Source organism: Nonomuraea candida (genome assembly GCF_000725485.1).
Lineage (GTDB): Bacteria > Actinomycetota > Actinomycetes > Streptosporangiales > Streptosporangiaceae > Nonomuraea > Nonomuraea candida.
The window spans coordinates 172,198-217,444 of sequence record NZ_JOAG01000011.1; the positions used below are offsets into that span (position 1 = coordinate 172,198).

Here is a 45,247-nt window from a genome sequence, read left to right on the forward strand (position 1 = left end):
TTCACCATCGCCGGCCGCGTCCTGGAGCGGCTGGCCGGCAAGCGCTGGGACGACGTGCTGCGCGAGGACATCGTCGAGCCGCTCGGCCTCACCCACACCTGGACGCTGCCCGAGGACGTGCTGCGCTTCCGCGCCGCCATGGGCCACATGGACGGCGCGCCCGCCCCGGCGTGGGGGCTCATGCGCTCCGCCGGACCGGCCGGGCTCATCTGCGCCCGCCCGGCCGACGTGGTGGCCTTCGCCCGGGCGCACCTGGAGGGCGGGCTGCTCGCCGACCCCCGGGCGATGTGGGAGCCGCAGGTGGACATCCCCAACCCGTACGCGCTGGGCCGCCAGTGGGGCATCGGCTGGATCCTGGACGAATGGGACGGCCGGCGGGTCATCTCCCACGGGGGCAACACCATCGGCCAGCACGCCATGCTCTGGGCCGTGCCGGACACCGGCACCATCGTGTGCGTCGCCGCCAACGGCGGCCACTCCGGCTCCTTCACCCGGGCCGTCGCCACCGAGCTGTTCAAGGAGCTCGACGGCCTGACCGTGCCGCCCGTGCTGGGCCCGCCCGAGACGCCCGTCGAGGTGGACGCGGGCCGCTACCTCGGCGTCTACGAGCGCGCCGGGGCCCGCATCACGGTGTCGATGCGCGACGGCGCGCCGTGGCTGCGGATGGAGGCCACCGGCCCGCTGGCCGCGCTCCAGGAGCCGCAGGAGTGCGAGCTGGTCGCGGTGGACGAGACCACGTTCGTCTTCAAGTCGCCCGACGACCCCGACTGGATGTCCGCGGTCTTCTACCGGCTGCCCGACGGCTCCCCGTATGTGCACCTCGGCGCCCGCGCGACGCCGAAGACCGCCTGACGGCGCCCGCGCCACCCGGGGATCGGCTGACACGGGACGCCGAAGACCGCCTGGACGGCGCCCGCGCCACCCGGGGATCGGCTGACACGCGCCCGCCCCGCCCGGGACGACCCCGCCCAGGGCGGCTCTCGGCGGGGCGGGCGCGTGGGCGGTCCGCGTGTCCGCGCGGGCCGGCACCGGAACGGACGGGCCGCGGAGTGGACTATTTTGGCACCATGAGGGACCGCCCCCGCGCCAGCCTCGGGCGGATCATCCACGACCTCGGCACCACCGTGCTCGACGTCGCCGCCTCGCCGGGCGACCTCGACGCCGAGGTGACGGGCGTGCACATCTACGACCCGCTCGACGAGCTGATCGTGCCCGCCGGCGCGATCCTGCTCGCGGTCGGCGTGCAGGGCGCGGCCGACATCTGCGGCCTGCTCGCCCGCGCCCCCCACGCGTCCGGCGTCGTGGTGAAGCTGCCGGTCGACGTGGACGAGCGGGTGCGCGCCGCCGTGCTGGAGACCGGCGTCGCCGTGCTCGGGCTGACCAGGGCCGCCTCCTGGGCGCAGGTCGCGGCGCTGCTGCGGTCGCTGCTGGCCGAGGGAGACCTGGCCGAGCCCGGCGACGGCGCCCACGGCGACCTGTTCTCCCTCGCCAACGCCGTCTGCGCGCTGCTGGACGCGCCCGTCACGATCGAGGACCGCTCCTCGCGGGTGCTGGCCTACTCGGGGCGGCAGGACGAAGCCGACCAGGGCCGCGTCGAGACCGTGCTGGGCCGCCAGGTGCCCGAGCGCTACCTGCGCCTGCTCGACGAGCAGGGCGCCTTCAAGCGGCTCTACCAGAGCCAGGAGCCGATCCACATCGAGCTGCACGACGGCGTCGCGATCACCAACCGGGCCGCCGTGGCGGTGCGGGCCGGCGACGAGATCCTCGGCTCCATCTGGGTGGCCGTGCGCGAGCCGCTCAGCGCGCAGCGGCGGCGCGCGCTGGCCGACGCCGCCAAGATCGTGGCGCTGCGGCTGCTGCGCGAGCGGGCCGGGGCCGACACGCAGCGGAGGCTCCGCGCCGACCTGCTGTCCACGGTGCTGGCGGGCGGGGCGGACGCGGCCGAGGCCGCCGGCCGGCTCGGCATCGCCACCGCCCGACTGTGCGTGCTGGCCGCCCAGCTCACCGACCCCTCCCGCGCCGCCTCCTCCCCGAAGACCCCGCACGGGTCCTCGCGCGGCGCCCCTGCCGGCGTCCTCCACGGAGCGGCGCAGGCGGCGCCGGACGCCGGTCCCGCCGATCACGCCGCCGACAGCGCGCGGGCCGAGAGCGACCGGCAGCGGTTCTGCGACGCGCTCGCGCTGCACGTCGCCGCCATCCACCCGAAGGCCGCGGCGGCGCTGGTCGGCTCCGTCGCGTACGCGGTGCTGCCCCTGACCCCCGGCGGCGACGAGGAGGCCAGGGCCGTGCGCGTGGCCGAGAGCTTCCTGGACAGGGTCGGCCCCCGCCACGCCGCCAACATCGGCGTCGGCCGCCTCGCGCTCAACCTCGCCCAGGTCGCCAGGTCACGCGCCGACGCCGACCGGGCCCTGCGCGTGCTGCGCACCCGCACCGCCGCCGACGGGGTCGTCGGCCGCGCCGCCGGCTACGCCGAGGTGCACTTCGAGTCGCTGCTGCTCCAGGTCGCCGACGTGGCCTGCGCCGAGGAGCAGGCGCCCACCGGCCCCTTCCAGCGGCTGCTCGACCACGACGCCGAGCACGGCACCGAGCTGGCCGCGACGCTGGAGGCCTACCTCGACGCGTTCGGCGACGTGAGCGTGGCCGCCGCCCGCGTGCACGTCCACCCCAACACCTTCCGCTACCGGCTCAAGCGGCTGGTCGAGATCGGGCGGCTCGACCTGAGCGACCCCGACGCGCGGCTCACCGTGCAGCTCCAGATGCGGATCTTCGGCAGCCGGCACTAGGACTTCAGGATGGAACTGACGGCGGCCATGAAAGCGATTCTGATCCACTTACTGTGATCTCCTCGCGAGTGTCGCGAACCCCGCCGGCGGGGGCCCGCGCGGGCGGCACCCGTTGGGTCGTCCGCCGGCGGAGCCGCCGGTCGCGCCAGGTCCTGGCGCTCGTCGCGTCGCTGTTCGCCATCCCCGGCAACGTCCTGCTGGAACGCAAGATGCTGCTGAACCTCAAGACCAGGGCCGGCGCTGCCGTGGCGATGTCCCCGGCAGGCCCTGACCAGCCCTGCCCGTGCGCTGAGGAGACGGGACGGCCGGAGGACGAAAACCGCAGATGGACCGGGTACGTGTCCGATACCCGGAGATGGGCATGAGGAAATCGCGGTGCAGTGCTTCGCCGCGTTCCGTGTCCTCGCTGAAGGGCGTGGCAGGCCAGGCATCCACCTGGCCGACGCGCTCGCCGCAGGCGCAGCGGACCTCGGGGAACGGCCCGGGAGGCGGGTGCCGGAGATGGCCACGCGGTTCGGCCTGCCTGCCGCGGCCGGGCTCGGTCCGGCGGCGACCTCCCGGGACGTGCACCTCGCCGATGCCGTCCGACGGGAGCGGTGACCGAACGGCTGCGCGGCGAATCGGAGACGGCCGACACCGTGGTGGTGGGCAGCAGAGGGCTGGGCGGTTTCGCCGGCCTGGTGCTGGGCTCGGTCGGGCTCGGCCTGGCCGCGTGCGCGGTGGCGTGCCGCCGGTCAGGAGCGGGCCTCGGCCAGGGCCTTTCCGAGCTCCTTCTTGCTCATGCGCGACCGCCCGGGGATGTCGGCCTTGCGTGCCCGCTCGTACAGCTCCGTCTTGGTGGGCTCGCCGCCGGTGGAGGTCGCGCGGGCCCTGCTCGGGATGGTCAGCGCGCGCAGCTGCTGCTGCCGGCGCGGGTGGAGTTCGCGCGGCCCGTCACCAAGCTGAGGCTGGACGACCAGTGGTACGGCGCCGTCGGCGGAGGCCTCACCCAGGCCACCCACGGCGGCGACGCGCCGGGGTACGAGGTGATCGTGGCCGGCGGCGCCGACACCGTCACGGTGGTCGCCGCATGAAGCGCCGCACCCTCCTGAAGGCCGGGCTGATCGCCGTGCCCGCCACCGCCACCGCCGCCGCCCTCGGCGGCGCCGGGTGGTGGTGGGCCGGCGCGGACCTGGACACCGCCGGGAAGGTCCGGTTCGTCAACCGGCTGGCCATCCCGCCGCTGGCCCCCTCCCGGCGGGACGAGGCGGGGCACAGGGTGTTCGACCTGCGGGCGAGCCCGGGCGAGCACCGGTTCCGAGCCGGCCGGCCGCCCCCCACCTGGGGGATCAACGGCCCCTACCTGGCGCCCACGCTGCGGGCGGCTCGCGGCGAGACGGTGGAGGTCCGCTTCCGCAACGACCTCCCAGAGGCCACCACCTTGCACTGGCACGGCATGCACCTGCCGGCCCGGATGGACGGCGGCCCCCACCAACCGGTGGAGCCGGGCGCCACCTGGTCGCCGACCTGGACCGTCGACCAGCCCGCCGCCACACTGTGGTACCACCCGCATCCACACAGCCGCACCGCCCTCCACGTCTACCGGGGGCTGTCGGGCCTGTTCATCGTGGACGAACCAGGCGCCCGTGGGCTGCCGAGCCAGTACGGGGTCGACGACATTCCCGTCACCGTCCGCGACCTCAACCTCACCGACCACAACGAGCTGGACGAACGGGATCGGGAACAGGGAGACGTCGGCATCGTCGGCGACCTCGTCACCGTGAACGGCACGCCGGCGCCGTACCTGCCCGTGACCACCCAGCGCATCCGGTTGCGGCTGCTCAACGGATCGAACGCGCGGACCTATCGCTTCGGGTTCGGCTCGGGGCGGGCGTTCGCCGTCATCGGCACCGACGGCGGGCTGCTGGCGGCGCCGTACGAGACCGGACACGTGCAGCTCAGCCCGGGAGAGCGTGCCGAGATCGTGGTGGCCCTGCGGCCGGGGGAACGCGATGTGCTGCGGAGCTTCCCGCCGGAGACCGGCCTGAACCCCTGGGACCGGCGCTGGACCGGCGGCGACGACACCCTGGACGTCATGGAGCTGCGTGCCGCGCCGCGGCTCGCCCCCTCGCCGCCCCTCCCGGCACGCCTGGCCGAGGCTCCCCGGCTCGTGACCGATCCCGCGACGCCGCCCGTCCGCCGCTTCGAGCTCTCCGGGTACACGATCAACGGCAGGGCGATGGACATGAACCGCATCGACTTCGCCGTCGCCCAGGGCGCCACCGAGGTGTGGGAGGTCACCGCCATCGACGACGCCCCGCACAACTTCCACGTCCACGACGTGCAGTTCCAGGTGGTGTCGCTCGGCGGCCGGCTCCCGCCGCCGGAACTGCGCGGCTGGAAGGACACCGTCCACACGCCACCCGGCGTTCCCGTCCGCATCGCCCTGCGGTTTCGCGGAGAGCCGGACCCGGCGACCCCCTACATGTTCCACTGCCACATCCTCAACCACGAGGATCAGGGCCTCACGGGCCAGTTCGTCGTCACGGCGCCCGGCCAGTCCGCGGCCCACGTTCCGGTGCCGTCCTCGCCGGCCCACCACGGGCATTGAGCGGCGGCCGGCAGGTTCTGCGAGACCGGCCGGGCCGGCCGGGGGATCGGCCGGTCAGGAGGGATGGTGGCCGGCACGGCCCGGCCTGGCGGTGGGCGGCCCCCGGCTGATCGAGCCGGCGGCAGGCGGGAGGAACTGCCGTCCTGCTGGGCGCGGCGCGGCATGGGCTCATCCGGGGCCCTGGCCGCCCGGCCGTACTGCCCGCCGAGGCTCAGGGTCTGGTGAAGGCAGGGTTCAGCATGACGTGGGTGGAGCCGAAGCGAAGCTCGTGCTGACGGCGCAGCCAGGCGCGGCGGGCCCAGCCGTACCGGCCCAGGAGACGAGCGCCGCGCTTGGCCGCCGAGTAGTGCCAGCTCGCCGCGCGCGCGTCGCCCTGGCCGCGCGCCTCCCTGCGCTGCAGCAGTTGCGCCCGCAGCACCTCGGGCTCGCGCTCGGCTTGGACGGCGCGGCAGGCCGCGTCGATGGCCGCGGGCTCGACGGGCGCGCCGGCCAGCGGAAGAAGGTGGTTGGCGGCCACGATGACGTCGCGTACGGCGAGGTTGATGCCCTGGGCACGTACCGGGGACATCGGGTGGGCCGCGTCGCCGAGGAGCAACACGCCGGGGGCCGACCATGAGGGCGCATGCCCGACCATCACGTTCAGCCGGATGGGGCCGGTGACCTGATCGCGGTGCGCGAGGACGTGGCCGGCGAGCCGGCCGGGAGCCGAGACGAGGGCGGCCGACAGCCATGCGTCGCCACGGAACTCGCTCATCCCGCCCTTCGGCATGATCAACCCGCACTGCAGCATGTCGTCCCAGGTGGTGTAGGCGATGAGCGGGTGCCGTCCGCCGCGCACCATGATGTGGAAGTCGCACCTCCCGCGTAGCCACGGCGGGGCGGGCACCTTGAACCACAACACGTCGTAGGCTTCCTCGGCCAGGGTCAGCGACAGGCCGCCACGGGTGCGCACCACCGAGCCGCGGCCGTCGCACCCGACCACCAGGTCGGCCGGCCATTCGATGCTCCGCCCGGCCCGGATGGCACGCACACCGGTGACCCGGCGGCTCGCGTCGCGTACGACGTCGGTGAACCGCGTCCGCGGGTGGTAGGCGAATGTGGGGTGAGCCTGCGCCTCCTTGATGATGCCGTCCAGCAGCGCGACCGGGGAGGCGACGCGGAAGGCCAGCGGCCCCAGCTCGGCGACGGGCTCGGGCACGGTGAGCACCTCCTCGCCGTCGATGAGGATGCGCCAGTTCTCGACCGCCCGGCCGGGAACCGCCGCCAGCAGGCGGTTCAGGCCCATCTGCTCCAGCGCCTCCAGGCCGAGAGGCATGAGACCTTCCCCCCGGAAGACCCCTCCGCCGGAGGCTTCGCGCTCCAGCAGGCGGGTTTCCACGCCGTGCCGGGCCAGTAAGAGGGCCAGCGTCGCCCCCGCCGGGCCGGCGCCCACCACCACGACCTTCATCGTTCCTCCTCGCGGGTCCAGCTCAAGTTAAAACGACACTGTGTTGCTTTGCAACACGATGTTGCTTTAACCTGTGACCCGCATGGAGACCACCGACGCCGATTCCCCGCGCCGCCGCCCGGGAGGCCGCAGCGCCCGCATCACCCAAGCCGTGCTCACGGCCACGCTCGCGGCTCTGGCCGAGAAGGGCCTGGCCGGACTGTCGATCGAGGACATCGCCGCACGCGCCGAGGTGAACAGGACGACGATCTATCGCCGTTGGGGCACCCGCGAGGCGCTGCTGGCCGACGCGCTGAGCGTGAACACGGGCCGCCAGATCGCCATTCCCGACACCGGCGACGTGCGTGCCGACCTGATCGCCTTCGCCCGGCAGGTGCGCGACGCCCTCCTGGCCCCCGCCAGCCGTAACCTGATGTCCGCGCTCGCCGCCGGCGGCGAGGCAGTGTCGGCCGACGTCGGCCGGCGCTATTGGGAGAGCCGGTTCGCCGCCGTACGCCCGGTCGTCGAGCGTGCGATCACGCGAGGCGAGCTGCCGCCCGGCACCGACCCCGACGAACTGATCATCCGCCTCGTCGGCCCCGTCTGGTTCGCCGTGTTCGGCCCGGGCCGCGAGGTGGACGACGCCTTCGTCGAGCGATGCGTGCGCGCCGTCCTGGCCGGCCTCACCCCGCGCCCCGGGGAGTAGCCACACCCCCGCGCGTACGAACCACCGTGCCGCCGCCGGCCGGGCTGTGGCGCCGCATCGCGAACAGGGGCGCCCGGGGTCACGGTCGGAAGCCCACGGACGGCCCGCGCGCACGCAGGGCCATTCCGGCCGGGCAGGTGGCCGAGGTTGTGCAGGATCGAAATCAGTGACTATCAGGAAGCCGTGGTTCGCGCCCAAGCCCGGATACGTGATGGTCCCTTGCCGGGGTACCTTTCCGGAAAGGGGACGTCGCATTTCGGAGGGTCTATGAAACCTTGGTCACCCTCTGCGCGCTGCTCGCCATCGCGAGCGCCGCATGCCGATCGGGTCCGCAAGCTGAGACCGTGCAACGGGTTTTCCCTATTACCGAACAGGCGGCAAAAGATGTGTTGGCACAACTCCTGGAGGCGGTCGGCGCCGATGGGCTGGTCGACTACTGCACGCGCTTTTCCAGCGACATTCCCGCATGCGAGGACGCCATGAAATCCGCTCTGGCAAAATGCCTCATCCCCGCCGGTGAACCGGCGATCGTTGACTCCGCCGCCGTCCGACCCGAGAAGGGCGCCGGCGGAGGCCGCACCCGAGGAGGATGGGTCCTGAGGCTGAGCGGTCGCACGATGGACGGTCAGCAGTACCTGAGTGACTTCTTCGTCACGACAGACGATCAAGAGCGGCCCCGCGCGTCCATCCCCGTGTTCTGGACCGGCGTCGGCCTGAGTGACGCCCCGTTCCTCGCCGACAGCACCAGAACCCCGCAGAACGCCTGTCCTGGCCCCGGCTGACGTCGCGTCGAGCCGGCGGAGAGCGCGGCTCAACCGCCTACGCAGCGGTCGGCCCACGCTTCTCCGGTATCGAGGATCTCTTCCAGCGGATCCGGGTACCGCAGGACGGCAGGGCTTTCGAGGCTGTCGGCAACTCGTTCGCTGAGGCCCTGACGGGCGAGACGCACCAGCTCGCCGGTGACCTCACGGACCGGGGTGGAGCGGAAGCCGGCCCGGATGCCGCGATGGGCGATGCCGCGCATCGTCGCGACGTAGTCCTCCTCAGCGTGCCCGCTGGTCAGCTCCCAGCCCGCTTGGCAGGAGGCGGTGCCGTGGACGAGTCCGGTCCGGAAGGCGGGCAACGAGGCCAGATGTTCCATAGAGACGCGGCGCCGCACCTGATCACCCGAGGCCGTCCCGCCGCCCGCGAAAGGATCAAACCCTGCCCGGCACAACAATGCGGAGGATAAAGAGCAGGCTAATGCGCCGTGCGGGTGCACGGCACTCTTGGCTAGCCGTGAGAGAACTGCTAGCCTCCCGGGTGAACAGTACGGAGTTACCCGCGCAGGTGATGAGCGGACGCCTTCACAGGCAATATCACGGGATTTCGGCGTTCCTTTTCATGCTGTGCGGCCATGCGGTTTCCAGCCTCTAGAGGAAGCGCGTTGCGCCATGGAAAAGCTCGCAACTCCGATTGATGTCGTGCTCCTTTCGACCTATGAGCTGGGGCATCAACCGTTCGGCCTGGCTTCGCCCGCCGCATGGCTGAGGGAAGCCGGTGCGAAGGTGTCGTGCCTGGACCTCGCGGTCGAGGAGCTGGACGAGTCCAAGGTCCGTGCGGCGGATCTGATCGCGGTTTATGTGCCCATGCACACGGCGACCCGGCTGGCCACGCCGCTGACCGAGCGGCTGCGGAAGCTCAACCCGGACGCCCACCTGTGCTTCTACGGCCTGTACGCGCCGGTCAACGAGGACTTCCTGCGCGGGCTGGGCGCGCACACGGTCATCGGCGGCGAGTTCGAGGAAGGGCTGGTCGTGCTCGCCGGGCGTCTGGCCGCCGGCGGCCGTGACGGCGCCGTCTCCGCAACCCAGCGGGAGCCCCTGATCTCTCTGTCGCGCCAGCGGTTCCTGGTGCCTGATCGGCGCTCCTTGCCCCTGCTGGACAAGTACGCCTACCTCTCGCTGGGCGACGGACAGCGGCGGGTGGTCGGTTACACCGAGGCGACCCGCGGCTGCAAGCACCTGTGCCGGCACTGCCCGATCGTTCCCGTGTACAACGGCCGGTTCCGGGTGGTGCAGCAGGACGTGGTGCTCCAGGACATCGACGCGCAGGTGGCCGCAGGGGCCCAGCACATCACGTTCGGCGACCCGGACTTCTTCAACGGCCCGGCCCATGCGCTGGCCGTGGTCAAGGCGCTGCACGAGCGGCACCCCCAGCTCACCTACGACGTGACGATCAAGGTTGAGCACCTCATCAAGCAGGCCGAGCATCTGCCGGTTCTGCGCGACACCGGATGCCTGTTCGTGACCAGCGCGGTGGAGTCCGTCGACGACCGGATCCTGACCTACTTCGACAAGCTGCACACCCGCGAGGACTTCATCCGGGTGGTGGGCCTGTTCCGGGAGGTGGGGCTGGGCCTGAATCCCACGTTCGTCACCTTCACCCCGTGGACCACGCCGGAGAACTACCTGGACCTGCTCACGGTCATCGCCGGGCAGGGCCTGACGGAGAACATCGCGCCCATCCAGTACGCCATCCGCCTGCTCATCCCGCGTGGTTCCCGGCTGCTGGAGCTGCCGGAGGTGACCGAGCTGGTCGCGGAGTTCGACGAGCCGTCGCTGGCCTACCCGTGGGCGCACCCGGACCCGCGCGTGGACCGCCTGTACGAGGAGGTCATGGAAGTGGTCAAGCAGACCATGCGCGCCGAGGCCACCCGTCCGGAGGCCTTCGCGCAGGTCTGGCGGGTGGCAGCCGCCGCGTACAGGGAGAGCACGGGGCGGTCGGACGTGCCGCTTGAGCCGCCCGCCGGCCCGCTGGGCGGCAACGTTCCCGTTCCCCGGCTGAGCGAGCCGTGGTACTGCTGCGCGGAACCCACCGAGGAACAGCTCACCCCATCCGTCTGACGCGAGGAGGCATCCCATGACCGTGCCGGAGAACGCGGCCATCGACGGTCAGGACGAAATCTTCAAGCTGGCCAAGGGGTACTACACGACGAAGGCGCTGCTGGCCCTGTGGCGGCTGGGCGTGCTGGAGCGGGGCGCGGCAGGGGAGGACCTGGAGCTTCCCGCCATCGCCGGTCGGCTCGGCGTCGGCGATCCCGCCCACCTGCGCCCGATCTTCGACTACCTCATCGTCCGCGGCTACCTGGAGCGGTCCGGGCAGGACGTCTACCGGCTGAGCGAGCGGGGCACGGCCGCCAGCCCGTACTTCGGCTACCTGTCGACGATGGTGGGCGCCTACGAGCCCGTCTTCTCCCGGATCGAGGACCTGCTGAGCGGCAGGCTCGTGTACGGCCAGGACGTCAAGCGCTCCCACGAGGAGATGGTGCGCGGGCTCACCTCGCTCGAAGACCGGATGATGGGGACGGTCACCGAGGTCGTACGCGGCAGTGGCGCCAGAAAGGTCATGGACCTGGGCTGCGGCAGCGCGCGCATGCTCGCGCACATCTGCGCCGGTGGCGTGCGAGGGGTGGGGGTGGACCGCGACCCCAGCTCCTGCGCCGTGGCGCGGGAGACCGTGCGGCGGGAAGGGCTGCAGGACCGGATCACCATCATCGAGGGTGACGCCGCCGATGTCACGTCCCTTCCCCGGGAGGCCGTGGAGGGGGTGGACATGATCACGGTGATGTTCCTGCTGCACGAGATCCTGCGGCAGCGCGGCCGGGACGGCACCGTACGGCTGCTGAGGGAGATCGCTGAACTGCTCGGCGAGTCCGGCAGCCTGGCCATGGTGGAGGTGTCCGGCACGGTCGACCACGCCTACCGGGAGAACCAGCTGTTCGTTCCCGAGTACGAGCTGTTGCACGAGTACACCAACCAGCGGCTGGCGGCGCGCGAGGAATGGGAGGCCATGGCGGGCGAGGCCGGAATGAAGGTGGTGGACGTGCTGCCGGTCGACATGTGCCAGGCGTTCTGCCTGGTCGCCACCCCGATCGGAGGCGCGCCCCGATGACCTCGCAGCAGCAGTGCGGTGGCCCCGCGCAGGCCCGCACCTGCATGGGGATCGTGGACGAGGCCGCGCGCCTGGAACGGCTGGGCAAGCCGGTGGTGCACCTGGAAAAGGGTGAGCTGGACCTGGACACCCACGACCTGGTCAAGGAGAGCGCGATCCAGGCGTTGCGGAAGAACAGGACCCGCTACTCCCACAGCAGCGGCCTGCCTGAGCTGCGTCAGGCGATCAGTGACTACTACGGCCGCGTGTACGGGGTGGACGTGAACCCTGCCCGCGTGGTGGTGAACTCGGGCTCCTCGGCCGCGATGCTGGAGCTGTTCCTGGCGCTTCTGGAGCCCGGTGACGAGGTGGTCATCCCGGATCCGGGCTATCCGGCGTACCCGAGCCTGATCGAGGCCGCCCGCGGCAGGGCGGTGCGCGCGGCGGCGGCCGGGCACGGCTACGTGCACACGGCCGAGCTGGCCGCAGACCACCTCACCTCATCCACGAAGGCGTTGCTGATCAACTTCCCGTCCAACCCGGTCGGCTCCCTGGCCGGCCCGGACGAGCTGCGCGCCTTCGCCGAGCTCGGCCCGCTGGTGGTGGCCGACGAGGTCTACCACGGCCTTGCCTTCAGCGACGAACGGCCACACACGATCCTGGAATACACCGGTGACGCCGTGTCCGTGGGCAGCTTCTCCAAGAGCTTCGCCATGACGGGGTGGCGCCTGGGCTACGTGATCGTCCCCGAATCGCTGCGGTCCCGCCTGACGCGCATGCACGAGTACCTCTTCGTCGGTTCCAACACCTTCGCCCAGTGGGGAGCGGTCACCGCGCTGGAGAACGCCGAGGCGATCCAGAAGCAGATCCGGGACGAACTGCGCGGGCGTCAGGAGTGCCTGCGCGACGCTCTGTCACACAGCGGCCTGCGGCCGGTGTACGAGCCCCGCGGCGGCTTCTACACCCTGGTCCACCAGCCGGAGGGAACCGGCAGCTCGGCCGCGTTCGCGGCGCGGCTCCTGGAGCACGCGCACGTCGCGCTCACGCCGGGCAGCGAGTTCGGCCCCAGCGGCGAGGGCTGCGTGCGCTTCTCGCTGAGCGCACCACGCGAACAGATCCGCGAAGGGCTGCAACGGATCACGACATTCCTCCACTCATCCGCAGAGGGCTCGCCATGACGACATACACCACGCCGGGTCGTCTCACCGGCCGGCACGGCGATCCGGCGTACTTCCGCTTCCTCGAGTACGACCACCTCGACCTCGACCCCGTCATCGACGTCCTGCACGGCAAGGTCCTGGGCGTCATCTACCGCGGCGTCATCGACGCGGAGGCCGCCGCCGAGCTGGTCCGCCGGTTCTGGGACAGCCCGGCACGCAAACGCCGGGGCGGAGAGGTCTGCGAATCGCTCGGCTACTACGTCGGCGCGTACCATTACCACAAGCCCACGGCGACCTACCTGGCGGAGAGCGCCGAGATCGCCGGCCACCTTCGGGAACTGCTCGACGTCCCGGGCGAGCCGGTGACGATGTTCCGCACGATGCTGCGCGACCGGCTCGCCGCCGACGGCGTCACCTTCCGGCCCGCCCGGCAGGACGGGGGCAGCGCCTGCCCGGTCCTGATGCGGCACTGGAACGCCGGTGGGGCGTTCGCGTTGCAACCTCACGAGGACGCCTCCCAGTGCCGCGAGCCGCAGCAGGCCGGGTTCGAGGTGCAGCGCACGCTGGAACACACCGTGTGCGCGGTGAACATGTGCCTGGAGAACAGCGACAACGGCCGCCTGGTGATGTGGAACGTGGTGCCGGACGACGACAGCAAGTCCAGGCTCGGGCTGTACTACTCCGGCAGCCCCTACCCGCCGGAGGTCCTGGACGGGATCGAGTCCATCTGGCTGGACATCCGGCCCGGCGACATCTACGTCTTCAACGGCGAGCACGTCCATGCCGTGGAGGCCAGCCCGCCCGGAGCCAAGCGTACGACCATGGCGTGGAACATGGGATTCTGCGCCGACGACACCGTGGTGAGCTGGACGTGACGGCCACGCAGGGCAGCGCGTCCTGCTCCGGCCCCGCGCCGGCCGTCGGCCCTCCTGAGGAGGTGCTGGACGTCGCCTGCCGGGCGCTGCTCAGGACCGGCGCGCCGCTCCCCCTGGAAGCGCTCGCCACCGCCATGGGAACCGGCCTCGCCGACGCCGAGCGGGAGGTCGCCACGCAGGAGAGCCGGGGACGGATGACTCGTGACGGCGACGGGCGCATCGTGGCCTCGGCCGGCATCTCGGTCGTGCCCAGCGACTACGAGCTGCGGGTCGGCGCCAGGGTGATGTGGGCGTGGTGCGCCAACACCGCCTTCGGCGTCATGAGCGCGCTGGCCATGGGCGGCGAGGTCGTCTCGCACTGCCCGGCCGGCGGGGCCCTGCTGCGCACGGTGTTCGACGGCCCGCTGCCCCGCGAGGAGGGGCGGGCGGTCCACTGGCCCAGCGACTCCTTCCGCCAGAGCTGCGGCTCGTTGGCGCAGGAGTACTGCCCCACCTTCGCGCTGTTCGAAAACGCGCAGGCCGCGCACGCGTGGGCCGGAGCCAAGGGCATCCCCGGTGAGGTGCTGCCGGTACGCGAGGCCACCGAGCGGGCCAGGGTGCGCTGGCGTAAGAGCCTGGACCTCGACGGCGAAGGCGCGGACCTGCCGCGGCTCCTGACCGCCCCGCCCCGCCGACCAGGCGCCGTCGACGTGAACCCGGCCCCCGCATCGCCTGTCGTTTCGCCTGTCGCTTCGCCTGCCGCATCGCCGACCGAGGAGTAGTGCATGGACTTCGCCACTGTGGCCCAGCGGATCAGCACCGGGCTCGGCCTCGACACGCCGCCGGTGGCTCTCACGTTCGTCGAGCAGGCTCCCGCGCAGACGGAGGTGCCTGCCGCCGCCGTGCCGTCCGCCTGCGCCTTCTGGCGCGAGGCCGAGAAGGGCGTCTTCTACGCCTCGGCCGAACGTCACCACAACTGCCCGATCGGCTCCATGGTCATGGGCTTCGAACTGCCGGAAGAGCTGAAGAGCCGGCTCGGCGAACTGGTCGGCGGCATGTGCCAGGAGCAGTATCTGCTCGCCGAGGAACCCCCGCACATCCCGGTCATGAAGCAGACCTACGCCGGCATCGTCTACGGTCCCCTGTCGCGCTGCACGACTCCACCTGACGTGGCGCTGATCTGGGTGACCGCCGCACAGGCCATGCTGTGCAGCGAAGCCATGGGCACCGCCGCCTGGACGGCCGGCGGCCCCATGCTGACCGGCCGACCCGGCTGCGCAGCCCTGCCGATGGCCATCGCCGAAGCGCACCCGCAGCTCTCGTTCGGATGCGCGGGAATGCGCACTTTTACCCAGATTGGCGATGGTCAGCTGCTTCTCGCGATACCGGGACGCTCCCTGCCCGGCTTCGCCGACACGCTCGAAAACACGCTGCGCGCCAACACGCAGATGCTTAGCTACTACCAGGGCGAACGCACCCGCTTCACCCGAAACGGCGGCTGAGCCCGCGACGACACCGCAGCCCCTCAGGGAGGACGGCGCCATGACCAGCACCGGGATCGGTCCTCCGCCCATCACCTTGGCGCCCAGGCAGGCGGCGTTGCGCCGCGCCGCCTTCCACCTGTTGCTGCGCGCACCGGACCCCGTCTCACCGCAACGGCTGGCGGCCGAACTCGGCCAGGACCTTGACACCGTGGTGGCCGACCTCGACCTGCTCGATCGGGTCGGGCGCATCCGCAGAACCCCCGGCGGCGACGTGCTGGCGAGCCTGGGCCTGACCCTGCTGCCCACCCGGCACCGCATCGCGGTGGGGACGACAGAGCGTCACACGTGGTGTGCGCTGGACGCGCTGGGCATTCTCGGCGCGCTCGCCACCGATGGCTGGATCGACTCAGAGCCTCCCTGCGGCGGGGGCCGCATCCACATCGACGTACGCGGCGGCGTCCCCATGGGACATCCGGAGTCGTACGTGCTGTTCATCGCGGAGCAGACTCCCGTCGCCTCGGTCGTCGACCAATGGTGCCCGCTGGTCAACTTCTTCCCCGACAGCGAATCCGCCCGCGCGTGGGCCACCGGGACCGGAGCCGGCGGCCGCACCCTCGGCCTGACCGAGGCCGCGCAGTACGCGACGCGGCTGTGGCGGCCACTGATCGACGTGGCTGCTCGGAGTTGCGATGCGTCCGAGGCAACCTGACCTCCCCCCGCCGCCAGTGAAGGCCGGCACGAAATGCACACCATCCGCGTCCGGCGCATACGCGGGCCCGGCTGCCGTTCACGTCCTCAAGGGTGAGGCGTGACCGGCAGCCTGCTCGCCTTCCTCGGCGTCTCCGCCATGGTCGTCATGACGCCAGGACAGGACACAGCGCTGATCATCTCGCGCACACTCAGCGGCGGACGGCGCGGCGGCGTCCTGACCGCCCTCGGCGTCTGCACCGGCCAGCTGGTGTGGACACTCGCCACCAGCGGCGGCCTGGCCGCCGTGCTGCTCGCCTCCGAACCCGCCTTCCTCACCCTGCGTTACCTGGGGGCCGCCTATCTGGTCTTCCTCGGCGTCCTGGCGATCCGCGCCGCCGTCCGCGGCGCCCCCCGAACGCACGCGGACGGACAAGAGCCACGTGTACGGCCGGAGATCACAGCCGCTGCGAGCTTCCGGCAAGGTCTGATCAGCAATCTGGGCAACGCCAAGGTAGCCGTGTTCTTCACCAGCCTGCTACCGCAGTTCAGCACCGACTTCGTGACCATGCTCCTGCTCGGTCTGATCTTCGTCCTGCTCACCTTCTCGTGGCTGTCGCTGTATGCCGTACTGATCGCACGAGTCGGAGACGTCTTGCGACGGCCGAAGATTCGCCGCGTTCTGGACTTCCTGACCGGATCGGTCCTGGCCCTGCTGGGCATCCGGCTGGCCATCGAGTAACACGGCACGCAGGATCGACAGACTGACCCGCCTTCAGCCGGAGGCTGTCGCGGCCGGTGCTCGGGCCGGCCTGCGGCAAGCGCGGGTGGTTGCATTCACCACTCCCGCGGACGCAACCCGGGCTCGGCCCGAACCGGGCCCGCCATGCTCCACCTGCGCCCCACCACACTCACCCGCCCCGGGTGCCGGCCGCCCAACGCCCCGGAGCCCGCGCATCCGCAGAGGCAAGGCCCCGCTGGGCGGCCGATCCCGCACAGCGCCGCCTGAACCCTCACCCGGCCTGAGGATCACCGGTCTCGCGCAACCTGGCCGTGGTCAGGTACGTCTCCGGCGTCGTGGCCGTCATGCACCGGGGCCGCCTGGTCGAGGCCGGGCCCGCCGAGCAGGTCGTCGGCGAGCCCGCGCACGACTGCACGCGCGCCCTGCCGGCCGCGGTGCCCCGCCTCAGACGGTGACGCGCCGGCCCGGGTCCCCGCTCAGAGGGTGATCCACTCCGTCGCGGTCGTCACCTCGTCCAGCACCGACGGGATCGGCTCCACCCCCAGGCCGGGCCCCTTGGGCACCTCCAGGTGGCCGTCCACCAGCTCGAACGGCTCGGTCACGTCGGTGGCGAAGTAGCGGCGCGAGCCGGAGGTGTCGCCGGGCAGCGTGAAGCCGGGCAGGGCGGCCAGCGCCACGTTCGCCGCCCGGCCCAGCCCCGTCTCCAGCATGCCGCCGCACCACACCGCGATCCCGTTGGCCCGGCACAGGTCGTGCACCCGCCGCGCCTCCAGGTAGCCGCCGAGCCGGCCGGGCTTGACGTTGATGATCGAGCACGAGCCCAGCGCGATCGCGGCGGCGGCGTGCTCGGCCGACTCGATCGACTCGTCCAGGCAGATCGGCGTCCTGACCCGGGTGGCCAGCTTGGCGTGCTGGACCAGGTCGTCGTTGGCCAGCGGCTGCTCGATCAGCAGCAGGTCGAAGTCGTCCAGCCGGGCCAGGTGGCGGGCGTCGGTCAGCGAGTAGGCGGCGTTGGCGTCGACCTGGAGCAGCACGTCGTCGCCGAACCGCTCGCGCACGGCCCGGACCGGCTCGATGTCCCAGCCGGGCTCGATCTTCAGCTTGATGCGGACGTAGCCCTCGTCGAGGTAGCCCGCCACGGCGTCCAGCAGCCTCGGGACCGAGTCCATGATGCCGACCGACACCCCGCACGGCACCCGCGTCCTGGCCGCGCCCAGGAACCGGCCCAACGACTCGCCCGCCGCCCGCAGCTGCGCGTCCAGCACCGCGGTCTCCAGCGCCGCCTTGGCCATGCGGTGGCCCTTGATCGGCTCCAGTGCGCGGGCGACGTCCTGGGCGTGCACGTCGCGGGGCAGCGCGGGCAGCAGGAAGCGGCGGATCACCTCGGCCGCGCCGTCGACGTACTCGGCGGAGTAGAGCGGCTCCGACATGGCCACGCACTCGCCCCAGCCCTCGGCGTCCGGCGTCACCACCCTGACCAGCAGCACGTCACGGGCGGTCTCGGTGCCGAACGAGGTGCGGAACGGCGCCACCAGCGGCATCGCGATCCGCCGCAGCTCAACTCCTGTGATCTTCACGCTCTCTCCACGATGTAGTACGACTTCCCGGAGAACCCCGTCACCTCGCGGCCCTCCGCCATCAGGCCCCCCAGCACGTCGCGCACGGCGTGCCGCCACGCCTTGCCCGCCCCGGGGTCGGCCCGGCGCAGCCCCTCGATGTCCGCGGGCACCGCGACCAGCACCGTGGCCGCGTCCACCGGCCCCGGCACCGGCCGCCCGTCCACGTCGGCCAGCGCCACCACGGCGTCCGGCGGCACCGGCACGGTGTACGGCTCCCGCCGCGCCAGCGCCGCCACGTGCGGCGCGGTCAGCGGCCAGGAGGCGAGCAGCCGGTCGGACTCGTCGCCCTGGTTGACCGCGTCGGACATGACGCCGTAGAAGCACGGCAGGTACTCCGCCGGCCTGGCGCCCAGCTTGGCCAGGTTGAAGTGCGCGTTGCGGCGCACCAGCGGGTCATAGGTCCAGGTGATCCGCTCCAGCCCGCGCTCCAGCGCCCAGCGGCGCTGGTGCTGCTTGAGCTCGAACCCGGTGCCGGGGCGCGTGGCCCCGGTGACGTGCGAGTGCAGCGCGCCGCCGGCCGCCAGGAAGCCCACCGAGCCGCCGACGAGCAGGTCGCCGTCGTAGGCGCCGGCCACGTAGCCGCCCGTGTGGGACAGCGCCCGCATCAGCTCCAGCGTCATGGGCGGCTCGCCGGGGCTGAAATGCCAGATGTCGTCGAACAGCGCGTGGACGCGCTCGAACTCCGCCGGCTCGTGGAGTTCCCTGACCTCGATCAACGTACCGCCCTTCCGCATGACACTCCATGGCGACGGTATGCCATCCGCGGGCATGGGCGATTCGTACGGGCGCACCAAGAGAGCGGCTGCTTTTGGTGGCCCGCTCCTACCCGCGGCGGCAGCCGCGCAGCGCGATGCGGATCCGGGTGGGCGCCTCCTGGCTCAGGCGTACGGACTCCAGCGGCACCGTCACCTCCGGCGTGCGGTAGCGCCCGCCGGAGAAACGGGCGGCCAGGCAGGCGCGCACGCCCGAGGCCGTCACGTCGCCGTCGAGCGAGCTGCGCCCGTCGCGCCAGATCTCCACCACGCACCGGCCCGGCTGGGCCGCCAGCGCCAGCCCCGCCACGGTCGCGCCGGCCAGCGGCCCGGTGTCGCCCTTCGTCCAGCCGTAGTGCCACATGCCCGCGGCCACCACCGGCGCGGCGGGGCAGCAGCCGGGCGCGGTGATCACCACGTCGAGCCCGTCGCACAGCAGCCCGGCGATCTCCTGGGCGTTGCGCGCGTGCCGGTGGGCGGTCCGCAGCCCGGGGAACTCGGGCACGCGGCCGCCTCTGGCGTAGATGAGCTTGACGCCCGTCGCGACGGGCCCGGGGCCACTGTCGTGCCAGCCGCAGGCGACGACGTCGACCGACTCGGCAGACCTCCACGTGCCGATACGCAGCATGTCTATTGACTACCCTTTGCCGTGAACCGTCACACGCTGTCACGGCTCTACCTGGCCTTTCATCGCAGGCTCCGGGCGTCGAGCCGGCGCAGCACCCGCGAGACCACCGCCGGGTCGGCGCTCGGGTCGCGCCGCGCCTCCAGCACCGCCTGCCGGGCGGCCGACATCATCTCGGCCTGCACCCGCCGCATCAGCAGCACGCGCCGCGCCCGCTGCTCGTACGCCTCCCGCCGCTCCTCGTCGGCCACCTCGGGGCTGATCCGCATGCCGAGGTCGATCATCCGCCGCTGCAGCACCTCGACCACGTCCTCGGGCAGCTCCTCGGCCTCGTCGATCTCCCGCAGCCGCCGCCTGGCCGCCTTCGCCGCGCGCAGGGCCAGCCGCTTCTCCAGCTCCCGCTCGGCCGCCGTGTCCGCCTTCACCCCGAGCCTGCCCACCAGCCACGGCAGCGTCAGCCCCTGCACCACCAGCGTCGTCAGGATGACGGCGAACGCGATGAACACGATCACCGACCGCTCGGGGAACGGCGTCCCGTCCTCCGTCTCCAGCGGGATGGCCAGCGCCAGCGCCACCGACGCCACTCCGCGCATGCCCGCCCACCACATGACCACGGTCTCGCGCCAGCTCAGCGGGATCTCCGAGTCCTCGGCCGCCGCGCCGCGCGCCCGCCCGGCCAGCAGCTTGGCCAGCCACGCCGCCGGGAGCAGCCACAGCAGCCGGACGAGCACCACGACCGCGACCACGGCGGCGCTCCAGCCCAGCAGCGGCCCGAGCCGCCCGTGCACGGTGCCCAGCGCCGCGTGCAGCTCCAGCCCGATCAGCCCGAACGCCACCCCCGTCACGAGCGTGTCCACGACCTGCCAGAACGTCGTCGAGGCGAACCTGCCGAACACGTCGTCCGCCTCGAACATGCGGTCGCTCAGGTAGAAGGCGCTGGTCAGCACCGCCAGCACCCCGGAGCCGCGCAGCTCGTCGGCCAGCGCGTACGCCGCGAACGGCACCAGCAGCGACAACCCCACCTGCAGCGTGGCGTCGCCCAGCAGCGCCATCAGCCGCCCGCCCAGCCACCCCAGCGCCAGTCCCACCAGCACGGCCACCACGGCCGACAGCACGAGCTCGGCCAGCGCCCCCGGCCAGGAGAACACGCCGGTCACGACGGCCGCGATCGCCACGTGGTAGAGCACGATCGCCGTCACGTCGTTGAACAGCCCCTCGCCTTCGAGCAGCGACACCATGCGCCTGGGCAGCCCGAGCCGTCCCGCCACCGCCGTGGCCGCCACCGGGTCGGGCGGCGCCACCAGCGCGCCCAGCGCCGCCGCGGCGGCCAGCGGCAGCCCGGGCACCAGCGCGTGCGCCGTGCCCGCCACGGCCGCCGTCGTCACGAACACCAGCGCCACGGCCAGCAGGAAGATCGGCTGCCAGTTGGCCGCGAACTGCCGCCACGACGTGCGCTGCACGGCGGCGTACAGCAGGGGCGGGAGCAGCAGCGGCAGGACGATGCCGGGCGGGACGTCCACGTTCGGCACGAAGGGCAGGACGGCCAGCAGGATGCCCAGCAGCGTCATCAGCACCGGCGCCGGCAGGCCCAGCCGCTCGCCCAGGGGGACGGTGATCAGCGCGCCCAGCAACACCAGCATGAGCAGCACGAACTGGTCCACGACGCCCCCAAGTGATCCCCGTGACCAGCGTAAACGAGCCACCCCCGGCCCCCGCCGCACCGCACCCGGGAGCGCGGCTTCCGGCCCGCGATCAGGCAGGAGGACAGGCGCGGCTTCCGTCCCGGCGTGGCGGGGTGGTGCCGGAGGGAGTCAGCGGTCGAGGATCTCCAGGGCGGGCGGGGCGGCGCCGAGGGGGAGGGGGCCGGTGGCGGTGCAGGTCACGACGTCGGCCAGGCGGGCGCCGAACAGGTCGGGGACGTAGATGGCCGGCTCCAGGCAGAACGTCATGCCGGGCGCCAGCACCGTGCCGTCCCCCGGCCGCGGGCCCTCGTCGGGCGCCAGCCCCACGCCCCGGCCCGCGTGCGCCGCCGCGAACCGGCCGTACCCGCTGTCCTCGATCATCTCGGTGACCGCCCGCGACACCTCCGACACCGGCGCGCCGGGCCGCAGCGCGGCCAGGCCGGCGCGGTGGGCCGCGAGCACCACCGAGTACATCGCGTCGAAGTCCTCCGGCGGCTCGGCCACGGCGAAGACCCGGGCCACCTCGGCGCAGTAGCCGTCCCACCGCCCGCACACCGACACCGTCAGCGCGTCACCGGGGTTGATCACCCGTGCGCCGGGCACGTGCGCGGGCCCGGCGGTGTGCTCGCCGGCCGCCACGCGCACCGCCACCACGTCCTCGCAGCCCGACTCCACCAGCAGCAGCCGCAGCCGCCGGGCCATCTCCCGCTCGCTCGCCCCGAACCAGGCCAGCTCGCGGGCCCGCGCCAGCACCCCTTCCGCGGCCGCCACCGCGCGGGCGACGGCCGCCACCTCCCGCGGCTCCTTGCGCAGCCGCAGCGGCGCCAGCACCGGGGACGCGGGCACCAGCTCGGCCTCGATCGCCAGCCCGAACAGCTCGCGCACCCGCATCTCGGGGTCCACCCCGACCCGCCGCGCCCCCGCGGGCACCAGCCGGGCCGGGTCCCCGGTCTCGGCCACCACGTCCGCCGTCACCACCAGGAACGCCCCCTCGCCGCCGCCCAGGAAGCGGTAGTCGGGGGAGGGCCGCAGCACCAGCGCGTCGATCCCGGCCCCGGCCATGCCCTTCCGCACGGCCGCCACCCGCCCCCCGACCCCCTCCTCCGGCGCGGCCCCGTCCGGCGCGTCTCCGTCGGGCGCGGGCGGGTCCGGCGCGTCTCCGTCCGGCGCGTCTCCGTCCGGCGCGGCCCCGTCCGGCGCGGGCGGGTCCGGTGCAGGCCCGTCGTGTGGTGCGGGGCCTTCGTACGGGGGGCGGGTCACTTCGGTTCGTGGAGCCAGCAGGCGACCGGGCCGAAGTCGGGCTCCTTCTCGCGGCACACGTCCATCACCAGCGGGCAGCGCGGATGGAAGCGGCACCCGGCCGGCGGGTTCGCCGGATCGGGGACGTCGCCCGGCAGCTCGGCGGGCAGCACGCCCATCCCGTCCGGCTTCGGGATCGCCCCCAGCAGCGCCTTCGTGTACGGGTGCCGCGGCTCGGCCCACACCTCGGCCGTCCGGCCCACCTCGACGATCCGGCCCAGGTACATGACCGCGATCCGGTCGGCGATCAGCCGCACCACCGACAGGTCGTGGCTGATGAACAGCAGCCCGGCCCCCGACTCCACGGCCAGGTCCCGCATGAGTTTGGCCACCTGCGACTGCGCGGAGGCGTCCAGGGCGGAGATCGGCTCGTCGCCGATCAGCAGCCGCGGCCGGGCCGCCAGCGCCCGCGCGATGGCGATGCGCTGCCGCTGCCCGCCGGAGAACTCGTGCGGGTGCCGCCCGGCGAAGTCGCGCGGCAGGCCGACGCGCTCCAGCAGGTCGGCGGGGGCGGTGGTGGTGTCACCCGCCGTGCGCAGCCCGTCGGCGATCTGGTCGCCCACCCGCCGCCGCGGGTTCAGCGACGCGTACGGGTCCTGGAACACCATCTGGATCCCCGTCAGCTTCCTGCGCCGCAGGCCGAGCGGGGTGACCGGCTGCCCGTCGAAGGCGACCGAGCCGCCGGTGACCGGGTTCAGCCCGCAGACGGCGCGGGCCAGCGTCGACTTGCCGCACCCGGACTCGCCGACGAGCCCGACCACCTCGCCCGCCGCCACCGCCAGGCTGGCCCCGGCCACGGCCCGCACCACGGGACGCCCGGGGGAGCGGTGCTCGACGACCAGGTCGTCAATGGTCAGCAGGCTCATCGCGCCTCCGCATCGGGTTCCGCCGCACCAGAATTCGCAGTCTCGGATCTCGCAGTGCCGGATCTCGCAGTGCCGGATCTCGCAGTGCCGGATTTCGCAGTGCCGGATTTCGCAGTGCCGGATTTCGCAGTGCCGGACTCCGGGGTGCCGGACTTCGGGGTGCCGGACTCCGCCGGGTCGAGTTCCGCGTCGGGCAGGGAGTCCAGCAGGGCGCGCGTGTAGGGGTGCGCGGGCTCGCGCAGCACCCGGCCGCGCGGCCCCGACTCGACCACCAGGCCGTCCTTCATCACGCTCACCTCGTCCGCCACCGCCGACATGACCCCCAGGTCGTGCGTCACCAGCAGCACCGCCAGGCCCAGCTCGTCGCAGAGCCCGCGCAGCAGCCGCAGCACGCCCGCCTGCACGGTCACGTCCAGCGCGGTCGTCGGCTCGTCGGCGATCAGCACCTTCGGCGAGCAGGCCAGCGCGACGGCGATCGCGATGCGCTGGCGCATGCCGCCGGAGAACTGGTGCGGGAAACGCCCGTAGGCCTCCTCCGGGCCGGGGATGCGCACCTTGCCGAGCAGCTCCACCGCCCGCGCCTTCGCCTCGGCCCGGCCCAGCCCGAGGTGGTGGCGCATGTGCTCGGTGAGCTGCCTGCCGATCGTGAGCATCGGGTGCAGGCTCGTCGCCGGGTCCTGGAAGACCATGGCGACCTCGCCGCCGCGCACCTTGTTCAGCTCCTTGGGCGGCAGCGTCAGCAGCTCCCGCCCGTCCAGCCGGATCGAGCCGGCCGTCCGCGACCCGTGCGGCAGCAGCCCCAGCACGGCCAGCCCGGTCATCGTCTTGCCCGAGCCGCTCTCCCCGGCCAGGCCGTGCACCCGGCCGGCCGTCAGCGTCAGGTCGACGCCGCGCAGGATCTCCTTGCCGCCGATCGTCACCTTCAGGTCCGTGATGTCCAGCGTCACAGCGCACGCTCCTTGATCGCCCGGGCCGTGCGCGGGTCGAGCGCGTCCCGCAGCGTGTCGCCGAGGAAGTTGAACGCCAGCACCACCGTCAGGATCGCCAGCCCCGGGAACGTCGCCACCCACCAGCTGTCGAACACCTCCACGCCCGAGGCCACCATCGCCCCCCACTCGGGGGAGGGCGGCTTGGCGCCGAGGCCCAGGAACGACAGGCCGGACAGCAGCAGCAGCGCGGTGCCGATGTCGAGGGTGGCCAGCACCAGGACGGGGCCGGTCACGTTCGGCAGGACGTCCACGCGCAGCGAGCGCCAGACCGAGAAGCCCAGCAGCCGCCCGCTCAGCACGAACTCCCGCTCCCGCACCCCCAGCACCAGCCCGCGCGTCACCCGCGCGTACGCCGGCCAGGCCACGACCAGCACCGCCAGCACCGCGTTCGTCAGGCTCGCGCCCAGCGCCGCGGCCACCACCATGGCCAGGATCACGGTCGGGAAGGCGAACACCAGGTCCGCCACCCGCATGATGGTCTCGTCGACCCAGCGGCCGAAGTACCCGGCGCAGGCGCCGAGCAGCCCGCCGATCAGCACCGACATCGCCACCAGCAGGAGCGTCAGCGGGATCGACACCCGCGCGCCGTACATGACGCGGCTGAGGATGTCGCGGCCGAGCTGGTCGGTGCCGAACCAGTGCCCGGGGCCGGGCGGCGCGAGCCGGGGCAGCTCCTGGGCCAGCGGGTCGTGCGGGGCCAGCACGGGGGCGGCCAGCGCGATGACGATCCAGGCCACGGCCAGCACGCCGCCGGCCACGGCCAGCGGCTGCCGCCACGCCTCCGGCAAACGCCGCAGCAGGCCCTTGCGGGCCAGGGGGTCGCGCCGTCTCATTGGAGCCTCACTCGGGGATCGATCACGCCGTACAGGACGTCCACGATCAGGTTGATGACCAGGTAGACGACGCCCACGACCAGGCCGACGCCCATGACGGCGGGCAGGTCGAGGGTGGTGGCGCTCTTGTAGGCGTACTGGCCGATGCCGGGCCAGGCGAAGATCGCCTCGACCAGCACCGTGCCGGACAGCAGGCTGCCGAACGCCAGGCCCGCCACGGTGATGATGGGCACCAGGGCGGAGCGCAGCACGTACCTGAACAGGATCGTCCGCCCCGGCAGGCCCTTGGCCCTGGCGGCGCGCACGTAGTCCTGCCCCAGCACCTCCAGCACCGCCGAACGGGTGAACCTGGTCAGCAGCCCGATCGTGTAGAGGGCCAGCACCAGCGCCGGCGTGACGAGATGGCCGGCGGCGGAGGCGAAGATGTCCCACCGCCCGGCCAGCAGCGCGTCCACCGTCTGCAGGCCGGTCACGGGCGGGGCCAGGCCGAGCGCCACGTCCACCCGGCCGCTGCCCGGGGTGAGCTGCAGCCGGTAGAAGAAGACGTAGAACGCCACCAGCGCCAGCCAGAACGTCGGCACCGAGATGCCGATGAGGCTCAGCACCCGCAGCGCGTGGTCCGGCAGCCGGTCCCTGCGCAGCGCCGCCACCACCCCGAACGCCACGCCCAGCACGAGCGAGACCAGGATGGCCGCGCCCGCCAGCTCCAGCGTCGCCGGCACGAACTCGGCCAGGTCCTGGCTGACGGGACGGTGGCTCTGCTGGCTCATGCCCAGGTCACCCTGGACCAGGCCCTGCAGGTAGAGCAGGTACTGCTGCCACAGCGGCCGGTCCAGGCCGTGCTCGGCCCGCCACTGCGACACGATGGCGGGGTCGCTCATGGCCCGCTGGCCGAGGTTGGCCGCCACGGGGTCGCCGGGGACGAGGTTCGTCAGCACGAACGTCACCAGCGTGATGCCCCAGGCCATGAGGACCGCCAGCAGGACCCGGCGGACGAGGAACCGCGCGAGCGGATGCACCCCGGGCCGTCCCTACTTGACGCCGAGGTCGGCCACGTCGACCGTCCACACGGGGTGGTACTCCAGCCCGGTCACCGACGCCGCCGTCACGATGTTCTGGCTCGGCTGGATCAGCGGGATGAAGGGGCCGGCGGCGTTCAGCTTGGTCTGCACGTCGGCGTAGGCGGCCTTGCGCGCGTCGTCGCCGAGGGTCCCGGCGGCCTTCTCGCCCGCCTCCTCGATCTCCTTGGCCGCGCCCGCCTTCCAGCCGGCCCGCAGGCCCACCGTCTTACCGGGCAGGAAGGCCAGGTAGTCGCTGGGGTCGGGGTAGTCGGGGCCCCAGTACCACAGCCCCATCTCCTCCTTGCCGTTGCGGTAGTTGTCCAGCGCCGTCGTGACCGGCGCGGGCTGCAGGTCCACCGTGATGCCGACCTCCTTGAGGTTGGCCTGGACGCGCTCGGCCAGCGGCTGGAACGACAGGCCGTTGACGGTCAGCTCGCTCGGGTACTCCAGCTTGACGGTCGGGTTGGACAGCCCGCTGGCGGCCAGCGCCGCCTTGGCGCCCTCGACGTCGCGCTTGGCGGCCTGGTCGGCGGGCAGCGCGCCGAGGATCTGCGACGGGATGACGCCCGGCGCCTGCGTCGAGCCCTCGCCGGCCAGCTCCAGCAGCCCCGCGTAGTCGATGCCCTTGCGCACGGCCTCGACGAACTTGGCGTTCGGCGTGGTCTTGCTGACCGCCGAGTCCTGGTTGGCCAGCAGGAAGATGACGTTCGCCGAGGCGGTCTTCTTGACCTGGAGCGTCGCGGGCATGCCGGTCACCTGGTCGCCCGACAGGTTGAGCGCCACCTGGCTGTCGCCGCGCTGGACGTTCAGCTTCTGGGTGGCGGCCTCGACGTTGCGGATGACGACCCGGTCGTAGGCGGGCTTGGTCCCGTGGTACTTGGGGTTGGCCTTGAGCGTGACCTGGCTGCTGACGTTGAAGGACTCGATCTGGTACGGGCCCGACCCGGCCGAGTTCGCGTTCAGGTACTGCTCGGCCTTGTCCTGGGCGTCCGTGGTCGCGCCGTTCTGCTTGGCCAGCTTGCTGTTGATGATGCCCAGCGCCGGGTTCGGCAGGATGAACGGCAGCGCCGGGTTGGCCGCCTTCGACGTCATCGTGATCGTCGTGTCGTCGGTCTTGGCCACCTCGACACCGTCCAGCAGGAACGACGGCGTACCCTTCATGTCACGCACCCGCGTGAGCGAGAACACCACGTCGTCGGCCGTCACCGGCGAGCCGTCGGCGAAGGTGGCCCCCTGCTTCAGCTTGAGGGTCAGCGTCTTGCCGTCCTCCGACAGCTCGTACGACTCGGCCAGCGCCGGCACCGGCTTGGTCACGTCGCCGCCGTCGAACGTCAGCAGCGTCTCGTACACCGCCTTGCCGACGATGAGCCCCGTCGGCTCGTACGTGCGGCCGGGGTCGGCGGTCTTGAGGTCGAAGGAGGTGTCGATGACGAGGGTCTTGCCCGCGCCGGAGGCCCCGGGGCCGCCCGAGGTCTGGGGGGTGGTGCCGCCGCTTCCGCAGGCGGCGAGGGCGAGTGCACCGGCGAGCAGCACAGCCGCCGTCTGCGAGCGGGTCGCCATGTAAGTCCTCCAAATGGACGTTCGGCAGAAGGATGTCGAGGATTGTGCGGCAGAACGTCCAGGCTCCGTGCGGTCGGCGAGACGGATATAAAGAGCGATGAGGTAATGATGAGTGAAATTTCCAGAAATGGTGTCGCCGGTGGCGGTCAGGCTGGACGGATCGGCATCGGGCTCGAACTGGACGAGACCCACATGAAGATCCTCGAGGTCCTGCGCGAGAACGGCAGGATCTCGGTGGCGGCGCTGGCCGAGCGGGTGGGCATCTCCCGGGCCAACGCCTACACCCGGTTCGAGGCGCTGCGCGCGGACGGCGCGATCAAGCGGTTCACCGCCGAGATCGACCACGTCAGGGCCGGGCTCGGCATCACCGCGCTGATCTTCGTGACCGTGCGGCAGCAGATGTGGAAGCAGTTCAGGGCGGAGCTGGCCAGGATGCCGGAGGTGGAATACTGCGCGATCACCACCGGCCAGCACGACGCCATGATCCAGGTGCGCGTCTCCGACGTGGCCGCCGTGCACACCATGGTGACCGACCGGCTGGCCAACATCCCGGCGGTCAAGGCGACCGAGACGGTGTTCATCCTGGACGAGGTGCTCAGGCGGCCGTACGTGCTGCCCAGCGACCGCGCCCAGGCCCGGGGGCAGGCCGCGGCCCGCGCCGCGTCCGGGCCGCAGCCCGGGGCCCAGCCGGGCGCGCCCGGCGGGGCGCAGGCCGCCCGTCCGCAGCGGCGGCCGGAGGCGCAGGGCGGCGACGTGCCGCTCGGCAAGATGCGCTTCGTCGGCGCCGCCGAGGGCCGGGCCGCCCTGCGCAAGGACGGCTGACCTGCTGGACAGGCCCTGTTCGGGCCCTTCTCGCGCGGCTTCTCAGACGACCTCGGTGCAGACGCTGACGTGCCGGGTGTCGTCGCCCTCGAAGCTGAACTCCTCCACCAGCCGCAGCAGCCCGTCCTGCCCGGTCTCGATGCGGCTGGTGCTCCTGCCGCCCGCCTTGCCGCCGGCCACCAGCGCGTGCACGTAGGAGATCGTCACCTGGTCGCCGTCGCGCGTGCCGACGAAGCGCCCCTGCGTCACGGTGTCGCCGGTGTAGCTGCCCCAGACGACCTCGTCGTCCTCCCAGTACTCGAACCGCGTGGGGCTGTCGGGGTTCACCGTGCTCGCCGTCGAGCTCACCATGACGAATTTACGACCGTTAAGATTCACCCCCCTATGGTCCCTACGTTCCCGAAATATCAGCAATCGGCTGGACGAATGGTGAGGTGTCACCGTCAACGCCCGCCAATCCGTCCAGCCGGGGCGGGGGGGGGGGGGCGGAGCGCCCCGGCCCCCCCCCGCCCCGGCGCGAGTTCACCCCCAGCTTCGCGAACGCGTTGCCCAGGTGGTACTCGATGGTCTTCACGCTCAGCACCAGCTCCCTGGCCACCTGCCGGTTCGTCATCCCGGTCGCCACCAGCCGCGCCACCGCCTGCTCCTGCGGCGTCAGCCGCATCAGCGGCGTGCTCCCGCCCTCCTCGCGCGGCAGCCCGCAGGCGCTCAGCTCCCGCTCGCACCGGTCGGCGTACGGCAGCGCGCCCAGCCGCGCGAACAGCTCCAGCGCCGGCCCGAGCTGCGCCTGCGCCTGCCTGCGCCGCCCCAGCCTGCGCAGGAACCTCCCGTACGCCAGCCGCAGCCGCCCCTCGTCGAACGGCGAGCCCGCCGCCGCCACATGCGCCAGCCCGGCCGTGAACGCCGCCTCGGCCGCCGCGTTCTCGTGCCGGGCCGCGTGCAGGACGCCCCGGCACCGCGCCGCCGCCGCCAGCGCCGAACGCCTGCCCCGCCGCCCGGCCAGGCGCTCCATCCCGGTGAGCCGCGCCTCGGCCCGGTCCAGGTCGCCCAGCCCCACCAGGGCCTCGACCAGCAGGTCGAGCCACTGCACGACGCCGGGCTCGTACACGATGTCGTGCACCTTCACCGACAGCAGCGGCTCCAGCGCCGCCACCGTGCGGGCGTGATCGCCCCGCGCGGCGGCCAGGTGGGCGGCGGCGCTGCACCCGTAGGCCAGCGCGGCCACCGCGTCCACGCTCGCGCCCCGGCCCGGCAGCGCCGCCGCCACGTGCGCCCGCGCCGCGTCCCAGTCGCCGCGGGCGGCCGGGACCAGCGCGGCCAGCGCGTGGCAGACCGGCGAGAGCCACCGCTGGTCGGCGTCGTCGGCCACCGACGCGGCGGTCTCGGCGTGCAGGCCCGCGTCGTCTCAGCGGCCGGCCCGGTACTCGGCCTGCCCCAGCATCGCCATCGCCAGCATGCGGAAGGGCACCGAGCGCTCCCCGCACGCCGCCACCGCCCCCGACAGGTCCGCCAGCCCGCCCGCCAGGTCGTCGCTGCACACGCGCAGCATCCCGCGCCCGAGCAGCGCGTCCAGCTCCGCGATCGTGGCCGACGCGGGCGCCGGCAGGTCGGCGGTGGCCGCCAGCGCGGCGTCGATCTGGCCCGAGACGCCCAGCCCGGTCAGCAGCGTGCACCGGTTGTAGTCCACGCTGAAGCGGTGGCCGGGCGCGGTCCTGGCCCGCTCCGCCCACCGGGCCGCCTGCCTGCCCTCGGCGCTGACCAGGCAGAGCATCGCGAGCTGCTGCGCGGCCCGCGCCGCCAGGCCCGACTCCGGCGGCCCGGCGCGCTCCCACGCCGCGACGAGGTGCGCGCGGGCCTCCTCGACGTGGCCGCGCACCATGGCCAGATGGCCCAGGGCGTAGCCGCGCACCGCCGGATGCGCCCGCTCGGGCAGGTCCGCGGTCAGCCTGGCCGCCTCCTCCACCCGCCCGTCGAGCAGCAGCGCCTCCACCGCCTCGGCGGCCAGCGGAGCCGGATCGCCCGACAGCTCCGCGGCCGCCTTGAGGTGCTCGGCGGCGCTGCCGAACGCGCCGAGCCGCGCCTGTTCCCGGCCCAGCTCCGCCAGCTCGGCGGCCAGCTCGGGGCTCGGGCCCGCCACCGCCTCGACGCGGTGACGCAGCCGCGCCTGCGCGCCCTCCGCCACCAGCGCCGCCCGCGCGTGCAGCGCCGCCCGGCGCGCCGGGCCGAGGGCGCGGTAGACGGCCGCGCGGTCCAGCGGATGCGCGAAGGCCGCCACCGGGCCGCGCGCGGACGACCGCTCCACCAGCACGCCCTCGCGCACCGCCTGCTCCAGCGCCTGCAACGGCTGCGCCACCCCGCCCACCTCGGCCGCCAGGTGCAGCGGGCACGACAGGCCCAGCACGCTCACCGCGCCGATCAGCTCCCGCGCGGGCGGCGCGCACCTGGCCGCCTTCGCCAGCACCAGCAGCGCGTACGAGCGCGGCGCCGGCAACGGCCGCCCCAGCTCGTCCAGCGCCGCGGCGGGCACCTCCTCCAGCAGCGCCCGCAGGTGCAGCGGCACGCCCTCGGTGTGCTCGACCAGCCGCGCCAGCCCCCGCCGCGACACCGCCCCCGCGCCCAGCCCGCTGACCAGGGCCGCCACCTCGGGGACGCGCAGCCCGGACAGCCGCAACCGCCGGGTCGTGCGGGCGGCCATCAGCCGCAGCAGCCCCTCCGGGCCCGGCAGCGCCGCCGCGTCGCGCAGCAGCAGCACCGCCAGCACCCGGTCCACCCGCAGCCGGCGCAGGCAGAACGTCAGCGCCCGCAGCGTCGGCTCGTCCGCCCAGTGCACGTCGTCCACGACCAGGCAGAGCGGCTCGCCGTGCCGCCGCTCGCCCACCACGTCCAGCAGCGCCGCCCCGACCGCCAGCGGGTCGGGCATCCGCCCTTCCCCGACCGCCGGCGGCTCCGGCCTCCGCCCCTCGCCGTCCGTCCCCGGACCTGGCGTCCGCCCCTCGCCGATCGCCGTCGGGTCCGGCGTCCGCCCCTCGCCGACCGTCTTCGGGCCTGGCGTCCGCTCCTCGCCGACGGTCGGCGGGTCCGGCGTCCGCCCCTCGCCGGCCGGGCCGGGCGCGGCCGGTCGTGGCAGGGGCCCGCCCAGCCCGAGCTCCGCCAGCCGTGGCGGCAGCCCGCCCGGCCCGCTGAACAGCCGGGTCAGCGTCCCGTACGGCAGCGGCTGCTCGCCCTCGTCCCCGTCGGCGAACAGCAGGTCCGCCGGGCCGCACGCCTCCAGGAACCGGTGGACCAGGGTCGTCTTCCCGATCCCGGCCGGCCCCTCCACCACCACGAGCCGGGGCAGGCCGGCCCGGACACGCGCGAGCTCCTCGTCCAGGCAGCGCAGCTCGTGGTCGCGCCCGACGAACGTGGCGGCCGGCTCGGCCATGGGGGCCTCCCGAGTCCCTGGCTCCCACGTTCGCGCGCCGCGGCGGCACCCTCAAGTGACACTTGACTGTCCCTCTGTCCCGAGCCCGCGCGAAACCCAGGGGTCATCCCCGGGTGTCCTCCCTGAGCACGCGTTCCCTGCCGCCCGGGAGCGGGCGGGGCAGCGCGCGGGCGGGTCGGCGGGGCGCGCGTGGACGGGAGTGGCGCGCGGGGGCCGGCGCCGACGTGCGCGCGGCGGCGTGGCCCAGGGGTAATCCCTGGGGCGGACCCTGAGGCGCGGCGGCCGGGAAGGCCCGAACATGTGAGGCGTCCCCCGAGGGAGGGGCGCAGGTGAGGATCAACGGGCCGTTCGCGGAGGGACGGCCAGGTCGTCGCCGCGCAGGGGAAGGTGCCCGCCGGCCCCCGTGGAGCAGCTGCCACGTCGCAGCGCCGGTCCTCGCCATACCGGCGCCGGGTCCGGCGGTACACCGGGGCGGCAGGCGCGCGTAGCCATGCGCCGGCCGCCCCGTCGCACCTCACCGACCGTCGCACCTCACCGGCCGGCACGCCTCGCGCGGTGTGTTTCGGGGGTCGGGTGCCGGGGTCAGTGCGGGGGTGGGGGTTGCCCGGGACTTTACCAATCCGCTCCTGACGCCAACAATGCGCTGTGTGATAGTAATGTGACACTGCGTATTCGAAGAGGTCCGGGAGATCTTCATGGTGGCGTACACGCTCTCGATCTTGGCGGCGGTGGGTGCGGTGGGCCTCACCGCGCTGGTGTTCAGGCGGGTGAAGAGAGCGGGTGAGGACCGCGACCCCAACGGCCCGTCGGCCGCGCACGCGGGCGCGATGTTGTCGGCCATGTTCCTGCTGGTCTTCGCCATCGCGATCATCGTGCCGTGGACCACGGCCGACGCCGCCCGCCTCAACACCCACGCCGAGAGCCAGGCCGCGGTCGACGCCTACTGGGCCGCCTCCGGCCTGCCCGGCTCCGCGCCCGAGGAGGTGCGCCGGTCGCTGCGCGACTACGTGTCGTTCGTGGTCAAGGAGGAGTGGCCGCTCATGGCCGAGGGCAAGATGCACCCCGTCGGCGCCGAGCGCATGGACGACCTGCGCAGCCGGGTCAACGCCCTGCAGCCGCGCGGCGACGAGGAGGAGGACGCCAAGGCCAGTGTGCTGGAGCAGATGAGCGCGATCTCCACCGCCCGCGCCCAGCGCACCGCCGACGCCGCCGCCGCCCCGCCCGCGGGGCTGCTGCACCTGACGATCCTCACCGGCGCGCTGGTCATCGTCTTCCCGTTCCTGGCCGGGGCCAGGCCGCGCGGGCTGGCGATGCTGCCGCTGGTGGCCACGGCCGGGCTGCTCGGCTTCGGCATCTACCTGTCGTGGGACATCTCCCGCGCCTTCGCCGGCCCGCTGGCCGTCGGGCCGGACGCGTTCCGCGGGGCGCTGGACGAGTTCGCGCGCATCGCCGGGGGGATGTGACCGTGGGTGTCAGGCGCGCGCCCCTGCTGCTGGCCGCCGCCCTGATCGCGTCCGCCCCGACGGGCCTGGCCGCCTCGGCCCCCGCCTCCCCGGCGCACGAGACGCGAACACCCGCCCACCTGGCTCTGCCCGCTGTGACGACCGCCGGGGTTCCGCCGGCCCGGCCGATGGTGATGGCTCAGGAGGAAGTGATGGTCCGGCCGGTGGCGATGGCGGGGCGGGTGGCCGCACCCCGGGTGGTGCCGTCACCTCGGGTGGTGCCGCCGCCTCGGGTGGTGCCGCCGAAGGTGCCCGGGGTGCGGGTGCGGCGGCCCGCGCCGCCCGAGGGGGTCACCGTGGGGCCCCGGGTCAAGGTGCCGAGGGTGCTGACGGAGCGCTCCCCGCGGCCCCGGGTGTCGATCGCGATGCCGCGCGGGAAGCGGCGCGCGGCGCCCGAGGTGACGGTGCCCCGGGTGACGGTCTACCCGGACGGGCTGTGCGCGGGTGAGGTCGCGCTGGGGGACTGCCCGCGTGGCCGGCCCCGGCCGGCGCCCAGGCCGGCGCCGCCCGTGCCGCCCGCGCCGCCGGTCCGGGTGCCGCCGGCGCCGGCGCCGGCGCCGCGGCCGACCCCGTCCGCCGAGCCGACGCCGCCGGGCCGGTCCTACGTCAAGCGGGCGGAGCCGCCGTCCCGCCGGCGCAACCCGATGAGCACCGTCCTGCTCACGGTCGTGGTGGTGACGGCCATCACCTCGACCACGGCCGTGGCCTTCCGGTCCCGCCGCTGATCAGGAGTGACGCCCGCGTTTCCGTACGGTTCCCGGAACGTTATCGAAAAACGCTGGCAATAGTGGTGAACGCGATTTTCCCCCGTAATTCGCGGGCCCGCGGATATTGGCCCCGAAGGCGTCGCCCTAGGCACTTCGAATGCCACCGATCGGACACTTCACGACAAAGGGGGCGCGGCACTCGGAAGTGTCATGGCACACTGGCCCGGCGCGATCAAGGAGGTCGCGATCGGGGGAGGTGCGGTGCCCGAGGAAGAAGCGCTCGCGGGCGGCGGTGTCAACCACGTGGTCAGGACGGGAGACACCGTGCGCCGCCCCGCGGGTCCCTGGACCCCGGCCGTGCACGCGCTGCTGCGGCACCTGGCGGGCCGGGGGTTCACCGGCGCGCCGCGCGCCCACGGGATCGACGGGCGGGGGCGGGAGGTGCTCGACTTCGTGCCGGGCCGGACCGCCGACTATCCGCTGCCCGCGTGGGTGCGCGCCGACGAGGCGCTCGCGGCCGTGGCCCGGCTGCTGCGCGCCTACCACGACGCCACCGCGGACCTCCCGGCCGCCCTCTCGCCCGGGACCGTCTGGTACTTCCCGCCGGTCGAGCCGGTCGAGGTGATCTGCCACGGCGACGTGGCCCCGTACAACTGCGTGTTCAGGCAGGGCCGGCCGGTCGCGTTCATCGACTTCGACACGGCGCATCCGGGGCCGCGCGTGTGGGACGTGGCGTACGCGGCCTACCGGTTCGTGCCGCTGCACCACGAGGGCGACGGCGACGGCCTTCCGGTGGCGGAGCAGGGCCGGCGGCTGCGGCTGTTCGCCGACGCGTACGGGCTCGGCGACGACGACCGGCGGAGACTGCCGGCCACCGCGATCAGGCGCCTGGAACACCTGGTCGGCTTCATGCGGGAGCGGGCCGCCGCGGGCGACGCGGCCTTCGCCGGCCATGTCGCCCGCGGGGACGATCGTTTCTACGAGACGAACATCGAGCACCTGCGCCGCTGCGAGAGCGCTCTCATAGAGTGCCTCACTTGCCGAAGCCCACGGTCAGGCCGCTGAGGAGCTGGCGGCGGCCCACCACGTACAGGATGAGGATGGGCAGCGTGGTCAGCACGACCGAGGCCAGCACCGCGGGCACGTTGATGCTGTACTGGCCCTGGAACGACCAGAGCGCCAGCGGCAGCGTGCGCTTGTCGGGGCTCTGGGTGAGGATCAGGGGCAGCAGGAACCCGTTCCAGATCTGCAGCGAGTTGTAGATCGTCACCGTCACGACGGCCGGGCGGGTCAGCGGGAAGGCCAGCCGCCAGAGCATCTCGCCCTCGGTCGCGCCGTCGATCCGCATCGAGTCGAACAGCTCCTTGGGCACGTCCCTGATGAAGTTCGACAGGACCAGCACCGACAGCGGGATCGAGAACGCGATCGACGGCAGGATCAGCGCCATCAGCGAGTCGTACAGGCCGAGCTGGATGATGATCAGGTAGATCGGGATCACCGTGGCCTGCAGCGGGATGGCCAGGCCCATGAGGAACAACGAGTTCGTCCAGCGCAGCACCCGGCTCCTGCGGCCCCGCACGATCGCGTACGCCGCCATGAAGCTCACCACCACGGCCGGGATCACGGCGCCGAGGGTGGCGATCACGCTGTTGATGAAGTACTGCACGAAGTCCGACTCGATGACCAGCCGGTAGTTGGCCAGCGTCGGCTCGGCGGGCGGCGCGAACGGGTTCTCCAGGTAGTAGTTCGACTGCGACTTGAAGCTCGTGATGACGATCCAGTAGATCGGCACGATCACGATCGCCAGCCACAGCACGCTGGTCAGCCCGGCCAGCCAGTTGGGCCGCTCCCTGGTGCGGGTCACCTTGCGGCGGTGGCGCGGGTCCACGGGGGTGGTGGCGGCGCGGCCCGGCGCCTCGGTGGGGACGGTCGTCATGCGTCAGGCCCCTTCCAGCTGGCTGTGGCCGGAGTCGCGCCCGCCGAGCCGGCGCAGCAGCAGCGACAGGGCGAGGCCGAAGAAGACGAGGATGACCGCGATCACGCTGGCCGGGCCCATCAGGTTGGCCTGGAAGCCGCGCTTGTACATGTCCAGCGCCAGCACCCGGGTCGCGTCGCCGGGGCCGCCCGCGGTCAGCACGAAGATCAGGTCGAAGAGGGTCAGCGAGCCGACCACCATCAGCGTCGAGGACGTGATGATCGTGTACTTGAGCTGCGGCAGGGTGATGCTGAAGAACCTGCGCACCCGGCCCGCGCCGTCCAGCTCCGCGGCCTCGTACATCGAGCGCGGGATCTGGCGGACGCCGCCCTGGTAGATCAGCGAGTGGAACGGGATGTACTGCCAGGACACCACGAAGATCACCACGCCGAAGGCGAGCACCGGGTCGCCCAGCCAGTCCTGCACGAGGATGGGGATCCCCAGGCCCGCGCCGAGCCCGAAGTTCGGGTCCAGCAGCGCCTTGTACGTGATCGCCAGCGCGGCGGAGCTGAGCAGCAGCGGGATGAAGAACACCACCGACAGGACCGCCCGGTACCGGTGGTGTGAGGCCAGGAACGTGCCCATCAGGATGCTCGCCGGCGTCTGCACCGCCCACGACACGGCCATGACGAGGAAGGTGATCCACAGCGCGTGCGGCAGTCCGGGGTCGGCCAGGATCGCCGCCCAGTTGCCGAACCCGGCCAGGCCGATCTCGCCGAGCCCGTCCCACTGCGCGAAGCTCAGCGCGAGCACCCCGAGCAGCGGGATCACGGCGAAACCGACGAAGAACACGAGCGCCGGGACGGTCATCCACCCGAGTGAGCCGCCCCGGCCCGCACGAGCGGCGGGCCGGGCGGTGGTCGTCACGGCGCTCACTTGCCGATGACCGCGTTCATGTTCGTGGCGAACTCCTTCGGCGAGATGGACAGCTGGAACAGCTTGGCGATGTTGTCCAGCAGCACCTCGGCCGCGGTCGGGCTGAGCGCCTGGTCCCAGGACTGGGCGAAGGACTTGGCGTTGACGGCGATGTTGTAGACGAAGTTGAGGAAGTCGGCGTCCTTGGAGGAGGCGAACTGCGCGTCGGCGCCCTTGATGATCGGCACCGCGCCGGTGCTCACCCACTCCTTGACCGCGGTGTCGTCGATCAGCGCGCCGGAGAAGAACTTCTTGGCGATCTCCTCCTGCTCCGGCGTGGCCTTGGAGGAGATGGACAGGTACTGGCCGGGGTTGCCGACGGTGTTGCCGGGGTCGCCCTTGCCGCCGTCGATGGGCGGGAAGTTCATGTAGCCGAGGTTGCCGCCGGAGACGAAGTCGCCGCCGTCGGTGGACATGCTGCCGTACGTCCAGCCGCCGTGCAGCATCATCGCGGCCTTGCCGGTGTAGAGCAGGGCCTGGTCGGCGTTGGAGTCCGCGGTGATGGAGGAGAAGCCCTTGACGAAGCCGTCGGCCTTGACCAGCTCCTGCACCATGCCCAGGGCCTTGAGGGAGTCGGGGTGGTTCCAGGCGTCCTTCTCGCCGTCGAAGACGGCCTGGAAGATCTCGGGGCCGGCCAGCCGGTCGTACAGGAACTCCAGCCACATCATGTTGGTCCAGCGCGACTGGCCGCCCAGCGAGAACGGCGCGATGCCCTTGGCGTTGAACTTGGGCACCAGGTCCATGATGTCGCCCCACGTCTGCGGGGGCTGCGCGCCGATCTTCTCGAAGGCCCGCTTGTCGTAGTACAGGACGATGGGCTGCATCGTCTCGCACGGCATCGCGTAGATCTTGCCGTCGATGGTGGCGGCGCCGAAGGAGGACGGGAACAGCTTGTCCTTCACGGCCGCGTTCTGGTCGAACCACGAGGTCAGGTCCTCGACCTGGCCGGCCTGGACATAGCTGCGCAGGGTGCCGCCGCCCCAGCCCCAGATGAGCGTGGGAGCCTGCCCGGCGCCGATCGCCGTCTTGATCTTCGTCTTGAACGCGTCGTTCTGGAACGTCGTGCCGACGATCTTGCCGTTCGGGTTGGCCGCGTTGTGCCGTTCCATGGTCCTGGTGCGCACGCCCTCCTGCGGCTGCGTCGACAGGTACCAGTACGTGGCGCTGTTGCCACCGCCGCCGCCGGAGGTGGTGGCGTTGCCCGAGCCACCTCCCGCTCCGGTCTGGGTGGGCCCCTGGCCGCCGCAGGCGGCGAGGGCGGCTCCAAGGGGGAGCCCCATGGAGAGGCTGAGGAAGGTGCGGCGAGAGGTTGTCCTGGACTCCACGCTGATCTCCGTACGTGAGCGCCGCGGGCTGGGGTCGCGGCTCGTTGATCACTGCATGCGATGGCCGGCGGTCGTGGCTCCGCGCCGTTTCGAGGCCACTGCCCACTCCTCCAAATGACAGGATCTCGAAACATTTTCGACATGACCGCGGGGTTCGCCAATCTAGGTTTCGGCAATAAACGTGTCAAGACCTTCACGATCAGGAAACCCCTGGATTTCCGGCCGGTCACGTGTAAGGTACTTCCGCGCGAGCCTTTCCCTGGTCTATGACATGGCGGAGGGTTTCGCGCCGAGGTCGTCCCCCGGTGTCGAAACATTTCGAAAACTTGCGACGACACCGCACCTCTTTAAGGAGCGCACCCAGATGACGGCTCTTGATCGGACCCCGACGGCGGACCGGGCGCTGCGCCCGTGGCGGGACCCGGCGCGCGCCGTGGCCGACCGAGTCGACGCCCTCCTTGCGGAGATGACGCTGGAGGAGAAGATCGGCCAGCTCGGCAGCCGGTGGATCGGCAACGACATGAGCCAGGCCGATCCGGAGCCGGGCGCCGATCCGGAGGCGGCGTCGGGCGCGGGGCCGGGTCCGGTGCCGAGTGCGGTGCCGGGTCCGGTGCCGGAGCCCGGCACCGGCGCGGGGCCGGATGCCGGGGCGGAGCCGCTGAACGTGGCGCCCATGCAGGACGTGTTCGCCGCCTCCGGCACCGTGCCGCTGGAGGAGGCCGTCCGCCACGGGCTCGGCCACCTGACCCGCGTGCACGGCAGCGCCCCCGTCACCCCCGAGCAGGGCGCGGCGGAGGTCGTGCGCCTGCAGCGCGCCGTCGTCGCCGCCTCCCGGCTCGGCATCCCCGCCATCGTCCACGAGGAGTGCCTGACCGGTTTCACCGCCTACGGCGCCACCGTCTACCCGGCCGCCATCGCCTGGGCCGCCACCTTCGACCCCGAGCTGGTCGAGCGCATGGCCGCGGCCATCGGCGCCGACATGCGGGCCGTGGGCGTCCACCAGGGGCTGTCGCCGGTGCTGGACGTGGTGCGCGACTACCGGTGGGGGCGGGTGGAGGAGACGATGGGGGAGGACCCGTACCTCGTCGCCACGCTCGGCGCCGCCTACGTGCGCGGCCTGGAGAGCGCCGGCATCATCGCCACGCTCAAGCACTTCGCCGGCTACTCCGCCTCCCGCGCCGCCCGCAACCACGGCCCCGTGCCGATGGGGCGGCGCGAGCTGATGGACATGATCCTGCCGCCGTTCGAGACCGCCATCGCCCTCGGCGGGGCCCGCTCGGTGATGAACTCCTACTCCGACGTGGACGGCGTGCCCGCCGCCGCCGACCCCTGGCTGCTGACCGAGGTGCTGCGCGAGGAGTGGGGCTTCACCGGCACCGTCGTCTCCGACTACTGGGCGGTCCCGTTCCTGGCCACCATGCACCAGGTGGCCGCCGACCCGGCCGAGGCCGGCGTCCAGGCGCTCGCCGCGGGCATCGACGTCGAGCTGCCCGACACCCTCGGCTTCGGGCAGCACCTGGCCGAGCGGGTGCGCGCCGGCGAGATCCCCGAAGAGCTCATCGACCGGGCGGCCCGCCGCCTGCTCACCCAGAAGGTGCAGCTCGGCCTGCTCGACCCCGGCTGGTCGCCGGAGCGGTCGGTCGCCGGGGCCGGCGACGTGGACCTCGACTCGCCCGCCAACCGCGCCCTGGCCAGAGAGCTGGCCGAGCGCTCGATCGTGCTGCTCGACGCCGGCGACGCCCTGCCGCTGGCCCCCGAGGGCGGCATCGCGCTCGTGGGGCCCGCCGCCGACGACCCCCGCACGTTCATGGGCTGCTACGCCTTCCCCAACCACGTGCTGCCCCGCCACCCCGGGCTCGGGCTCGGCATCGAGGCGCCCACCGTGCTCGACGCGCTCAGGGCGGAGCTGCCCGGCGTCGAGATCCGCCACGAGAAGGGCTGCGACGTGCGGGGCGACGACCGCTCCGGCTTCCCCGCCGCGCTCGCCGCCGCCCGTGCCGCCGACGTGTGCGTGGCCGTGGTGGGCGACCTGGCCGGCCTGTTCGGGCAGGGCACCTCCGGCGAGGGCTGCGACGCCGAGGACCTGCGGCTGCCCGGGGCGCAGGCCGACCTGCTGGCCGAGCTGGCCGCCACCGGCACGCCGCTGGTCGTGGTCGTCGTCTCCGGGCGCCCGTACGCGCTGGGCGAGGTGCACGCGACCGCCGCCGGGCTCGTGCAGGCGTTCATGCCCGGCGAGGAGGGCGGCGCCGCCATCGCCGGCGTGCTGTCCGGCCGGGTCCAGCCCACCGGCAGGCTGCCCGTGCAGATCCCGCGCCTGCCCGGCGGGCAGCCCGGCACCTACCTCCAGCCGCCGCTGGGCGCCGACAGCCACGGCATCAGCAACCTCGACCCGGCGCCGCTGTTCCCCTTCGGGCACGGCGCCTCCTACACCACCTTCGAGGTCGCCGACCTGCGGATCAGCGACGCCGAGGTGCCCACCGACGGCGAGTTCACCGTGTCGGTCACCGTGCGCAACACCGGCGACCGGGCCGGGGAGGAGGTCGTCCAGCTCTACCTGCACGACGTCCTGGCCCAGGTCACCCGGCCCGTGCGGCAGCTCGCCGGATACGCGCGGGTCCCGCTGGAACCCGGGCGCGGCGCCCGCGTGCGCTTCACGGTGCACGCCGACCGCACCGCCTTCACGGGGCGCGACCTGCGGCGCGTCGTCGAGCCGGGCGACATCGAGGTGCTCGTCGGCACCTCGGCGGCGGACCTGCCGTGCTGCGGCGTCGTACGATTGACCGGTCCGTCACGGTACGTCGGCCACGACCGGCGCCTGGTCACCCCCGCGGCCGTCACCCCGGACCTCGACCCGGGCCCCGGTCCGGGCGGCTGTCCGGGCGGCGGCCCGGCCGATGCCTTGACCGGTGTGCCGGTCGGCGGCATGGTCGGTGAGCCGGGCGGCGATGCGGCGGCCGGGCCGGCCGAGCGGCGGCAAGGGGGTGCGGATGCCCGCCAGTCCTAGGCGCGCCACGCTGGCCACGGTCGCGGCCTCGGCCGGCGTCTCGGTCGCCACCGTCTCCAAGGTGCTCAACGGCCGCAGCGACGTCTCGCCGGCCACCCGCTCGCTGGTGCAGTCGCTGCTGCGGCAGCACGACTACGTCGCCCCCGCGCCGCGCCGCGAGCCGTCCGGGCTGGCCACCGTCGAGGTGCAGTTCGACACCGACCTCACCGCGTACTCGACCGAGATCATCCAGGGCGCGGTGGCGGCCGGGGCCGAGGCCGGGGTCGGGGTCGTGGTCAGCATCAGGAGCGGCGAGGCGCGTACCACCGCCTGGGCGCGCGGGCTGGTCGCGGCCGGCCGGCGGGCCCTGATCGCCGTCACCAGCGAGCTGACCTCGGGGCAGCCGGCCGCGCTGGCCAGGGCCCGGCTGCCGCTGGTGCTCATCGACCCGCTCAACCTGCCCCGCACCCGGGTGACCAGCATCGGCTCGACCAACTTCGCCGGCGGCCTGGCCGCCGCCGGCCACCTGCTCTCGCTCGGCCACCGCCGCATCGCCTACGTCGGCGGCCCGGCCACCGCCGCCTGCAACCAGGCGCGGATGGCGGGCTACCGCGCGGCGATGGAGGCCGAGGGGGCGCCGGTGCCGCCCGAATACGTGCGCTCGGGGCACTTCCGCTACCACGACGGCGTCGAGGGCGGGGCGGCGGTGCTCGACCTGCCGGACCCGCCCACGGCCATCTTCGCGGGCAGCGACGAGATGGCCGTCGGCATCCTGGAGGCCGCGCGGGCCCGTAACCTGCGCATCCCCGAGGACCTCAGCATCGTCGGGTTCGACGACACCCAGATCGCCCAGATCACCTCGCCGCCGCTGACCACGATCCGCCAGCCGCTGCGCGAGATGGGCGGGGTCGCCCTCCGCACGGCGCTGCGGCTGGCGGCCGGGGAGCGCATCGACTCCCACCACGTGGAACTCGCCACCGAACTCGTCGTACGCGGCTCGACCGCCCCCGTGCCCCGCCGCCCCTGACACCCCCCGGCGGTGTCTTTTGTGACGGGGACCCCCCTGAGGGCTGTGCCCGGGGGGCCTTCCCGGCGGGCGGCCCCGTGTCTGGGAGGTGGCTCTCGCGGCGGGGCGGTGGTGGCGTTGAAGCCCCTCGTCCGGGCGGGAGGCGTCGTGCGGGGCCTCGCCGCCGGGAAGACGCGGGGGCGGGCGGTGGTTGCAGCCGTCGTGGAGCTCAGCGAGGTCGTGGTGATCGGGGCCGGGCAGGCGGGCCTGTCCAGCGCGTACTTCCTGCGGCGGTTCGGCTTCGAGCCGGTCGTGCTGGACGCGGGCGCGGGCGCGGGAGGGGCGTGGCGCGAACGGTCGCCGTCGCTCACGATGGACAAGGTGCACGGCGTCTTCGACCTGCCCGGCCTGGCCCGCCGGCCGGACGGCGACGGGCGGCGGCCGGCGGCCGAGGCGGTGCCCGGCTACTACGCCGAGTACGAGCGCGAGAGCGGCCTGCGCGTCGTCCGCCCGGTCCGCGTCACGGCCGTCAGAGACGCGGCGGGGGAAGGGCGGCTCGTGGTCGAGACCGACGCGGGGGAGTGGGCGGCCAGGGCCGTGGTCAACGCGACCGGCACGTGGACGCGCCCGTACTGGCCGTACTATCCGGGCGCGGCGGACTTCACGGGCCGGCAGCTCCACTACGCCGGATACCGGGGGCCGGCCGAGTTCGCGGGGCGGCGGGTGGTCGTGGTGGGCGGCGGCGCGTCGGCGATGCACGTGCTGTCCGAGCTCGCCGGGGTGGCCGCCGCGATGGTCTGGGTCACGCGGCGCCCGCCCGTCCTGGCGGAGGAGGAGTTCGACGAGGAGGCCAGGCGCGAGGCCGTCGCCATGGTCGAGGCCCGCGTGCGCGCCGGTCTGCCCCCGCAGAGCGTGGTGAGCGTGACCGGGCTCCGCTACAGCACGGTCGTTCGCGAGGCCATGGAGAAGGGGGCGCTGAACCGGCTGCCGATGTTCGACCGGATCGTGGCGGACGGCGTGCTCTGGAACAGCCCGCCAGCGGCCGGCAGGCCCGGGAGCGCCGCGCCCGGGAGCGGCGCGCCCGGGACCGGCGTGTCTCGGGACGGCGGCCGGTACGTGGCGGCTGACACGATCCTTTGGGCGACCGGGTTCCGGGCGGCCCTCGACCACCTCGCCCCGCTCCGGCTCAGGGAGCCTGGGGGCGGCATCCGCGTGGACGGCACCCAGGTGATCAAGGAGCCCCGGCTCCAGCTCGTCGGGTACGGCCCCTCGGCCAGCACGATCGGCGCCAACCGCGCCGGCCGTACGGCGGCCCGCAACGTGCGCGCTTACCTGACCGCCCAGCCGGCCCGCCCCGCCGCCTGACCGGTCCAGGAACGGCCGGCTGAACCGGCCCGGACCGAGGGCCGGCCGGTCCCGGAACGAGCGGCCGGCCCGGCCTGGGACCTGAGGCCGACCCGGCCTGGGACCGGGGTTGAGCGGGCCGGGGGCGGTGTCCGGCCTGGTCGGAGCGGGTGCCGGGGGTGGCCGGGAGGGCGCCGGAGAAGCGGGTGCGGCGGGTGCGGGACGCCTCCCGTCCTACTATGCCGAGTAGTAAAAATATCGATTGCGGCAGAGCGATGGTTACTCCCGCGAAGGGGCTCGACACGGGGTGTGACGCCGGGATAGCGTCCTGACATAAGGATCTTTATGAGGTCAGGGGAGGACTTAGCATGGAAGTTCCCGGCTACACGGAGATCCGGGAACTCGGTCACGGCGGGACCGGCCGGGTGATGCTCGCCGTGCGCGACTCCGACGGGCTGGCGGTGGCGATCAAGCACTTATCCGACCCGTTACGCGAGGACGTCGGCTTCGCCGCCAGGTTCCGCTCCGAGGCCCTGGTCATCCAGGAGATCGACAGCCCCCACACCGCCCGCCTGCTCGACTACGTCGAAGGCGACGACGACGCCTGCATCGTGATGGAGCTGGTGGAGGGCGTGACGCTGCGGCGGATGCTGGAGCACGAGGGCCCGACGGGCGCGGAGGCCGCGCTGGCGCTGCTGAAGGGCGCGCTGCTCGGCCTGGTGGAGGCGCACCGGCACGGGGTCGTGCACCGCGACTTCAAGCCCGAGAACGTGCTGATCACCCAGGAGGGCGAGAGCAAGCTCGTCGACTTCGGCGTGGCGGCCCGCTTCGGGGAGACGGCCGCGCGGGCGGGCACGCCGGCGTACATGGCGCCCGAGCAGTGGGACGACGCCCCGGCCACCCCGCGCACCGACGTGTACGCCGCCACCCTGGTCTTCTACGAGTGCCTGACCGGCCACCGCGCCTTCCACGCCGAGAGCGTCGCCGCCCTGGCCTACCAGCACCAGCACGTGCCGCCCCCGCTGGAGGACGTCGAGGAGCCGCTGCGCCCGCTGGTCGGGCACGGTCTGGCCAAGGAGCCGGAGCGGCGGCCGGAGTCGGCGCAGGCGTTCCTCGACGAGCTGGAGGAGACCGCGCGGGCCGCGTACGGGGCGGACTGGGAGCTGCGCGGGCGCGCCGCGCTGGCGATCCTGACCATGCCGCTGGCCGCCCTGCTGCCCAGGCCGCAGGCGGTCGCGGACGCGGGCGGCGGCGCCACGAGCCTGTTCCACAACACGTTGTCGCCGGTGGGCAGGTTCGCCGTGACCGGCGGGCTGGTGCTGGCCACCGCGGCGGCGGTGGCCTCGTCGTTCGTGATTCTCGGCGGCGCGCCGGAGCCGGAGGGCGGCCTCGCGCTGCCGCCCGGCACGTCGGCCCCGCCGTTCACCGCCGTGCCGTCACCTGCGCCCTCACCCGTGCCCTCACCCGCGCCCTCGCTCACGCCGGCGCCCGGCGAGCCGTCGCCGGAGCGGCCCTCGCCCTCCGAGGTGGCGCCGACGGCCGGGGAGCCGTTCGCCGCCACGCCGCCGATCACGTACGTGGGCCTGCCCGCCACCCCGCCCCCGGGCACGGCCGCCC

The 45,247-nt window shown here is 73.3% G+C and carries 41 protein-coding genes (1 of these 41 cut by a window edge); 23 read left to right on the forward strand and 18 right to left on the reverse strand.

Annotated elements, in window-relative coordinates:
• The 4 genes from IO39_RS11790 to IO39_RS11810 form a co-directional block, all read left to right on the forward strand.
• Positions 1 to 852, forward strand: the 3' portion of a protein-coding gene (locus IO39_RS11790) for a serine hydrolase domain-containing protein (RefSeq protein WP_245641925.1). The gene continues 459 nt to the left of window position 1, outside the view; 852 of the gene's 1,311 nt are visible here — the last part of the coding sequence; its start codon lies off the left edge, out of view; it ends in the stop codon at positions 850 to 852.
• Between the two features lie 215 nt (positions 853 to 1,067).
• The gene (locus tag IO39_RS11795; protein ID WP_043620225.1) at positions 1,068 to 2,783 is read left to right on the forward strand and encodes a PucR family transcriptional regulator; all 1,716 of its coding nucleotides are present in this window, start codon (positions 1,068 to 1,070) and stop codon (positions 2,781 to 2,783) included.
• A gap of 596 nt (positions 2,784 to 3,379) precedes the next feature.
• Positions 3,380 to 3,856 (forward strand): adenine nucleotide alpha hydrolase family protein, encoded by a 477-nt coding sequence (locus IO39_RS57610; protein WP_084772711.1) that lies wholly within the window; start codon positions 3,380 to 3,382, stop codon positions 3,854 to 3,856.
• Complete coding sequence (locus tag IO39_RS11810) at positions 3,853 to 5,373, forward strand: multicopper oxidase family protein (RefSeq protein ID WP_043620234.1); 1,521 nt, start codon at positions 3,853 to 3,855, stop codon at positions 5,371 to 5,373. Before IO39_RS57610 ends, IO39_RS11810 begins: the two co-directional genes overlap by 4 nt.
• Positions 5,374 to 5,584: 211 nt before the next feature.
• Here the strand turns inward: IO39_RS11810 and IO39_RS11815 are convergent, their stop codons facing one another.
• Complete coding sequence (locus IO39_RS11815; protein WP_043620238.1) at positions 5,585 to 6,820, reverse strand: FAD-dependent monooxygenase; 1,236 nt, start codon at positions 6,818 to 6,820, stop codon at positions 5,585 to 5,587.
• Between the two features lie 82 nt (positions 6,821 to 6,902).
• On the opposite strand from IO39_RS11815, the gene IO39_RS11820 reads away from it, so the two are divergent.
• Together IO39_RS11820 and IO39_RS11825 are read left to right on the forward strand one after the other, a co-directional pair.
• Positions 6,903 to 7,505 carry a TetR/AcrR family transcriptional regulator gene (locus IO39_RS11820; RefSeq protein WP_043620241.1) on the forward strand — a complete coding sequence of 201 codons (603 nt, stop codon included), beginning with the start codon at positions 6,903 to 6,905 and terminating at the stop codon, positions 7,503 to 7,505.
• Positions 7,506 to 7,780: 275 nt separating this feature from the next.
• Entirely contained in the window at positions 7,781 to 8,287 is a 507-nt protein-coding gene (locus tag IO39_RS11825; RefSeq protein ID WP_157548210.1) for a hypothetical protein, read from the forward strand.
• 29 nt (positions 8,288 to 8,316) lie between these two features.
• On the opposite strand, the gene IO39_RS11830 is transcribed toward IO39_RS11825, so the two are convergent.
• Complete coding sequence (locus IO39_RS11830) at positions 8,317 to 8,646, reverse strand: hypothetical protein (protein WP_043620246.1); 330 nt, start codon at positions 8,644 to 8,646, stop codon at positions 8,317 to 8,319.
• Between the two features lie 313 nt (positions 8,647 to 8,959).
• On the opposite strand from IO39_RS11830, the gene IO39_RS11835 reads away from it, so the two are divergent.
• From IO39_RS11835 to IO39_RS52505, 9 genes are all read left to right on the forward strand, one after another.
• Positions 8,960 to 10,390: a CUAEP/CCAEP-tail radical SAM (seleno)protein gene (locus IO39_RS11835; RefSeq protein WP_043620474.1), complete on the forward strand. Its 1,431-nt coding sequence runs from the start codon at positions 8,960 to 8,962 to the stop codon at positions 10,388 to 10,390.
• 16 nt (positions 10,391 to 10,406) lie between these two features.
• Positions 10,407 to 11,438, forward strand: coding sequence for a class I SAM-dependent methyltransferase (locus tag IO39_RS11840; RefSeq protein ID WP_043620249.1), 1,032 nt, complete (start codon positions 10,407 to 10,409; stop codon positions 11,436 to 11,438).
• Positions 11,435 to 12,595 (forward strand): pyridoxal phosphate-dependent aminotransferase, encoded by a 1,161-nt coding sequence (locus IO39_RS11845; protein WP_043620252.1) that lies wholly within the window; start codon positions 11,435 to 11,437, stop codon positions 12,593 to 12,595. Before IO39_RS11840 ends, IO39_RS11845 begins: the two co-directional genes overlap by 4 nt.
• The gene (locus IO39_RS11850) at positions 12,592 to 13,452 is read left to right on the forward strand and encodes a 2OG-Fe(II)-dependent halogenase WelO5 family protein (protein ID WP_043620255.1); all 861 of its coding nucleotides are present in this window, start codon (positions 12,592 to 12,594) and stop codon (positions 13,450 to 13,452) included. The genes IO39_RS11845 and IO39_RS11850 overlap by 4 nt, the downstream gene beginning before the upstream one ends.
• Complete coding sequence (merB, locus tag IO39_RS11855) at positions 13,449 to 14,213, forward strand: organomercurial lyase (RefSeq protein ID WP_043620259.1); 765 nt, start codon at positions 13,449 to 13,451, stop codon at positions 14,211 to 14,213. Before IO39_RS11850 ends, merB (IO39_RS11855) begins: the two co-directional genes overlap by 4 nt.
• A 3-nt stretch (positions 14,214 to 14,216) precedes the next feature.
• A complete protein-coding gene (locus IO39_RS11860) occupies positions 14,217 to 14,933 on the forward strand; it encodes a DUF169 domain-containing protein (protein ID WP_052422771.1) in 717 nt (238 codons plus the stop codon).
• Positions 14,934 to 14,973: 40 nt separating this feature from the next.
• Complete coding sequence (merB, locus tag IO39_RS50515) at positions 14,974 to 15,624, forward strand: organomercurial lyase (RefSeq protein ID WP_052422772.1); 651 nt, start codon at positions 14,974 to 14,976, stop codon at positions 15,622 to 15,624.
• 99 nt (positions 15,625 to 15,723) lie between these two features.
• A complete protein-coding gene (locus tag IO39_RS11870; protein WP_211266983.1) occupies positions 15,724 to 16,344 on the forward strand; it encodes a LysE family translocator in 621 nt (206 codons plus the stop codon).
• A 311-nt stretch (positions 16,345 to 16,655) separates the two neighbouring features.
• Positions 16,656 to 16,799 carry a hypothetical protein gene (locus IO39_RS52505; RefSeq protein ID WP_211266984.1) on the forward strand — a complete coding sequence of 48 codons (144 nt, stop codon included), beginning with the start codon at positions 16,656 to 16,658 and terminating at the stop codon, positions 16,797 to 16,799.
• A gap of 21 nt (positions 16,800 to 16,820) precedes the next feature.
• On the opposite strand, the gene menC is transcribed toward IO39_RS52505, so the two are convergent.
• From menC to IO39_RS11920, 10 genes are all read right to left on the reverse strand, one after another.
• Positions 16,821 to 17,921 (reverse strand): o-succinylbenzoate synthase, encoded by a 1,101-nt coding sequence (menC, locus tag IO39_RS11875; RefSeq protein ID WP_043620262.1) that lies wholly within the window; start codon positions 17,919 to 17,921, stop codon positions 16,821 to 16,823.
• Positions 17,918 to 18,697 carry a hypothetical protein gene (locus IO39_RS11880; RefSeq protein WP_043620264.1) on the reverse strand — a complete coding sequence of 260 codons (780 nt, stop codon included), beginning with the start codon at positions 18,695 to 18,697 and terminating at the stop codon, positions 17,918 to 17,920. The genes menC and IO39_RS11880 overlap by 4 nt, the downstream gene beginning before the upstream one ends.
• 88 nt (positions 18,698 to 18,785) lie before the next feature.
• Entirely contained in the window at positions 18,786 to 19,343 is a 558-nt protein-coding gene (locus IO39_RS11885) for an acyclic terpene utilization AtuA family protein (protein ID WP_043620266.1), read from the reverse strand.
• Between the two features lie 59 nt (positions 19,344 to 19,402).
• On the reverse strand, positions 19,403 to 21,001 hold the full coding sequence (locus IO39_RS11890) for a Na+/H+ antiporter (RefSeq protein WP_043620269.1): 1,599 nt from the start codon (positions 20,999 to 21,001) through the stop codon (positions 19,403 to 19,405).
• A gap of 150 nt (positions 21,002 to 21,151) precedes the next feature.
• Positions 21,152 to 22,096, reverse strand: coding sequence for a M24 family metallopeptidase (locus tag IO39_RS11895; RefSeq protein ID WP_245641926.1), 945 nt, complete (start codon positions 22,094 to 22,096; stop codon positions 21,152 to 21,154).
• Positions 22,097 to 22,278: 182 nt separating this feature from the next.
• Positions 22,279 to 23,187: an ABC transporter ATP-binding protein gene (locus IO39_RS11900; RefSeq protein ID WP_043620275.1), complete on the reverse strand. Its 909-nt coding sequence runs from the start codon at positions 23,185 to 23,187 to the stop codon at positions 22,279 to 22,281.
• A complete protein-coding gene (locus IO39_RS11905) occupies positions 23,184 to 24,134 on the reverse strand; it encodes an ABC transporter ATP-binding protein (RefSeq protein WP_084772714.1) in 951 nt (316 codons plus the stop codon). The genes IO39_RS11900 and IO39_RS11905 overlap by 4 nt, the downstream gene beginning before the upstream one ends.
• Positions 24,131 to 25,009, reverse strand: a complete 879-nt coding sequence (locus IO39_RS11910; RefSeq protein ID WP_043620278.1) for an ABC transporter permease — start codon at positions 25,007 to 25,009, stop codon at positions 24,131 to 24,133. Before IO39_RS11910 ends, IO39_RS11905 begins: the two co-directional genes overlap by 4 nt.
• Positions 25,006 to 26,028 carry an ABC transporter permease gene (locus IO39_RS11915; RefSeq protein ID WP_052422773.1) on the reverse strand — a complete coding sequence of 341 codons (1,023 nt, stop codon included), beginning with the start codon at positions 26,026 to 26,028 and terminating at the stop codon, positions 25,006 to 25,008. Before IO39_RS11915 ends, IO39_RS11910 begins: the two co-directional genes overlap by 4 nt.
• 12 nt (positions 26,029 to 26,040) lie before the next feature.
• Positions 26,041 to 27,630, reverse strand: coding sequence for an ABC transporter substrate-binding protein (locus tag IO39_RS11920; protein WP_043620281.1), 1,590 nt, complete (start codon positions 27,628 to 27,630; stop codon positions 26,041 to 26,043).
• 192 nt (positions 27,631 to 27,822) lie between these two features.
• Here IO39_RS11920 and IO39_RS50520 point away from each other — a divergent pair, with 192 nt between their 5' ends.
• Positions 27,823 to 28,452: an Lrp/AsnC family transcriptional regulator gene (locus IO39_RS50520; RefSeq protein WP_245641927.1), complete on the forward strand. Its 630-nt coding sequence runs from the start codon at positions 27,823 to 27,825 to the stop codon at positions 28,450 to 28,452.
• A gap of 42 nt (positions 28,453 to 28,494) precedes the next feature.
• Here IO39_RS50520 and IO39_RS11930 read toward each other — a convergent pair whose 3' ends face one another.
• From IO39_RS11930 to IO39_RS56715, 3 genes are read right to left on the reverse strand one after another with little or no spacing between them, the layout of a single operon-like run.
• Positions 28,495 to 28,830 carry an avidin-fold protein gene (locus tag IO39_RS11930; protein ID WP_500690330.1) on the reverse strand — a complete coding sequence of 112 codons (336 nt, stop codon included), beginning with the start codon at positions 28,828 to 28,830 and terminating at the stop codon, positions 28,495 to 28,497.
• A 13-nt stretch (positions 28,831 to 28,843) separates the two neighbouring features.
• On the reverse strand, positions 28,844 to 29,821 hold the full coding sequence (locus tag IO39_RS11935) for a helix-turn-helix transcriptional regulator (RefSeq protein ID WP_043620287.1): 978 nt from the start codon (positions 29,819 to 29,821) through the stop codon (positions 28,844 to 28,846).
• Positions 29,822 to 29,857: 36 nt separating this feature from the next.
• Positions 29,858 to 31,873: an AAA family ATPase gene (locus tag IO39_RS56715; protein WP_043620289.1), complete on the reverse strand. Its 2,016-nt coding sequence runs from the start codon at positions 31,871 to 31,873 to the stop codon at positions 29,858 to 29,860.
• Positions 31,874 to 32,568: 695 nt separating this feature from the next.
• Between IO39_RS56715 and IO39_RS11945 the strand changes: the two genes are divergently transcribed.
• The 3 genes from IO39_RS11945 (at position 32,569) to IO39_RS11955 (ending at position 35,147) form a co-directional block, all read left to right on the forward strand.
• Positions 32,569 to 33,336 carry a bestrophin-like domain gene (locus tag IO39_RS11945; protein ID WP_043620291.1) on the forward strand — a complete coding sequence of 256 codons (768 nt, stop codon included), beginning with the start codon at positions 32,569 to 32,571 and terminating at the stop codon, positions 33,334 to 33,336.
• A gap of 2 nt (positions 33,337 to 33,338) precedes the next feature.
• Positions 33,339 to 34,100: a hypothetical protein gene (locus tag IO39_RS11950; protein ID WP_157548212.1), complete on the forward strand. Its 762-nt coding sequence runs from the start codon at positions 33,339 to 33,341 to the stop codon at positions 34,098 to 34,100.
• A gap of 192 nt (positions 34,101 to 34,292) precedes the next feature.
• On the forward strand, positions 34,293 to 35,147 hold the full coding sequence (locus IO39_RS11955; RefSeq protein ID WP_084772716.1) for a phosphotransferase enzyme family protein: 855 nt from the start codon (positions 34,293 to 34,295) through the stop codon (positions 35,145 to 35,147).
• Here IO39_RS11955 and IO39_RS11960 read toward each other — a convergent pair.
• The 3 genes from IO39_RS11960 to IO39_RS11970 form a co-directional block, all read right to left on the reverse strand.
• Complete coding sequence (locus tag IO39_RS11960) at positions 35,116 to 36,018, reverse strand: carbohydrate ABC transporter permease (RefSeq protein WP_043620297.1); 903 nt, start codon at positions 36,016 to 36,018, stop codon at positions 35,116 to 35,118. The two genes, IO39_RS11955 and IO39_RS11960, sit on opposite strands and share 32 nt — an antisense overlap.
• 3 nt (positions 36,019 to 36,021) lie before the next feature.
• Positions 36,022 to 36,867: a carbohydrate ABC transporter permease gene (locus IO39_RS11965; RefSeq protein ID WP_157548220.1), complete on the reverse strand. Its 846-nt coding sequence runs from the start codon at positions 36,865 to 36,867 to the stop codon at positions 36,022 to 36,024.
• A 62-nt stretch (positions 36,868 to 36,929) separates the two neighbouring features.
• A complete protein-coding gene (locus IO39_RS11970; protein ID WP_043620303.1) occupies positions 36,930 to 38,297 on the reverse strand; it encodes an extracellular solute-binding protein in 1,368 nt (455 codons plus the stop codon).
• A gap of 364 nt (positions 38,298 to 38,661) precedes the next feature.
• On the opposite strand from IO39_RS11970, the gene IO39_RS11975 reads away from it, so the two are divergent.
• From IO39_RS11975 to IO39_RS58850, 4 genes are all read left to right on the forward strand, one after another.
• Complete coding sequence (locus IO39_RS11975) at positions 38,662 to 41,301, forward strand: glycoside hydrolase family 3 N-terminal domain-containing protein (RefSeq protein WP_084772718.1); 2,640 nt, start codon at positions 38,662 to 38,664, stop codon at positions 41,299 to 41,301.
• Positions 41,285 to 42,307, forward strand: coding sequence for a LacI family DNA-binding transcriptional regulator (locus tag IO39_RS11980; protein ID WP_043620499.1), 1,023 nt, complete (start codon positions 41,285 to 41,287; stop codon positions 42,305 to 42,307). The genes IO39_RS11975 and IO39_RS11980 overlap by 17 nt, the downstream gene beginning before the upstream one ends.
• A 117-nt stretch (positions 42,308 to 42,424) precedes the next feature.
• A complete protein-coding gene (locus tag IO39_RS11985; RefSeq protein WP_245641928.1) occupies positions 42,425 to 43,651 on the forward strand; it encodes an NAD(P)-binding domain-containing protein in 1,227 nt (408 codons plus the stop codon).
• Positions 43,652 to 43,998: 347 nt separating this feature from the next.
• On the forward strand, positions 43,999 to 45,247 hold a 1,249-nt coding region (locus IO39_RS58850; RefSeq protein WP_043620308.1), incomplete at its 3' end, for a serine/threonine-protein kinase.

What these genes read in the sequence shown, in the direction of transcription:
- IO39_RS11965 (WP_157548220.1), bottom strand. Translation starts at nt 36,867, where the DNA reads ATGACCGTCCCGGCGCTCGTGTTCTTCGTCGGTTTCGCCGTGATCCCG.
- IO39_RS11960 (WP_043620297.1), bottom strand. Translation starts at nt 36,018, where the DNA reads ATGACGACCGTCCCCACCGAGGCGCCGGGCCGCGCCGCCACCACCCCC.
- IO39_RS11900 (WP_043620275.1), bottom strand. Translation starts at nt 23,187, where the DNA reads ATGAGCCTGCTGACCATTGACGACCTGGTCGTCGAGCACCGCTCCCCC.
- IO39_RS11885 (WP_043620266.1), bottom strand. Translation starts at nt 19,343, where the DNA reads ATGCTGCGTATCGGCACGTGGAGGTCTGCCGAGTCGGTCGACGTCGTC.
- IO39_RS11910 (WP_043620278.1), bottom strand. Translation starts at nt 25,009, where the DNA reads ATGAGACGGCGCGACCCCCTGGCCCGCAAGGGCCTGCTGCGGCGTTTG.
- merB (WP_052422772.1), top strand. Translation starts at nt 14,974, where the DNA reads ATGACCAGCACCGGGATCGGTCCTCCGCCCATCACCTTGGCGCCCAGG.
- IO39_RS11820 (WP_043620241.1), top strand. Translation starts at nt 6,903, where the DNA reads ATGGAGACCACCGACGCCGATTCCCCGCGCCGCCGCCCGGGAGGCCGC.
- IO39_RS11975 (WP_084772718.1), top strand. Translation starts at nt 38,662, where the DNA reads ATGACGGCTCTTGATCGGACCCCGACGGCGGACCGGGCGCTGCGCCCG.
- IO39_RS50520 (WP_245641927.1), top strand. Translation starts at nt 27,823, where the DNA reads ATGAAGATCCTCGAGGTCCTGCGCGAGAACGGCAGGATCTCGGTGGCG.
- IO39_RS11810 (WP_043620234.1), top strand. Translation starts at nt 3,853, where the DNA reads ATGAAGCGCCGCACCCTCCTGAAGGCCGGGCTGATCGCCGTGCCCGCC.
- IO39_RS11880 (WP_043620264.1), bottom strand. Translation starts at nt 18,697, where the DNA reads ATGCGGAAGGGCGGTACGTTGATCGAGGTCAGGGAACTCCACGAGCCG.
- IO39_RS11815 (WP_043620238.1), bottom strand. Translation starts at nt 6,820, where the DNA reads ATGAAGGTCGTGGTGGTGGGCGCCGGCCCGGCGGGGGCGACGCTGGCC.
- IO39_RS11955 (WP_084772716.1), top strand. Translation starts at nt 34,293, where the DNA reads ATGGCACACTGGCCCGGCGCGATCAAGGAGGTCGCGATCGGGGGAGGT.
- IO39_RS11830 (WP_043620246.1), bottom strand. Translation starts at nt 8,646, where the DNA reads ATGGAACATCTGGCCTCGTTGCCCGCCTTCCGGACCGGACTCGTCCAC.
- IO39_RS11850 (WP_043620255.1), top strand. Translation starts at nt 12,592, where the DNA reads ATGACGACATACACCACGCCGGGTCGTCTCACCGGCCGGCACGGCGAT.
- IO39_RS11845 (WP_043620252.1), top strand. Translation starts at nt 11,435, where the DNA reads ATGACCTCGCAGCAGCAGTGCGGTGGCCCCGCGCAGGCCCGCACCTGC.
- IO39_RS56715 (WP_043620289.1), bottom strand. Translation starts at nt 31,873, where the DNA reads ATGGCCGAGCCGGCCGCCACGTTCGTCGGGCGCGACCACGAGCTGCGC.
- IO39_RS11945 (WP_043620291.1), top strand. Translation starts at nt 32,569, where the DNA reads ATGGTGGCGTACACGCTCTCGATCTTGGCGGCGGTGGGTGCGGTGGGC.
- IO39_RS11795 (WP_043620225.1), top strand. Translation starts at nt 1,068, where the DNA reads ATGAGGGACCGCCCCCGCGCCAGCCTCGGGCGGATCATCCACGACCTC.
- IO39_RS11860 (WP_052422771.1), top strand. Translation starts at nt 14,217, where the DNA reads ATGGACTTCGCCACTGTGGCCCAGCGGATCAGCACCGGGCTCGGCCTC.
- IO39_RS11840 (WP_043620249.1), top strand. Translation starts at nt 10,407, where the DNA reads ATGACCGTGCCGGAGAACGCGGCCATCGACGGTCAGGACGAAATCTTC.
- IO39_RS11920 (WP_043620281.1), bottom strand. Translation starts at nt 27,630, where the DNA reads ATGGCGACCCGCTCGCAGACGGCGGCTGTGCTGCTCGCCGGTGCACTC.
- IO39_RS11980 (WP_043620499.1), top strand. Translation starts at nt 41,285, where the DNA reads ATGCCCGCCAGTCCTAGGCGCGCCACGCTGGCCACGGTCGCGGCCTCG.